46 protein-coding genes, 2 pseudogenes and 1 riboswitch (1 of these 49 cut by a window edge) are annotated in these 57,671 nt (G+C 73.6%); of the genes and pseudogenes, 28 read left to right on the top strand and 20 right to left on the bottom strand.

The annotated features are described in order from the left end of the window. Together ACWC24_RS09565 and ACWC24_RS09560 are read left to right on the top strand one after the other, a co-directional pair. Positions 1-634, top strand: partial view of a sodium/solute symporter gene (locus tag ACWC24_RS09565; RefSeq protein WP_450662259.1) — the final stretch only. The gene continues 1,097 nt to the left of window position 1, outside the view; the window shows 634 of its 1,731 coding nt (coding positions 1,098-1,731); its start codon lies off the left edge, out of view; its stop codon occupies positions 632-634. After that, positions 631-1,836, top strand: a complete 1,206-nt coding sequence (locus ACWC24_RS09560; RefSeq protein ID WP_450662258.1) for a sensor histidine kinase — start codon at positions 631-633, stop codon at positions 1,834-1,836. The genes ACWC24_RS09565 and ACWC24_RS09560 overlap by 4 nt, the downstream gene beginning before the upstream one ends. Before the next feature lie 16 nt (positions 1,837-1,852). Here the strand turns inward: ACWC24_RS09560 and ACWC24_RS09555 are convergent, their stop codons facing one another. The 5 genes from ACWC24_RS09555 to ACWC24_RS09535 form a co-directional block, all read right to left on the bottom strand. Then, a complete protein-coding gene (locus ACWC24_RS09555) occupies positions 1,853-2,029 on the bottom strand; it encodes a hypothetical protein (RefSeq protein ID WP_450662257.1) in 177 nt (58 codons plus the stop codon). Positions 2,030-2,251: 222 nt separating this feature from the next. Further along, a complete protein-coding gene (locus ACWC24_RS09550) occupies positions 2,252-3,202 on the bottom strand; it encodes a cytochrome c oxidase assembly protein (RefSeq protein ID WP_450662256.1) in 951 nt (316 codons plus the stop codon). A 121-nt stretch (positions 3,203-3,323) separates the two neighbouring features. Further along, a complete protein-coding gene (locus ACWC24_RS09545) occupies positions 3,324-4,349 on the bottom strand; it encodes a 6-phosphofructokinase (protein ID WP_392618025.1) in 1,026 nt (341 codons plus the stop codon). 234 nt (positions 4,350-4,583) lie between these two features. Then, complete coding sequence (locus tag ACWC24_RS09540) at positions 4,584-5,312, bottom strand: type 1 glutamine amidotransferase (protein ID WP_450662255.1); 729 nt, start codon at positions 5,310-5,312, stop codon at positions 4,584-4,586. A 20-nt stretch (positions 5,313-5,332) separates the two neighbouring features. After that, positions 5,333-6,571, bottom strand: a complete 1,239-nt coding sequence (locus tag ACWC24_RS09535) for a MurT ligase domain-containing protein (protein WP_450662254.1) — start codon at positions 6,569-6,571, stop codon at positions 5,333-5,335. Between the two features lie 159 nt (positions 6,572-6,730). Between ACWC24_RS09535 and def the strand changes: the two genes are divergently transcribed. Beyond that, positions 6,731-7,270: a peptide deformylase gene (def, locus tag ACWC24_RS09530; protein WP_450662253.1), complete on the top strand. Its 540-nt coding sequence runs from the start codon at positions 6,731-6,733 to the stop codon at positions 7,268-7,270. Between the two features lie 163 nt (positions 7,271-7,433). On the opposite strand, the gene ACWC24_RS09525 is transcribed toward def, so the two are convergent. Further along, a complete protein-coding gene (locus tag ACWC24_RS09525; RefSeq protein ID WP_450662252.1) occupies positions 7,434-8,078 on the bottom strand; it encodes a TetR family transcriptional regulator in 645 nt (214 codons plus the stop codon). Positions 8,079-8,250: 172 nt separating this feature from the next. On the opposite strand from ACWC24_RS09525, the gene ACWC24_RS09520 reads away from it, so the two are divergent. Beyond that, positions 8,251-9,477 carry an acyl-CoA dehydrogenase family protein gene (locus ACWC24_RS09520; protein ID WP_450662251.1) on the top strand — a complete coding sequence of 409 codons (1,227 nt, stop codon included), beginning with the start codon at positions 8,251-8,253 and terminating at the stop codon, positions 9,475-9,477. Positions 9,478-9,532: 55 nt separating this feature from the next. On the opposite strand, the gene ACWC24_RS09515 is transcribed toward ACWC24_RS09520, so the two are convergent. The 8 genes and pseudogenes from ACWC24_RS09515 to ACWC24_RS09480 form a co-directional block, all read right to left on the bottom strand. Further along, the gene (locus ACWC24_RS09515; protein WP_450662250.1) at positions 9,533-10,054 is read right to left on the bottom strand and encodes a cupin domain-containing protein; all 522 of its coding nucleotides are present in this window, start codon (positions 10,052-10,054) and stop codon (positions 9,533-9,535) included. A 7-nt stretch (positions 10,055-10,061) separates the two neighbouring features. Beyond that, positions 10,062-11,276, bottom strand: coding sequence for a cytochrome P450 (locus ACWC24_RS09510; RefSeq protein ID WP_450662249.1), 1,215 nt, complete (start codon positions 11,274-11,276; stop codon positions 10,062-10,064). Further along, positions 11,273-12,334, bottom strand: coding sequence for a type III polyketide synthase (locus ACWC24_RS09505; RefSeq protein WP_450662248.1), 1,062 nt, complete (start codon positions 12,332-12,334; stop codon positions 11,273-11,275). The genes ACWC24_RS09510 and ACWC24_RS09505 overlap by 4 nt, the downstream gene beginning before the upstream one ends. A 325-nt stretch (positions 12,335-12,659) precedes the next feature. After that, positions 12,660-12,896, bottom strand: a complete 237-nt coding sequence (locus ACWC24_RS09500; protein ID WP_450662247.1) for a DUF6213 family protein — start codon at positions 12,894-12,896, stop codon at positions 12,660-12,662. Positions 12,897-12,921: 25 nt separating this feature from the next. Further along, complete coding sequence (locus tag ACWC24_RS09495; protein ID WP_450662246.1) at positions 12,922-14,307, bottom strand: NADP-dependent succinic semialdehyde dehydrogenase; 1,386 nt, start codon at positions 14,305-14,307, stop codon at positions 12,922-12,924. 122 nt (positions 14,308-14,429) lie between these two features. Next, entirely contained in the window at positions 14,430-14,903 is a 474-nt protein-coding gene (locus ACWC24_RS09490; RefSeq protein WP_450662245.1) for an NUDIX domain-containing protein, read from the bottom strand. Further along, on the bottom strand, positions 14,900-16,441 hold the full coding sequence (locus tag ACWC24_RS09485) for an ATP-dependent DNA ligase (RefSeq protein WP_450662244.1): 1,542 nt from the start codon (positions 16,439-16,441) through the stop codon (positions 14,900-14,902). The genes ACWC24_RS09490 and ACWC24_RS09485 overlap by 4 nt, the downstream gene beginning before the upstream one ends. A gap of 29 nt (positions 16,442-16,470) precedes the next feature. Further along, positions 16,471-16,785 (bottom strand): annotated as a pseudogene (locus ACWC24_RS09480) (thioredoxin reductase); the annotation flags it as partial. Between the two features lie 203 nt (positions 16,786-16,988). On the opposite strand from ACWC24_RS09480, the gene ACWC24_RS09475 reads away from it, so the two are divergent. From ACWC24_RS09475 to ACWC24_RS09450, 6 genes and pseudogenes are all read left to right on the top strand, one after another. Next, positions 16,989-17,561 (top strand): helix-turn-helix domain-containing protein, encoded by a 573-nt coding sequence (locus ACWC24_RS09475; RefSeq protein ID WP_450662243.1) that lies wholly within the window; start codon positions 16,989-16,991, stop codon positions 17,559-17,561. 144 nt (positions 17,562-17,705) lie between these two features. Further along, positions 17,706-18,683, top strand: coding sequence for an NADPH:quinone oxidoreductase family protein (locus ACWC24_RS09470; RefSeq protein WP_450662242.1), 978 nt, complete (start codon positions 17,706-17,708; stop codon positions 18,681-18,683). Further along, positions 18,680-19,864 (top strand): acyl-CoA dehydrogenase family protein, encoded by a 1,185-nt coding sequence (locus ACWC24_RS09465; RefSeq protein WP_450662241.1) that lies wholly within the window; start codon positions 18,680-18,682, stop codon positions 19,862-19,864. Before ACWC24_RS09470 ends, ACWC24_RS09465 begins: the two co-directional genes overlap by 4 nt. Then, the gene (locus ACWC24_RS09460) at positions 19,861-20,943 is read left to right on the top strand and encodes an acyl-CoA dehydrogenase family protein (protein WP_450662240.1); all 1,083 of its coding nucleotides are present in this window, start codon (positions 19,861-19,863) and stop codon (positions 20,941-20,943) included. Before ACWC24_RS09465 ends, ACWC24_RS09460 begins: the two co-directional genes overlap by 4 nt. Positions 20,944-21,084: 141 nt before the next feature. Continuing rightward, a pseudogene (locus ACWC24_RS09455) lies at positions 21,085-21,201 on the top strand (hypothetical protein); the annotation flags it as partial. 102 nt (positions 21,202-21,303) lie between these two features. Further along, positions 21,304-21,498: a hypothetical protein gene (locus tag ACWC24_RS09450; RefSeq protein ID WP_152891974.1), complete on the top strand. Its 195-nt coding sequence runs from the start codon at positions 21,304-21,306 to the stop codon at positions 21,496-21,498. Between the two features lie 12 nt (positions 21,499-21,510). Here the strand turns inward: ACWC24_RS09450 and ACWC24_RS09445 are convergent, their stop codons facing one another. Continuing rightward, positions 21,511-22,743 carry a phosphodiester glycosidase family protein gene (locus ACWC24_RS09445; RefSeq protein ID WP_450662239.1) on the bottom strand — a complete coding sequence of 411 codons (1,233 nt, stop codon included), beginning with the start codon at positions 22,741-22,743 and terminating at the stop codon, positions 21,511-21,513. A 228-nt stretch (positions 22,744-22,971) separates the two neighbouring features. Here ACWC24_RS09445 and ACWC24_RS09440 point away from each other — a divergent pair, with 228 nt between their 5' ends. Beyond that, positions 22,972-23,730, top strand: a complete 759-nt coding sequence (locus tag ACWC24_RS09440) for an IclR family transcriptional regulator (RefSeq protein WP_450662238.1) — start codon at positions 22,972-22,974, stop codon at positions 23,728-23,730. A 99-nt stretch (positions 23,731-23,829) separates the two neighbouring features. Then, a complete protein-coding gene (locus ACWC24_RS09435; protein WP_450662237.1) occupies positions 23,830-25,041 on the top strand; it encodes a PP2C family protein-serine/threonine phosphatase in 1,212 nt (403 codons plus the stop codon). 194 nt (positions 25,042-25,235) lie between these two features. Here ACWC24_RS09435 and ACWC24_RS09430 read toward each other — a convergent pair whose 3' ends face one another. Beyond that, positions 25,236-25,661: an ATP-binding protein gene (locus ACWC24_RS09430; RefSeq protein WP_450662236.1), complete on the bottom strand. Its 426-nt coding sequence runs from the start codon at positions 25,659-25,661 to the stop codon at positions 25,236-25,238. A 223-nt stretch (positions 25,662-25,884) separates the two neighbouring features. Between ACWC24_RS09430 and ACWC24_RS09425 the strand changes: the two genes are divergently transcribed. The 11 genes from ACWC24_RS09425 (at position 25,885) to ACWC24_RS09375 (ending at position 49,513) form a co-directional block, all read left to right on the top strand. After that, the gene (locus ACWC24_RS09425) at positions 25,885-26,652 is read left to right on the top strand and encodes an IclR family transcriptional regulator (RefSeq protein ID WP_450662235.1); all 768 of its coding nucleotides are present in this window, start codon (positions 25,885-25,887) and stop codon (positions 26,650-26,652) included. 37 nt (positions 26,653-26,689) lie between these two features. Then, positions 26,690-28,204 carry a glycerol kinase GlpK gene (glpK, locus tag ACWC24_RS09420; RefSeq protein WP_450662234.1) on the top strand — a complete coding sequence of 505 codons (1,515 nt, stop codon included), beginning with the start codon at positions 26,690-26,692 and terminating at the stop codon, positions 28,202-28,204. A gap of 226 nt (positions 28,205-28,430) precedes the next feature. Continuing rightward, positions 28,431-30,386, top strand: a complete 1,956-nt coding sequence (locus ACWC24_RS09415) for a phosphorylase family protein (protein WP_450662233.1) — start codon at positions 28,431-28,433, stop codon at positions 30,384-30,386. After that, positions 30,387-33,380: a DEAD/DEAH box helicase gene (locus ACWC24_RS09410; protein ID WP_450662232.1), complete on the top strand. Its 2,994-nt coding sequence runs from the start codon at positions 30,387-30,389 to the stop codon at positions 33,378-33,380. Positions 33,381-33,495: 115 nt separating this feature from the next. Continuing rightward, positions 33,496-34,716 (top strand): hypothetical protein, encoded by a 1,221-nt coding sequence (locus ACWC24_RS09405; protein ID WP_450662231.1) that lies wholly within the window; start codon positions 33,496-33,498, stop codon positions 34,714-34,716. Positions 34,717-34,954: 238 nt separating this feature from the next. Next, entirely contained in the window at positions 34,955-37,432 is a 2,478-nt protein-coding gene (locus ACWC24_RS09400) for a VWA domain-containing protein (protein ID WP_450662230.1), read from the top strand. A gap of 165 nt (positions 37,433-37,597) precedes the next feature. Beyond that, positions 37,598-41,599, top strand: coding sequence for a tubulin-like doman-containing protein (locus ACWC24_RS09395; RefSeq protein WP_450662229.1), 4,002 nt, complete (start codon positions 37,598-37,600; stop codon positions 41,597-41,599). Then, positions 41,596-44,343, top strand: a complete 2,748-nt coding sequence (locus ACWC24_RS09390) for a hypothetical protein (RefSeq protein WP_450662228.1) — start codon at positions 41,596-41,598, stop codon at positions 44,341-44,343. Before ACWC24_RS09395 ends, ACWC24_RS09390 begins: the two co-directional genes overlap by 4 nt. Continuing rightward, entirely contained in the window at positions 44,340-45,572 is a 1,233-nt protein-coding gene (locus ACWC24_RS09385; RefSeq protein ID WP_450662227.1) for a hypothetical protein, read from the top strand. The genes ACWC24_RS09390 and ACWC24_RS09385 overlap by 4 nt, the downstream gene beginning before the upstream one ends. Next, positions 45,569-46,672 (top strand): hypothetical protein, encoded by a 1,104-nt coding sequence (locus ACWC24_RS09380; RefSeq protein WP_450662226.1) that lies wholly within the window; start codon positions 45,569-45,571, stop codon positions 46,670-46,672. Before ACWC24_RS09385 ends, ACWC24_RS09380 begins: the two co-directional genes overlap by 4 nt. Positions 46,673-46,678: 6 nt before the next feature. Then, the gene (locus ACWC24_RS09375) at positions 46,679-49,513 is read left to right on the top strand and encodes a hypothetical protein (protein ID WP_450662225.1); all 2,835 of its coding nucleotides are present in this window, start codon (positions 46,679-46,681) and stop codon (positions 49,511-49,513) included. 35 nt (positions 49,514-49,548) lie between these two features. Here ACWC24_RS09375 and ACWC24_RS09370 read toward each other — a convergent pair whose 3' ends face one another. Then, positions 49,549-50,352 carry a COG4705 family protein gene (locus ACWC24_RS09370; RefSeq protein WP_450662224.1) on the bottom strand — a complete coding sequence of 268 codons (804 nt, stop codon included), beginning with the start codon at positions 50,350-50,352 and terminating at the stop codon, positions 49,549-49,551. A gap of 91 nt (positions 50,353-50,443) precedes the next feature. Continuing rightward, complete coding sequence (locus ACWC24_RS09365) at positions 50,444-50,827, bottom strand: BlaI/MecI/CopY family transcriptional regulator (protein ID WP_450662223.1); 384 nt, start codon at positions 50,825-50,827, stop codon at positions 50,444-50,446. A gap of 174 nt (positions 50,828-51,001) precedes the next feature. Here ACWC24_RS09365 and ACWC24_RS09360 point away from each other — a divergent pair, with 174 nt between their 5' ends. The 4 genes from ACWC24_RS09360 to ACWC24_RS09345 all read left to right on the top strand — a co-directional run bounded on the left by ACWC24_RS09360 (position 51,002) and on the right by ACWC24_RS09345 (position 53,970). Continuing rightward, a complete protein-coding gene (locus ACWC24_RS09360) occupies positions 51,002-51,940 on the top strand; it encodes a lysylphosphatidylglycerol synthase domain-containing protein (RefSeq protein WP_450662222.1) in 939 nt (312 codons plus the stop codon). A 189-nt stretch (positions 51,941-52,129) separates the two neighbouring features. After that, a complete protein-coding gene (locus ACWC24_RS09355) occupies positions 52,130-52,735 on the top strand; it encodes a phosphatase PAP2 family protein (RefSeq protein WP_450662391.1) in 606 nt (201 codons plus the stop codon). Positions 52,736-52,784: 49 nt separating this feature from the next. Next, positions 52,785-52,937, top strand: a riboswitch (cobalamin riboswitch). 36 nt (positions 52,938-52,973) lie between these two features. Then, complete coding sequence (locus ACWC24_RS09350; protein ID WP_152894620.1) at positions 52,974-53,195, top strand: CbtB domain-containing protein; 222 nt, start codon at positions 52,974-52,976, stop codon at positions 53,193-53,195. 19 nt (positions 53,196-53,214) lie between these two features. Further along, positions 53,215-53,970: a CbtA family protein gene (locus ACWC24_RS09345; RefSeq protein WP_450662221.1), complete on the top strand. Its 756-nt coding sequence runs from the start codon at positions 53,215-53,217 to the stop codon at positions 53,968-53,970. 148 nt (positions 53,971-54,118) lie between these two features. Here ACWC24_RS09345 and ACWC24_RS09340 read toward each other — a convergent pair whose 3' ends face one another. Continuing rightward, complete coding sequence (locus ACWC24_RS09340; RefSeq protein ID WP_450662220.1) at positions 54,119-54,709, bottom strand: histidine phosphatase family protein; 591 nt, start codon at positions 54,707-54,709, stop codon at positions 54,119-54,121. A gap of 312 nt (positions 54,710-55,021) precedes the next feature. Between ACWC24_RS09340 and ACWC24_RS09335 the strand changes: the two genes are divergently transcribed. Continuing rightward, on the top strand, positions 55,022-56,221 hold the full coding sequence (locus tag ACWC24_RS09335) for an oxygenase MpaB family protein (RefSeq protein ID WP_450662219.1): 1,200 nt from the start codon (positions 55,022-55,024) through the stop codon (positions 56,219-56,221). 72 nt (positions 56,222-56,293) lie between these two features. On the opposite strand, the gene ACWC24_RS09330 is transcribed toward ACWC24_RS09335, so the two are convergent. After that, a complete protein-coding gene (locus tag ACWC24_RS09330; protein WP_450662218.1) occupies positions 56,294-57,484 on the bottom strand; it encodes a TetR/AcrR family transcriptional regulator in 1,191 nt (396 codons plus the stop codon). Positions 57,485-57,671 lie beyond the last annotated feature (187 nt).

Raw genomic sequence — 57,671 nt, 5'->3', positions numbered from 1 at the left:
GCTGACCCTCACCGGCGACGCGGACGCCGCCGTACTGCTGCTGCCCGAACGGCTGATCGGGGGCCTGGGCGGGGAACTGCTCGGCGCGCTGGTCGCCGGGGGCGCCTTCGCCGCGTTCCTGTCCACCGCGTCCGGGCTGACCATGGCCGTGGCCGGCGTCCTCACCCAGGACGTGCTGCCCGCGCGCGGCGTACCGCACTTCCGGCTCGGCACGGTGCTCGCCATGGCCGTACCGCTCGCGGCGAGCGTCCTGGTCGGCGGCCTGCCCGTGGCCGACGCGGTCGGGCTCGCCTTCGCCGTGTCCGCGTCGTCGTTCTGCCCGCTGCTCGTCCTCGGCATCTGGTGGCGGCGGCTGACCCCGCCCGGCGCGGCCGCCGGGATGCTGGTGGGCGGCGGCTCGGCGTTCGTGGCGGTCACCGCGACCATGGCGGGCTTCCCGGGCACCGGCGGACCGCCGCACGCCCTGCTCGCCTGGCCCGCCCTGTGGTCCGTACCGCTGGGCTTCCTCACCATGGTGCTGGTGTCCCTCGCGACCCCGGGGCGGGTCCCGGCCGGCACGGCGGCGGTGCTGGCGCGCTTCCACCTGCCGGAGGAACTGCGCGCCGAGGAGCTGCGGCCGGAGGCGCGGGCGTGAGCGGATTCCTGGCCGGCCTGTGCGTGGCCGCGCTGCCCCTGCTGGCCGCCGGATTCTGGCTGGGCCGGCGCACGGCCCGCCCGGAGAGCCAGGACGGCCTCGGCACCCCCGTCGAGCACGCCACCTTCCAGACCCTGCACACCGCGTCCCTCGCCGCGCCCCCGCTGCGCGAGGGCCTCACCGGGGAGACGGCCCGCAGATCGGCCCGTACCCTGCGCTCGCTGCTCGGCACGGACGCGCTGTGCCTCGCCGACGACCACGACGTCCTCGTCTGGGACGGCGCGGGCAGTCATCACCGGGCCGAGGTCAGGGAGCGGCTCGCGGGCCCCCTGGAGACCGGCCGCGGCGAGGCGTTCCGGCTGGACTGCGACGCCCCCGACTGCCCGGTGCGCTGGGCGGTGGTCGCCCCGCTCACCGTCGACGACCGGGTGCGCGGCGCGCTCGTCGCCTGCGCGCCCCGCGAGTCCGCGGTCCTGGTCCGGGCGGCCGGCGAGGTTGCCCGCTGGGTGTCCGTGCAGCTGGAACTGGCCGACCTCGACCAGTCCAGGACCCGGCTGATCGAGGCCGAGATCAAGGTCCTGCGGGCCCAGATCTCCCCGCACTTCATCTTCAACTCGCTCGCGGTCATCGCCTCCTTCGTGCGCACCGACCCCGAGCGCGCCCGGGAGCTGCTGCTGGAGTTCGCCGACTTCACCCGCTACTCGTTCCGCAGGCACGGCGAGTTCACCACCCTCGCCGACGAGCTCCACGCCATCGACCACTACCTGGCGCTGGTCCGGGCCCGCTTCGGCGACCGGCTCTCCGTCACCCTCCAGATCGCCCCCGAGGTGCTGCCGGTGGCGCTGCCCTTCCTGTGCCTCCAGCCCCTCGTGGAGAACGCCGTCAAGCACGGTCTGGAGGGCAAGGCCGACACGTGCCGCATCCAGATCACCGCGCAGGACGCGGGCGCCGAGGCCCTGGTGGTCATCGAGGACGACGGCGCGGGCATGGACCCCGCCCTGCTGCGCCGGATCCTCGCGGGCGAGGTCAGCCCGTCCGGGGGCATCGGGCTGTCGAACGTCGACGACCGGCTGCGGCAGGTCTACGGCGACGACCACGGGCTCGTCATCGAGACCGCGGTCGGGGCGGGCATGAAGATCACCGCCCGGCTGCCGAAGTACCAGCCGGGCGTGCACTCGGCGGGCCGGCTCACCGGGACGTGAGTCCCCGCCGTGCGCCCTAGGCGGGTCGGTGGTCGGTGACGATCATGGCCAGGGTGAGCAGGCCCAGCACGACCCAGCCGAACCACAGCCAGCCGTTGCTGCCGAGCGCCACCGTGTAGGCCGTCACCACGACGAGTCCGCTGAGGGTGAGCACCCCCATCGCTCTCGTGGAACCGTCCGTGGAACCGGGCATCGCGACACCCTCCTCAGGACACCCTGCTCAGGGTTCGTCCCCCTCCATGGTGCCCCGGTTCCGGCTCGGTGGTACCGCCTGTGCGTGTGCGAGGCGTCGCGAGGCACCGCCGGCGGCCGTCGCGCCACCGACCGCGCGCGGCCCGCCCGGCGTGGTGCCGGGCGGGCCGTCGGAGGAGTGCTCACCGCCGCCGTGGCGGCCCGGAGCGGTCTGCGGCGGGCCTCAGCGCCCCTGCGCGTTCAGGGAGGCCAGGTAGGCGTTGTACGCCTCCAGCTCCTTGTCCCCGTCGCGCTCCGCGGCCCGGTCCGAGCGCTTGGCCTGCCGCTGCTCGGACCCGTACCACTGGAACAGCAGTGCGATCAGTACCAGTACCGAGGGGATCTCGCTGAACGCCCACGCGATGCCGCCGGCCGCGTTCTGGTCGGAGAGCGCGTCGATGGCGAGCGAGGCGGGCGGGTTGCGGAAGCTGTCGACCATCGGCGTCGACGCCATCATCAGCGCGATGCCGAAGAACGCGTGGAACGGCATGCCCGCGAACAGCTCCAGCATCCGCATCAGATGACCCGGCCGGTTCGGCCCCGGGTCCACACCGATGATCGGCCAGAAGAACACCACGCCGACGGCGAGGAAGTGCACCATCATCGCGATGTGCCCCGCCCGGGAGCCCATCAGGAAGTCGAACAGCGGGGAGAAGTACAGGGCGTACAGGCTCGCGATGAACATCGGGATCGTGAACGCCGGATGCGTGATCACCCGCATGTAACGGCTGTGCAGCAGCGCCAGCAGCAGCTCGCGCGGCCCCTTGCGGCCCCGGCCCGCGACCGGCAGCGCGCGCAGCGCCAGGGTGGCCGGGGCGCCGAGCAGGATCAGGATCGGCGACAGCATGCTGATCACCATGTGCTGCACCATGTGCACGCTGAACATGACCATCCCGTAGTCGTTCAGCGCGGTGCACATCACCGCCATGACCGTCAGCACGCCGACGGTGAACGACACGGTCCGGCCGACCGGCCAGGCGTCCCCGCGCCGCCGCAGTCTGACGACCCCCCAGCCGTACAGGGCCAGGGCCAGCAGGCAGGCCACGAGGAAGAAGGGGTCCGCCGACCACTGAAGACCTCGTCCCAGCGTGAACGGCGGCAGATCCATGGTCATGCCGTGCCCGCTGTGATCCATCCGCCGGCTCCTGGTTCGTGGGGGTTGCGCGCTGTCTGTCCACAGCTGTCTGTCCGCACCCAGACTAGAGCCGCCCCCGGCCGCGACTGCGGCCGGGGGCGGCTGAAGCCCGCAAAAGCCCCTAGAGCACGCACTCCGCCTCGGCGTACCGGTCCTCCGGGACCGTCTTCAGCGTCTGCACGGCCTCCGCGAGCGACACCATCACGATGTCCGTGCCGCGCAGCGCGGTCATCATGCCGAACTCGCCGCGGTGCACGGCCTCCACCGCGTGCCAGCCGAAGCGGGTGGCCAGCACCCGGTCGTACGCGGTCGGCGTGCCGCCGCGCTGGACGTGCCCGAGGATGACCGGCCGGGCCTCCTTGCCGAGACGCTCCTCCAGCTCCACGGAGAGCTGGCGGGCGATCCCGGCGAACCGCTCGTGGCCGTAGACGTCCTTGCCGCCCTCGTCGAAGTCCATGGAGCCGGCCCTCGGCTTGGCGCCCTCCGCGGCCACGACGATCGCGAACCGCTTGCCGGCCTCGAAGCGCTCCCCGACCCGCCGCGCCAGCTCGTCGATGTCGAAGGGGCGTTCCGGTACGACGATGGCGTGGGCGCCGGCCGCCATGCCCGAGTGCAGCGCGATCCAGCCGGTGTGACGGCCCATGACCTCCACGATCAGCACGCGCTGGTGGGACTCGGCGGTGGTCTTCAGCCGGTCCAGGGCCTCGGTCGCGACCCCGACGGCGGTGTCGAAGCCGAAGGTGACGTCGGTGACCGCGATGTCGTTGTCGATGGTCTTCGGCACGCCGACGATGGGCAGGCCGTTGTCCGACAGCAGGCGGGCCGCCTTCAGCGTGCCCTCGCCGCCGATCGGGATGATCGCGTCGAGACCGAGCTCCTCGACATGGCCCCGGGCCCGTTCCACGCCGTCCCGCAGGTGCTCGGGGCGGACCCGGGAGGAGCCGAGGATGGTGCCGCCGCGGGCCAGGATGCCGCCCACGGCGTCGAGGTCGAGCTTGAGGTAGTCGCACTCCAGGAGACCCCGCCAGCCGTCCCGGAAGCCGATGACCTCGTCGCCGTGGTCGACCACGGCACGGTGCACGACGGACCGGATGACGGCGTTCAGGCCGGGGCAGTCGCCGCCGGACGTGAGGACACCAATGCGCATAGCCCGAAAAACCTTCTCCACGTGGGCCGGGGCCGAACCACGCTGTCCGGCGCGGACGTCGCCACCCTAGCGTCAGGAGGGGGCCGGAACGCACCGTGCGTCCGCCTGCTGGACGACCCCGCTCACCTGTGCGGACAGGGTGTCAGACGGGCCCGCTCACCTGTGCGGAAGGCCCGTCGGACGGGCGCCGGACGGGTGTCCGGACGGGTGTCCGACGGGCCTGTGCAGAGACGTTCAGGCAGGCTGCTGGGCGGCCGCGATCCGCTCGTTGCGCAGCGCCTCGTACCAGTGGTCGTCGATCGGCGGCAGCGCGTTCACGTCGAGGGCCAGCTTCAGCAGCAGGTCCGCGACCTGAGGGTTGCGGGCGAGCACGGGCCCGTGCATGTACGTGCCGAAGACCGTGTCGTTGTACGCGCCCTCCGTGCCGTCCCCCGTGCCGTTGCCCCGGCCGATCCGCACCTGGGCGAACGCGCGGGCGGTGGGGCCGAGATGGGTGACGCCCTGGTGGTTCTCGAAGCCGGTCAGCGGGGGCAGGCCGAGCCGCGAGTCGATGTCCGCGAGCACGTCGCCGACGCACCGTTCGCCGGTGCCGCGCTCCGTGGTCACGTCCAGCAGCCCGAGACCCGGCTCGCGCTGGCCCAGGTCGTTGACGAACTCCTGGCCGAGGATCTGGTACCCGGCGCACACCGAGAACACAATCGCGCCGTTCTCCACCGCCCGGTACAGGTGCCCGTCGCGGCGCAGCCGCTCGGCCGCGAGCCGCTGCGGCCGGTCCTCGCCGCCACCGATGAGGTAGATGTCGCCGGAGGTCGGGATCGGCTGGTCGCTGCGTACGTCCATCCGGGCCACGTCGAGGCCGCGCTGGCGGGCACGGCGTTCCACGACGAGGACGTTGCCCTGGTCGCCGTAGGTGCTGAGGAGGTCGGGGTAGACCCAGACGATCCGCAGTTGGTTGTCGCTCATGAGATGACCGTCCTTGGGGGTCAGTTGCCGACGCGGCGGCGCAGGTCCTGGAAGGCGGTGTAGTTCGCGATGACCTCGATCCGCCCGGGAGGTGCCATCTGCACGGCCTGGTCGACGCTCTCGCACACCTGGAAGTGCTGGTTGGCGACCTCCAGACGTACCGCGAGGTCCAGCTTCCGGTCGCCGATCACGAAGATCGGGTGGCCGGACAGCCGGGTGTAGTCCACGTCCCACAGCCACGAGGTGTCCGTGCCGTCGGCGCCGCGCGCGTTCACCGACAGGATCACCGGGGTCGGCGGCGGGTCGATCAGGGAGAACGTCTCCAGCCAGCCGGCCGGGTTCTTGGCGAGCAGCAGCCGCAGGTCGCGCTGCATGAACTGCACGACGTCGTAGCGGCCGGCCACGGCCTGCACCTGGTACATGCGCTCCAGCGCCACCTGCGGCGGCACCCCGAAGACGGCGGCGACCGCGGCCGAGGAGGCGGCGTTGGCCTTGTTGGCGCGGCCCGGCAGCTGGAGGTGGATCGGCCAGGCCGAACCGTGCGGGTCGAGGACGTGGTCGCCGGAGAGCGCCCAGCTCGGCGACGGCCGGCGGAAGCCGCAGTCGCCGCAGAACCAGTCGTCGCCCGGACGCTGCATCACACCGCCGCAGGACGGGCAGGACCAGGCGTCGTCCTTCCACATCTGCCCGGCTGCGACCCAGATCACATTGGCGGACGAGGACGCGGCCCACACGACCAGCGGGTCGTCCGCGTTGGCGACGACGACGGCCTTGGAACCGGCCAGGCCCTCACGCCAGTTCTCCGCCAGCATCCGCGTCTCGGCCGCGCGGTCGAGCTGGTCGCGGGAGAGGTTGAGCAGCGCGATGCACTTCGGGTCGGTGTCCCGGGCCACGCCCGCGAGGTACTTCTCGTCGACCTCTATCACCGCGTAACGGGCTTCCGAACCGCCCGCGAGCGCCGAGGTGATGCCGGCCGGCATGTTCGCGCCGAGCGCGTTGGACACGACCGGGCCCGCGGCGCCCAGGGCCTCCGCGATCAGCCGGGTGGTGGTCGTCTTGCCGTTGGTCGCCGAGACCAGGACGACGTCCAGGTTCTGGGCGAGCCGGGCGAGCAGGTCGGGGTCGAGCTTGAGCGCCACCCGTCCGCCGATCACCGAACCGCTGCCGCGCCCCGCTGCGCGCGATGCCGCCGCGACCGCCTTGCCCGCGGTCACGGCGATCTTGGCCCGCGGCGTGAGCGGGTCCGAGTTGCCTGCCATCAGTTCTCGATCCTCCTTGCGTACGCGCCGCGCCTCAAGCCGTTCGGCAACGTGGTGTGGACCTCAGCCTATCGAGATCCATTCACGCACCCGAACCCTGGCACCCCCGCGGCACCCACGCGACATCCGCGTGGCTGTCAGGACCGTACCCTTGCCGCCATGCGACACGGTCCGATCCCGGGCGCCCGCGGGCGCGTCCGGCCCCTCACCCTGCTCGGCGACCCGGTGCTGCACGGCCCGTGCGCCGAGGTCATCGACTTCGGTCCCGAACTGGCCCGGCTCGTGGAGGACCTGTTCGCCACGATGTACGCGGCGCAAGGAGTGGGGCTGGCCGCGAACCAGGTCGGCGAGGCGCTGCGGGTGTTCGTGTACGACTGCCCGGACGACGAGGACGTCCGGCATCTGGGGCACGTGGTCAATCCCCGGCTGGTCACGGCGGACGGACTGGTGCTGCGCGGGCCGGAGGGATGCCTGTCCCTGCCGGGCCTGGAGGCGGGGACCGAGCGTCACGACCACGCGGTCGTCGAGGGGTTCACGGTGACGGGCGAGCCGGTCACCGTGCACGGGACGGGCTTCTTCGCCCGCTGTCTGCAACACGAATGTGATCATCTGGACGGTACGGTGTACGCGGACCGGGTGACGGGATGGCGCGGCCACCGGCTCAGGCGGCAGGTGGAGCGGGCCCCCTGGCGCCGGTGACGCGTCGGCGCGCGCGGGCCGTCCTCCGGCGTCGCGGCGCGTACGCGCGGGCCGGTCTCCGGCGTCGCGGTGCCCGTCCGCACGCGCGAGCGGGCCGGGCTCGCCCGTCGCGCCGCGCGAAGCCGGACTGCCGCGCGAAGCCGGACTCCGGTGGCGCGGGGTCTCAGAACCCCGGGCCGCCCACCTTGTCGCCGGCCGCCGCCAGCCGGCCCCACAGCAGGTCGGCGAGACTGCGCACGAGTTCGGCGCGGGAGCACGGCCGTTCGCCCAGCCACCAGTCGCCGGCCGCGTGCATCATGCCGACGATCCCGTGTCCCCAGACCCGCGCGAGCTGCTGGCTGCCCGGACCCAGGTCCACCCGCTCCTCGATCACCTGGGCCAGCTCCTCGCCCATCCGGCGCAGCAGCGGCGCGCTGTGCTTGCCCACGTCGAAACCCTGGTCGCCGGACTGGCCGCCCTCCGCCGGGTGCATCAGGAACCGGTACACCTGGGGGCGTGCCTCGATGGCGGCGAGGTAGGTGTCGAGGGTGGCCTCGACCCGCTCGCGCCGTTCGGCGGGCGCGTCGAGCGCGGCCCGCAGCGAGGAGAGCAGGGCGTCCGTGTGCCGCGTGGCCAGGGCGGCGTACAGTCCGCCCTTGTCGCCGAAGTGCCGGTAGAGGATCGGCTTGGTGATGCCGGCCTCCGCCGCGATGGCGTTCATCGACGCCTGCGGGCCGTCGCGGAGCACCACGCGGTCGGCGGCCTCCAGCAGCTCGCGCCGTCGACGGTCGGCGGCCCGCTGCTGCTCGGTCCGCTGTGTGGTGTCCATGAGCTCTCCCCACCCGTGCTGGTTCGGTGACGCCTGCGCAAACTAACACTCAACACCCTCCTGACATCGAACGGGATGCCGACCGGTCATCAGGAGTTGACATTGCCTACCCGTCGGTAACAGACTCGCGTTACCGCTAGTAACATGCACGTGCGCCGCCGCTGGAGGGGACATGGCCGAGTTCACCATGGAGCTCAACGACGAACAGAAGGAGGTCCGGGACTGGCTGCACGGCTTCGCCGCCGGCGTCATCCGCCCCGCGGCCGCCGAATGGGACGAGCGTGAGGAGACTCCCTGGCCGGTCATCCAGGAGGCCGCGAAGGTCGGAATCTACTCCCTCGACTTCTACGCCCAGCAGTACTTCGACCCCACCGGCCTCGGCATCCCCATGGCCATGGAGGAGCTGTTCTGGGGCGACGCGGGCATCGCCCTGTCGATCGTGGGCACCGGCCTCGCCGCCGTGGGCGTCCTCGCCAACGGCACCGAGGAGCAGATCGGCACCTGGATCCCGCAGATGTACGGCGACGCGAACGACGTGAAGGTCGCCGCCTTCTGCTCCTCCGAGCCCGACGCCGGCTCCGACGTGGCCTCCCTGCGCACCCGCGCCGTCTACGACGAGGCCAAGGACGAGTGGGTGATCAACGGCACGAAGACCTGGGCGACCAACGGCGGGATCGCCAACGTCCACGTCGTCGTCGCCGTGGTCGACTCCGAGCTCGGCTCCAAGGGCCACGCGTCCTTCATCGTCCCGCCGAACACGCCGGGCCTGTCCCAGGGGCAGAAGTTCAAGAAGCACGGCATCCGCGCCTCGCACACCGCCGAGGTCGTCCTGGAGAACGTGCGCGTCCCCGGTTCCTGCCTGCTGGGCGGCAAGGAGAAGCTGGACGAGCGCCTCGCCCGGGCGCGGGAGCGGGCCAAGGCGGGCGGGGAGCGGGTGAAGAACGCCGCGATGGCCACCTTCGAGGCGTCCCGCCCGGCCGTGGGCGCGATGGCGGTGGGCACCGCCCGCGCCGCCTACGAGGTCGCCCTCGAGTACGCCAGGACCCGTGAGCAGTTCGGCCGGCCGATCATCGACAACCAGGGCGTGGCCTTCCAGCTCGCCGACATGCGCACGTCCATCGACGCGGCGCGGCTGCTGGTGTGGCGGGCCTCCTGGATGGCGGTCAACGGCCGGCCGTTCACGTCGGCCGAGGGGTCGATGTCGAAGCTGTTCGCGAGTGAGACCGCGAAGAAGGTGACCGGACAGGCCATCCAGATCCTGGGCGGCAACGGCTACACCCGGGAGTATCCGGTGGAGCGGATGCACCGGGACGCGGCGATCTACACCATCTTCGAGGGCACCAGCGAGATCCAGCGCCTGGTGATCGCCCGCACCCTGTCGGGCATGCCCATTCGCTAGCACGGCGGGGCGTGGGCCGGTCCGGCCCACGCCCCGAAGGCCACGTACCGGCGGCTCAGCGGTGCTTCAGCGGGGTCAGCTGCTCGATGTCGTAGCGCATCCTCAGTGCCTCGATCGCCTCGTGGTCCGGCGGGCCTCCGCCGTCCAGGATCTCCAGGAGCTCCTCGAAGTAGCGCTCGTGGTCCGGCGGCGGCGACGCCTGGAAGAACATCTTCGCGGGCGTCTCCGTCGGATTCGCGAACGCGTGCGGGCAACCGGGCGGTACGACGATCACCGTGCCCGCCGTCGCCCGCACCACCCGGTTGCCCGAACCCGACTCCCAGGTACGCCAGTTGTCGGGGGTGCGGACCCGGGGCTCGAAGGCGAGCACGTCCAGCTCGCCCTCGAGCACGTAGAACAACTCCTCGCTGCGCGCGTGCACATGGGCACCGACGTCGAAGCCCGGCGGGACCACCACCTCGAAGGTGGAGGACGTGCGCGAGTGCGTGCCGGTCACCTTGAACGTCACGTGCTGCGCGGGACTCTGGACCACCCGGCCGTGGCCGGGCGGCACCAGCAGTCCCTCGGTCGTCGTCATCGGGGGCTCACCAGGTGACGGGCAGGGCCTCGGGCCCGCGGATCAGCGCGCCCTTCCGGAACGGCACCTTCTCCGGCTCGACGGCCAGCCGCAGCTCCGGCATCCGGTCGAGCAGCGCGTCGACGAGCAGCTCGGACTCCAGGCGGGCCAGCATGCCGCCGGGGCAGTAGTGCGGGCCGAAGCCGAACGCGACATGCGGGTTCGGCGACCGCGAGAAGTCGATCGTCTCGGGGTACGGGAAGACGTCCGGGTCGCGGTTGGCGGCCAGGTAGGACACGTAGACCGGGTCGCCGGCCCGGATCCGTACGCCTCCGACCGCCACGTCCTCCAGCGCGATCCGGGACAGACCGACCGCGTTGCGGTGCGGGATGTACCGCAGGAGTTCGTCGATGGCCTGCGGCCGGATCTCCGGCTCGGCACGGAGCTGGCGGGCCAGGTTCGGCCGGGTCAGCAGGATGTAGAACATCTGCCCGCTGTTGTTGGTGACCGCCTCGCCGCCGATCTGGAGCAGGACCGCGAGCCCCACGGCCTCCTCCAGGGTGATCTCGTCCCGGCCCACGGCGGCGCCGAGCAGCGAGGTCACGTCCTCGTCCGTGCCGCCCTCCCGCCGGCCGATCAGGTCCGCGAAGTACGCGCCCATCTCGGCCTTGGCCCTCTCGCTGACGTTCGCGCCGTGCGAGGAGGAGAGGATCAGCTGGGTCCAGGTGTGCATGCCGTGCCGGTCGATCGCCGGGACGCCCATCAGCTCGCAGATGACCGCGATGGGGAAGGGGCTGAGCACCGTCTCGGTGAGGTCCGCGGGCGGGCCGTCCTGGATCAGCTCGTCGACCAGTTCGTCGAGCATCAGGCGGGACTTCTCCCGGATCCGCTCGACCCCCTTGGCCGTGAAGGCGGGGGCCACCGACCGGCGCAGTCTGGTGTGGTCCGGCGGGTCCAGGAAGCCGACCGCGCCGCGGGCCGGGACGAAGTGCGGGGCGAGCCGGGTGACCTGCTGGTCCATGACCGCCTCGCGGCCGAACCGGGGGTCGTTGGTCACCGTGCGCACGTCGTCGTGCCGGGTGACCAGCCACGCCCACCCCTCGCCGTTGGGGAGCTGGATGCGGGTGACCGGGCCCTCGTTCATCAGCTCGGTCAGGACCGGGTCGAAGTCGACGCCGGACAGATCGAGGGCCGGCCAGTGCCGGACCGGGGGCAGGGTCTCGGTGATCGTCCTCTCGGTCATGACGCCCCTTCGCCACTGATCCACCGGCCCAGCGCCATCTCGGCCGTGATGCCGGGGCCGAACCCGGCGAGCAGCCCGCGCGCCCGGTGCTCGGCACCGCCCTCGTCGAACAGCCGGCGCAGCGCGTCCAGGACGACGGCGCTGGCGATGTTGCCGTACTCGGTGAGCGTGGCCCGGCTGAACCGGAAGGCGTGCGGATCGACCTCCAGGAACTTGCTGAGGTCGTCGAGTATTCGGGGCCCGCCCGCGTGGACGATGTAGAAGTCCAGGTCGGCCGCGTTCCAGCCGTGCAGGTTCGCGAGGTCGTGGAGCGCCGGGGCGAGCGGCTCCATGGTGGCGGGCACCCGCTTGTCCAGCAGGAAGTGGAAGCCGGTCGCCCGCACGTCGTACATGATCCACTCCTCGGTCTTGGGGATCAGGTACGAGCCGTTGCGCTCCAGCTCGATGCCGGTGCCGCCCCTGCCGCGGACCGCGGCGGCGGCGATGCCGTCCCCGAACAGGCCGTTGGACAGCAGCGATCCGACGCCGAGGTCGGTGGGCTGGTAGCACAGCGAGCAGAACTCGCAGGCCACGATGAGCGCGTTGGCGTCCGGGTACGCCGTGCAGAAGTCATGGGCCCGGTTGATCGCGGCGCCGCCCGCCGCGCAGCCCAGTTGGGCGATGGGGATCTGCCGGGTGGTGCTGTCGAAGGCCATCTCGTTGATCAGCCACGCCGTGAGCGAGGGCATCATGAAGCCCGTGCACGAGACGTAGATGATCACGTCGACGTCGGTGGTGAGCAGTTCGGCCTCGTCGAGCGCGCGCTGGATGACCGCGGGGACCCGGGCCTTCGCCTCGGCCTGGTAGAGCTTGTTGCGTTCCTCGAACCCCGGGTGCTTGAGGGTCTCCTCGATCGGCTGCACGATGTGCCGGGTGCGGACGCCCGTGTTCTCGATCAGACGGAGGGCCAGGGGCAGTTGCGGGTGGTCCTGGTGGTGGTTACGCGCCAGCTCGAGCGTCTCCTCCATGGTGATGACGTACTCAGGGACCGACACCGAGGGCTTGCACAAAGTCGCCATGACCGTGCCTGCTTTCGCCGTCCGGAAGACCCCTTCGCAGGTCCTCCGGTCAGAAGGTGGTTCACCCGTGAGGGTGGTCCACCCACGATCACCCGACAGGGCGACGGTCTCTCGCTGGACTACTCCAATCGGGGGCCTCGGGACGCAGCGGGCGGTGCACGTCGAGGGCGTCCCGGAGCCGCTCCGGCCGACCGCGGCAGGGCGCGCGCGGGCCCCCGGCGCGGGCCACGCGGACGTGCCCGGAACCGCATACGTGTTCGGACCCGCGTGCGCGTCCGGATCCCGGGGGCGCGGCAGGCGACGAGCGGTCCCCGCTGTCGGCTGCCTATCCCCGCTGTCCGCTGCTGTGCGCGATGCACGCCACGTCGATCCGGTCGGCCAGCTTGGCCAGTTCGATGGTCAGCGCCGCGACCGTGTCCTCGTCCAGGCCGCCCTGACCGGCCTCCACCAGATGCAGCCAGCGGCCGCCCACCGTGCGCAGCAGCTTGCTGACGTCGGACGCCGACACCTGCAACGTGCCGCGGTCGTCGACGATCAGCGGCAGGGTCACTTCGCGGTTCACAAAGGGGATCGTAGCCGCGGAACGGTCACGCTCCCTGCCATACGGTGGTGATGTTGCAGAACTCGCGGATTCCGTGCCCGGAGAGCTCGCGCCCGTATCCCGACCGCTTCACCCCGCCGAACGGGAACGCCGGGTGGGAGGCCGTCATCCCGTTCACGAACACGCTGCCCGCCTCCAGGTCCCGCACGAACCGGTCGACCTCGGCCTCGTCCCGCGTCCAGACGTTCGAACTCAGCCCGAACGGGGAGTCGTTGGCGATCAGCACCGCCTCGTCCAGATCGCCCGCGCGGTACACCGTGGCGACCGGCCCGAAGGCCTCCTCGCGGTGGATGCGCATCTCCCGGGTGATCCCGGACAGGACGGTCGGCGGATAGTACCAGCCCGGTCCTTCGGGCCGTTCGCCGCCGCACAGCACGGCGACGCCGCTGCGCTTGGCGTCGTCGACCAGTTCCTCCAGGTCGGCCCGCCCCTGCTCGTTCGCCAGCGGACCGACCTCGGTGCTCTCCAGCAGCGGGTCGCCGACCTTCAGCGCCCTCATCGCCGCCGTGAAGCGCTCGGTGAACTCGTCGTACACGTCCGCGTGGACGATGAACCGCTTGGCGGCGATGCACGACTGCCCGTTGTTCTGCACCCGGGCGGTCACCGCGACCTGCGCGGCGCGCTCGACGTCGGCGGACGGCATCACCACGAACGGGTCGCTGCCGCCCAGCTCCAGCACCGTCTTCTTGATCATCTCGCCGGAGGTCGCCGCGACCGACCGGCCGGCCGGCTCGCTGCCGGTGAGGGTGGCCGCCTTGACCCGTTCGTCGCGCAGGATCCCGTCGACCGCGCCCGCACCGATCAGCAGGGTCTGGAAGGTGCCCTCGGCGAAGCCCGCGCGGTGGAAGAGGTCCTCCAGGTAGAGGGCGGTCTGCGGGACGTTGGAGGCGTGCTTGAGCAGGCCGACGTTGCCCGCCATCAGGGCGGGCGCCGCGAAGCGGACCACCTGCCACAGCGGGAAGTTCCACGGCATCACCGCGAGCACAGGGCCCAGCGGCCGGTAGCGGACCAGGACCCGCGAGGCGCCGGAGTCCCGCACGTCGGCGTCGGAGGGCTGCTCGTCGGCGAGCAGTTCCTCGGCGTGCTCGGCGTACCAGCGCATCGCCTTGGCGCACTTGGCCGCCTCCGCGCGGGCCTGCCTGACCGGCTTGCCCATCTCGGTGGTCATCACCCGCCCGATGTCCGCCTGGTCCGCCTCCAGCAGGTCGGCTGCCCGGTGCAGCAGGCGGGCGCGCTCGGCGAACGTCGAGGTGCGGTACGTACGGAAGGTGGCCTCGGCGAGCTGGAGCCGGCGTTCGATCTCCTCCTCGCCCATGGCCTCGTACGTCTTCAGCGTCTCGCCGTTCGCCGGGTTCACCGTTGCGATGGGCATGACCGTCCTCCCTGGGAGCAGGCTGTCTCTCGACCTTCGCGCGCGCCGCGGGGGACCGCAACGCGTGCGCGTCCGCTCAGGCAACGCCCGCGCGTCCGCTCGGGCCGCGCGTGCGCGTCCGCTCAGGCCGAGTGCTCCGTCAGGCGGTCGAGAAACGCGGTCTGTGCCTTGACGATCAGCTCCCGGGCCCGGTCGAGCGCGAACCACTCCACCCGGTCCAGCTCGGGGAACTCCCGGACCTGCCCGGACCGTGGCGGCCACTCCATCCGGAAGGTGCCCGGACGGACCGCCGCCGGATCGAGGTCGGCCTCCACCGCCCAGGCCGTGACGGTCTTGCCGCCGCTCTGCCGGACCTCCCCGAGCGGCACCGCCGCGCCGTCGGGCGGTGTCAGCCCCAGCTCCTCCAGGAACTCGCGCCGGGCAGCTTCCCAGGCGGGCTCCTCGGACCCGTACTCGCCCTTGGGCAGGGTCCACGCCCCGGCGCCCTTCCGGGCGAAGAACGGACCGCCCATATGCCCGAGCAACACATCGAGGCCATGATCGGTGTGCCGGAACAACAGCAGTCCGGCGCTGCGTCGGCCGCGGGCGGCGCTCACGGACGTACCTCCGGGTGCGCGGCGAGGAGCGTCTCCACGGTGTCCGCCTCCTCGGGGCGCTTGTCCGGCCGGTGGCGGACCACGCGGGCGAAGCGGAGCGTGACGCCGGCCGGGTAGCGGGTGGAGCGCTGGAGGCCGTCGTAGGCGATCTCGACGACGAGTTCGGGACGTACGGTGACCACCTGGCCGTCGTCGTCGACGGCCAGCTCCGCCAGCCGCTCGGTCTGCCAGGCGAGCATCGCGTCGGTCATGCCCTTGAAGGTCTTGCCGAGCATGGCGAAGCCGCCGTCGGCCGTGCGGGCGCCCAGGTGCAGGTTGGACAGCTTGCCGGTGCGCCGCCCGTGCCCCCGCTCGACGGCCAGCACCACCAGGTCCAGGGTGTGCACGGGCTTGACCTTCAGCCAGGCGGCGCCGCGCCGCCCCGCGCTGTAGGGGGCGTCCAGGGCCTTGACCACCACTCCCTCGTGGCCGCGCCGCAGGGTCGCGGCGAGGAAGTCCTCCGCCTCCCGGACGTCCTCCGGCCGCCCGGACACCAGCGTCCGCCGCACCCGCATCGGCTCGGGCACCAGCCCGACCAGCTCGGCGTGCCGCTCGGTCAGGGGCAGGTCGAGCAGATCCCGGCCGTCCACGTACAGCGCGTCGAAGAAGACGGGGGAGACGGGGACCGCCTCGGCGGCCGTGGCCACGTCCACCCGCGAGCCGACCCGCCCGGCGGTCTCCTGGAAGGACCGCGGCCGGCCGTCCGGGCCGAGCGCGATCACCTCGCCGTCCAGGACGAACCGCTCGCCGGCCAGCTCCCGCGCGGCGGCCGTCACCTCGGGCAGGCGGTCGGTGATGTCGTCGAGGGTGCGGGTGTGGACGCGCACGGTGGCGCCGTCGCGGTGCACCTGGACCCGGATGCCGTCCAGTTTCTCCTCCACCGCGCAGGCGCCCAGTCTGCCGACCGCGTCCGCGACCGAGGCCGCGCTGTGCGCGAGCATCGGCAGCACCGGGCGCCCGACGGTGAGCCGGAACCGGTCCAGGGCGGCGGGTCCGTCGGCGAGCAGCGCCTGCGCCACCGCCGGGAGCGAACCGGCCAGCATCACCGCCCGCCGTACGTCCGCCGCCGGCGCCCCCGTCGCCGCCGCCAGGCCCTCGACCGCGACCGCGTCCAGCGCGCCCTGCCGTACCTCGCCGGTGATCAGGCCGAGCAGGAACCGCTGCTCGTCCTCGGTGGCCGCGCCCATCAGCGCCCCGACCAGACGCGCCCGTTCGGCCTGCGAGCCGGGGCCGGACACCGCGGCGAGCCCGGTCAGCCGGGCGTCCACCTCGCGCACGGTCAGCGCCGGTGCGGCGGCCGCCGGGACGGGCCGGGACAGCACCTTCCAGCCGACGCCCAGCCGGCCCTGCGGCAGCCGCCCGGCCAGGTACGGGATGACGAGCGGCACGTCGTCCGCGTCGGCGTCCCGGAACAACTCCGCGAGCAGCGCGGTCTTCCGGGACCGCGCCGAGGCGGCGGAGACCTCCCGGGACACCTGCGCGAGCCGGCTCAGCAGCATGCAGCCATGGTGCACCGCGGGCGCGGCGACTACACCCGCACGGGCGCGTCGAGGTCGGCGAGGAGCAGCTCGCCGTTGATCGCGGCACCGGCCCGGTAGCCGCGGCTCGCCGCGTTCACCACCTGCTCGGCGAAGCCGGAGGCGCTCCCGGCCGCCCACAGCCCCGGGACGGTCGTCAGACCCCGCTCGTCGATCACCGGATACGCGCCGAACGGCGTGTCGCGCAGCTCGGCGCCCAGCCCCCGCGGCAGCCCGGCGCGCGGCGCCACGAACAGCACCTCACGCGCGTGCACCGTGCCGTCCGGGAGCCGGACGCCGGTGAGGCGGTCGTCGTCGACGACGAGCGTGCGGCGCCGGGCCCGGCCCAGGACCAGGGCGGCGGACAGCCCGGCCGCGCCGCCGCCGCCGACGATCACCTCGTACGTCCCGGTCGTCCCGTGGTTCTCGGTCGCCTCGTGGTTCTCGGTCATGGTGACCACCTTCGGGGAGACGGCCGCCCGCGTCCGGCGGAATTGACAAACGGCTTTGCCGAATCTGCAATACGAGGATGAGTACCGACGACGTTCTCGCGGAGGTGGGCCCCAGGCTGCGCCGGATCCGCAAGGAGCGGGAGGTCACCCTCGCCGCGCTGTCCGAGTCGACCGGCATCTCGGTCAGCACCCTCTCCCGGCTGGAGTCCGGCCTGCGCAGGCCCAGCCTCGAACTGCTGCTGCCGATCGCCCGGGCCCACCAGGTGCCGCTGGACGAGCTGGTCGGTGCGCCGCCGGTCGGGGACCCGCGGGTGCGGGCGAAGCCGATCATGCGGCACGGGCGTACCCACTGGCCGCTGACCAGGCAGCCCGGCGGACTCCAGGCGTTCAAGGTGTTCGAACCGCAGCGCGGCCTCGACCCGGACCCGCGCACCCATGAGGGCTACGAGTGGCTGTACGTGCTGTCCGGGCGGCTGCGGCTGGTGCTGGGGGAGCACGACGTGGTGCTCGGCCCCGGGGAGGCGGCGGAGTTCGACACGAGGGTGCCGCACTGGTTCGGGTCGACGGGGGAGGGGCCGGTGGAGTTCCTCAGCCTGTTCGGGCCACAGGGCGAGCGGATGCACGTACGGGCGCGGCCCTCGCGCCCGTGAGCCGGGGCCGGGGGCGGGGCCGGGGGCGGGTCCCGCACGGCCCCGGCGTCCGGGGCCGTGACGGATCCGACTGTTCCCTGATCGGCAAGCGACCGCTTAGTATGCGATCGACCGGTCGAGGACGCAGTCCCGTGGAGGCTTCGCATGCAGGCATGGCAGGTGCACGAGAACGGCGAGCCGAGTGAGGTGATGCGGCTCCAGGAAGTCGAGCGGCCCACGCCCGGCGACGGCCAGGTCCTGCTGAAGGTGCGCGCTGCGAACATCAACTTCCCGGACGCGCTGATGTGCCGCGGCCAGTACCAGGTCCGGCCGCCGATGCCGTTCACGCCGGGCGTGGAGATCTGCGGCGAGACCGAGGACGGACGCCGGGTGATCGCGAACCCGGCCCTGCCGTACGGCGGCTTCGCCGAGTACGCCGTCGCCGACGCCGCCGCCCTGCTGCCCGCCCCCGAATCGCTCGACGACGCCGAGGCCGCCGCGCTGCACATCGGCTACCAGACGGGCTGGTTCGCCCTGCACCGCCGGGCCCGGCTGGAGGCCGGCGAGACGCTGCTCGTGCACGCCGCCGCGGGCGGGGTCGGCAGCGCGGCCGTCCAGCTCGGCAAGGCCGCCGGTGCGACCGTCATCGGTGTCGTCGGCGGGGCGGACAAGGCGGCCGTCGCCCGCGAACTGGGCTGCGACGTGGTGATCGACCGGCGCGCCGAGGACGTCGTCGCCGCCGTCAAGGCGGCCACCGGCGGCCGGGGCGCCGACGTGATCTTCGACCCGGTGGGCGGCGACGCCTACACCCAGTCCACCAAGGTCGTCGCCTTCGAGGGCCGGATCGTCGTCGTCGGCTTCGCGAGCGGCACGATCCCGTCCGCCGCGCTGAACCACGCCCTGGTGAAGAACTACACGATCCTCGGCCTGCACTGGGGCCTGTACAACACCAAGAACCCGAAGCTGGTCCAGCACTGCCACGAACAGCTCACCGAGCTGGCCGCCCGGGGCGCGATCAAGCCGCTGGTGAGCGAGCGCGTCCCGCTGGGCGAGGCCGCGGCCGCCGTCCAGCGGGTCGCCGACGGCGTCACCACCGGCCGCGTCGCCGTGCTGCCCGCTCTGGAGAACGGAGCCGCCGCATGACCGACGCAGCCGAACTGCGCAGCCTCACCCAGGAGTTGCTGACCGCCTACCCGCCCGCCACCACGGACCGCACGGACTTCCTCAAGGCCCGGTTCGACGCGGGCCTGGCCTGGGTGCACTACCCGGTGGGCCTCGGCGGACTCGGCGCCCCCCGCTCCCTCCAGGCCGTCGTGGACGCCGAACTGGAGGCTGCCGACGCCCCCGACAACGACCCGCGGCGCATCGGCATCGGCCTCGGCATGGCCGCGCCGACGATCCTGCGCTACGGCACCGACGAGCAGAAGCAGCGCTTCCTGCGCCCGCTGTGGGTGGGCGAGGAGGTCTGGTGCCAGCTGTTCAGCGAGCCCGGCGCCGGGTCCGACCTGGCGGCCCTCGGCACCCGGGCGGTCCGGGAGGGCGACGGGGACTGGGTGGTCAACGGGCAGAAGGTGTGGACCTCCAGCGCGCACCTCGCCCGCTGGGCCATCCTCATCGCCCGCACCGACCCGGACGTGCCCAAGCACGCGGGCATCACCTACTTCCTGTGCGACATGACCGACCCCGGCGTCGAGGTCCGGCCGCTGCGCCAGATCACCGGTGAGGCCGAGTTCAACGAGGTGTTCCTCACCGACGTCCGCATCCCCGACTCGCGCCGGCTCGGAGAGGTCGGCGACGGCTGGCGGGTCGCACAGACCACCCTGAACAACGAGCGCGTCGCGATCGGCGGGATGCGGCTGCCCCGCGAGGGCGGCATGATCGGCCCGGTCTCCAAGACCTGGCGCGAGCGCCCCGAACTGCGCACCCACGACCTGCACCAGCGTCTGCTCGGACTCTGGGTGGAGGCCGAGGTCACCCGGCTCACCGGCGAACGGCTGCGCCAGCAGCTCGTCGCGGGCCAGCCCGGCCCCGAAGGCGCGGGCATGAAGCTCGCGTTCGCCCGCCTCAACCAGCAGATCAGCGGCCTCGAGGTGGAACTGCGCGGCGAAGAGGGCCTGTTGTACGACGACTGGACCATGCGCCGCCCGGAACTGGTGGACTTCACCGGCCGTGACGCCGGCTACCGCTACCTGCGCTCCAAGGGCAACAGCATCGAGGGCGGGACCAGCGAGGTCCTGCTGAACATCGTCGCCGAGCGCGTCCTCGGACTGCCGTCCGAGCCGCGCACCGACAAGGACGTCGCCTGGAAGGACCTGGCCCGATGAGCACCACGCCGGACCTGCTGTACTCGGAGGAGGAAGAGGCGCTGCGGTCGGCGGTGCGGGACCTGCTGACCGACCGCTGCGACCCGGCCGCGGTGATCGCGCGCACCGAGTCGGACGCACCGCACGACCTCGCCCTGTGGAAGACGCTCGCGGACGGGATGGGCCTGGCCGGCCTGCTGGTCCCGGAGGAGCTGGACGGCCAGGGCGCCACCCACCGCGAGGCCGCCGTCGTCCTGGAGGAACTCGGGCGGGCGGTCGCGCCGGTGCCGTACCTGACCAGCGCCGTGGTCGCCACCGAGGCGCTGCTGGAGTGCGGCGCCGACGACCTCCTCGCGCGGCTGGCCACCGCCACCTCGATCGGCGCGCTGGCCGTCGGACTGCACACCGCCCCGGGCGCCTCCTTCGCCACCGTACGGCTGGAGAACGGCACTCTGCACGGCGAGTTGACGGGCATCGCGGACGCGGCCGTCGCCGACCTGCTGCTCGTACCCGCCGACGACGGCGGGCTGTACGCGGTGGACTCCGCCGCCGTGACCGTCACCCCGCAGGTGTCCTTCGACCTCACCCGCCCGCTCGCCACCGTGCGGCTCGACGGCGCCGCCGGCCGCCGCGTCGGCGAGGCCGGACCGGCCGTCCGGCGCGCCCTGCGGGCCGGTGCCGGACTGCTCGCCTCCGAGCAACTCGGCCTGGCCGAATGGACGTTGACGGAGACGGTCCGCTACCTCAAGGAACGCAAGCAGTTCAACCGGCCCGTCGGCGGATTCCAGGCCCTCAAGCACCGGCTCGCCGGGCTGTGGCTGGAGACCGTCGGCCTGCGCGCCGCCGCCCGCAACGCGGCCGACGCCCTCGCCACCGGCGAGGACGCCGACGTGGCGGCCGCCGTAGCCCAGGCGTACGCGGCCTCCGTCGCCGTGCACGCCGCCGAGGAGGCCCTCCAGCTGCACGCCGGCATCGGCATGACCTGGGAGCACCCGGTCCACCTGTACCTCAAGCGGGCCAAGGCCGACTCGATCGCGTACGGCACGGCGGGCGCCCACCGGTCCGCGCTGGCCGAACTCGTCGACCTGCGCGCTCCCTGACCGCCCTCGGGTCCATCGGGTCCTGAGCCCGCCCCGCCCGGACGCCGGTCACGCCCGGCATCCACCCGGGGCGGGCTCTCGCGTGTGCCCGCGCGCACGGGGTGAACCCGTGGCCCGGAACGCGTTCGCCGAGGCACCGGTGGGTGCGCCCGCACCGCCCTGTGGAGCGAACTCCTCGCGGCCGGGGTCGACTACCTCAACACCGACGACCTGGCAGGCTTGGAAGCCTTCCTCGACTCCTACCGCCCCGCCGCGTAAAACCACTCGTTCGGCGGACAGGTCAACCGCCCGGACGGACCCTCCGCTACGCCACACTTACGGCCGAACGCCGCGAAGCGGACGTGGCGGAGGAGGTTGACGATGGCCATTTCCATCTCTGCGGTGCTGCTCCTGCTGATCCTGGCGGTGATCTTCCTGCGCAACGGCGGGCTGAAGATCTCCCACGCGCTGATCTGCGCCCTGTTCGGCTTCTGTCTCGCCGGCACCAGCATCGCTCCCACGATCAGCAGCGGGATCACGGCGACGGCCGACATGGTGAGCAGCCTGCATCCGTGATCCCGCGCGGGGTCACCCGATGGTGAAGACCCCGATCCCGTTTGCGACGGCGCGCTCCGTCCCGCCCGAGGGGTGGTTGCGCACCGAGACCCGGGCCGCGCCCGGGGCCCTGGCCACCAGCGTCGACGAGCCGCCGCCGTCGAGGCTGAACCCGTCGACCGCGCCCAGGCTCCGCAGCACACCCGCCACCTCGGCGATCGTGAGGCCGCTGCGGTACGCGGGCGCGCCGTCCAGCGCCAGCAGGAACACGCGCCGTCCGGCGTTCGAGATGCCCACGGCGGTGCGTACGGCCGACGTCGTGTTGTTGAGACCGGCCAGCGGAAGTCCCCCGCGCAGCACCGGGTACCCGCCCAGCGCGAACCGGAACGGGATCCGGCTGCCCGTGGCCACCAGCCGGTGCCGGACCGAGACCGGCTCGCCCCGGAAGAACCTGCGCAGCTGCTGCGCGCCCGCCTCGCGGCCGACGAGCACGGTCGTGCCCGGCGCGACGGCGCCGCTGCCGGGCCGGTCGGCGAGCGCGACGACCCTGCCGTGCCGGATCGTCACCTCGTAGGTGTCCGCGCTGCACGACGCGGCCCGTTCGGTGTCCGTCCCGCAGGTGGCCCGCACCCGCGAGGCGCTGCCCCAGTCCGAGGTGAACGCGCCGATGGCACCCACCGGCAGCGCGTACTGGTTGAGCCCGCGGAGCGGGAGCGTGCCCACGGGCGTGCGGACCGACCCGTCCAGGCGCAGCCGGTCGAGCCGGGCGCGCCAGTCGGAGCCGACGCCGACGACCTCGGTGGCGTCGGTGCCGGGCGGCAGCGCGGGACCGAACCGCTGCCCGTCGGGCACGGCCGCCTTGAGAGCCCGGCCGGACGCGATCGCCGGTCCCACGGCGGCGCCCGTCGCCCGGACCCCCGGATGCTGGATCTCGTTGATGTTGAAGAAGTCGCCGTTGACGCCCGCGACCGCCCCCTGGGCCCGGGCCAGCCCGGAGATCGTGGCCCGCGCCGCCACCCCCTTGGGGTGGAGCAGCCCGAGGCGCACCCGCCCGCGCAGGTCGACGCTCAGCACATGGGCGCGCGTCACGCCCCTGGCCCCCCGGATGTCCAACTGCCGGTACACCACGCCCGGTGCGACCGTCGTGCCCTGTGCGGCGTCGGCGGGCGCCGCCCCCACCACGGTCGCACCGGCCAGCGCGCTGAACGCCGTGAGAGCCGTCAGTGCCGATCTTCCCGTCCCGAACCACGTCCGACGTAAAGTCACCTGATCCCCTGAGGTCGCGTCAACTCACCCGTACGTCGGAAAAGTTCAGCAGAACCCTTTTCGTCACGGGGTGGCCTGCGCGCTACTGCACGAGAACGAGTGAGGGAACGCCTGCCATCGGGTGAATCCCCCTCGGCGTGGGTATCAGGACCTCTGCCGTGGCGTGTCGGACCCGTCACGTTCCGTGCGTGTCTTGCCCGTGCCGGGCGCCGGGCGCACGCTGGTGGTATGCGCGCTCAGGACGGCCCCACGCTCATCACGTCCGTCCAGCGGGCCTTCCGCCTGCTGGAGGCGGTGGGCGGACACGTGAACGGTGCGCCCGCCAAACAGCTCGCGCGGGAGACCGAGCTGCCCCTGGCCACCGCCTACCACCTGCTGCGGACGCTGGTCCACGACGGATACCTGCGCAAACTCGACGACGGCGGCTTCGTCCTGGGCGACAGGGTGCAGGCGCTGCACGCCACCAGCCGCGAGCAGGCGCTGCTCAGCCGGGTCCGGCCCGTGCTCGCCGCGCTGCGGGACGAGCTCGCCACCGCCGCCTACCTCACGTTCTACGAGGAGGGCGAGATCCGGGTCGCCGAGATCGTCGACGGCCCCCGCGCGCCCCGGGCGGACCTCTGGGTGGGGTTCGAGGACGCCGGGCACGCCACCGCGCTGGGCAAGTGCATCCTGCGGGAGCTGGATGACGACGCCCGCCGGGACTACCTCTCCCGGCACCTGCTGGCCGACCTCACCCCGCGGACCGTGACCAGCTCTCCGGAACTGCTCCGGCGGATCGACTCCTCACCCGTCGCGCCGGCCGTCACGGACCTGGAGGAGTACGCCCTCGGCACCGTCTGCGTCGCCACGCCCGTCTACAGCGGGGACACCCTCGGCGCGCTCGGCGTCTCCATGCCGGTGGCGCGGGCCCGCCGGATCACGGAGGTCCTCGCCCGGCTGATGCCGACCGCGGACCGGGTGACCCGGAGCCTGTCGCTCACTATGTGAAATCCCGGTCCTTGTGGCACCCGCCCCAGACGCCTTTATCTGGATGAAACGGACATGCCGGGGGTGTTCCCGAGTGCACGTGAGGACAACGGACGCGATATGACCCAGGCCCGAGGATCCACCCGTCGACGCGCCGCGGTCCTGCCGACCGCGGGCAAGGCCGTACTGCCCGTCCTGCTCGTCGCCGTCGTGGTGTTCGCCGAGCTGTTCGGGGGCGCGGGGATGATCTGGCTGCCGCTGCTCGTCGCCGGGCCCGCGCTGGCCGCCACCACCAACCGGCCGCGCGGGGTCCTCCTCGTCGGCTTCCTCGCCCTGGTGTTCGGTTTTATCCTCGGGGCCCGCGCGGACGTCCCGGACGGCGAGCTGGCGGCCGTACTGACGGCCCTGCTGGCCGTCACCCTGGCGAGTGACCTGGCCAGTTGCCTGCGCGGACGCCGGGAGCGCGTGCTCGCGGCCGTCCGCTCGGTCGCGGAGGCCGCCCAGCACGCGCTGCTCAAGCCCGTACCGGAGACCGTCGGCCCGTTCCGCGTGGCGGTCCGCTACAGCGCCGCCGCGGCCGAGGCCCGGATCGGCGGGGACCTCTACGCGCTGATCCCCACCCCGTACGGGATCCGGATGATCGTCGGTGACGTGCGGGGCAAGGGCCTGCCCGCCGTGGGCACCGCCGCCCTGGTGCTCGGCGTCTTCCGTGAGGCCGCCCACGACGAGCCCGACCTCGTCGCCGTCGTGGACCGGATCGAGCGGAGCCTGGAGCGCAATCTGGACGGCGACGACTTCGTCACCGCCGTGGTCGCCGGATACCCGAGCGAGGACCGCCTGGAGCTGGTCAACTGCGGACACGCGCCGCCGCTGCTGGTCCGCGCCGCGGGCGGTGTCGTGCCGGTGGAGCCCGCCGATCCGGCCCCGCCGCTCGGACTGCGCGCCCTGTCGGGGCAGACCCCCGGCCTCCAGGTGCTGCCCTTCGCCGACGGCGACCAGTTGCTGCTGTACACCGACGGGGTGACCGAGGCCCGTGACCGCCACCGCGCGTTCTATCCGCTCGCCGAAGGGCTGGCGCGCCATGTGGGCGACGAACCGGACCGTACCCTGACCGCACTCCACGCCGAGCTGCTGGCGCACGTGGGCGGCCGGCTGCACGACGACGCGGCGCTGCTCCTGCTCCACAAGCCGGTGCCCGCGCGGCGGGACGCCGGCGAGCCGGCCGTGCCCGGGGACCGGCCCCGGTCCGCCGCCGGTTCCCTGCTCCCGTCGGAGCGGCGCGCGCCGGAGGTCGAGGACACCACCGTCCTGCCCTTGCGGGACCAGGTCTGACCGGCTCGCCGGACAGGACCGGGCCGGTGTCGACGGCGGTCCCGCGCGTTCACGGGGTCGTGCTCACGGGATCGGGCCGGTCGACGGTCGCACCGCGCGCTCGCGCGTTCACGGGATCGAGCGGGTCGGCCGTTGTGCCGCGCGTTCGAGGGATCGGGCAGGTCGCAGAGGAGCCGTACGTACGTCGCGAGCGCTCAGGCCGCGACGAGATCGGCCCACCGGGCCACGCCGCCGGAGTGGATCCGGATGCCGTGCCGGGTCGCCAGCGCGTGCACGATCTGCTCGCCCCGGCCGTGCTCGTCCGGGTCGATCCCGTCCTGCGCCTCTCCGGTGCCATAGGCGGGACCCGCGTCCGTGACCTCGATCCGCAGGGTGCCGAGCCCCGCGTCCTTGACCCAGGTCAGGCGCAGCTGCGCCGGGGGCAGGGCGTGCACGACGGCGTTGGTCAGCAGCTCGGAGACGACCAGGAGGGCGTCCTCGACGATCTGCGGGCAGACGTCCCAGGCGGTCATGACGTCCCCGGCGTTCCGCCGTACGTCCGAGACGGCCCCGGGCACGGGCGGCAGAGGACAGACGTGTTCGCATGCCTGCGGAAGCATCGTGTTCAGCTGTGCCGCCATCTGTACTCCTCCAGGACGAACGCTGCCGGGCTCCTCCGGATGGAGGCTGCCGGCCTGGCGCCGGAGTCCGGCGAGGGTGCCGGGCTTCAGAGCACCGTAGGAAGCGACACGAAGGGGGTCAATGAACGCGGGTCGCCATTACCGAACGGAAGGGCCGCATACAGCGGCAAAGCACCCACCTGTATGTGAAGCGGACGCTTCCGGGCGGTAATAGGCTCGCCTCATGGCCGGCCCAGTCCAGTCGATCGAACGGGCGGCGGCGATCCTGCGGCTGCTCGCCGGCGGACCCCGCCGGCTGGGGCTCGGCGAGGTGGCGGCCTCGCTCGGCCTCGCGAAGGGCACCGCCCACGGCATCCTGCGCACCCTTCAGCACGTGGATTTCGTGGAGCAGGACGCGGCGACCGGGAAATACCAGCTCGGAGCGGCTCTGCTGCATCTGGGCACCAGCTACCTCGACGTGAACGAGCTGCGGTCGCGCTCCATCAACTGGGCCGACGCCCTGGCCGCGCGCAGCGGGGAGTCGGTCCGGCTGGGCACCCCTCTGGAGGGCAGGGTCCTCGTCGTCCATCACGTGTTCCGGCCGGACGACACGCTCCAGAGCCTGGAGGTGGGCTCGCTGCTGCCGCTGCACGCCTCCTCGCTCGGCAAGGTGCTGCTGGCCTTCGGGGCCGCGCCGCTCGACGAGGCCCTGGAGCCCGCTCCGGAGGCGTACACCCGGCACACCCTGGTGACCCGGGAGCAGCTCACCCAGGCGCTCACCGACGTCCGTGAGGCCGGCTGGGCCGCCGAGGTCCAGGAGATGAGCATGGGCGAAGCCGGTGTCGCCATGCCGATCCGAGGACACGGCGGGCTGGTGGTGGGGGCGATCGGGCTCTCCGGCGCGGTCGAGAGGATCTGCGACGGCCGGGGCCGGCCCCGGCCGGCCCTGGTCACCCTGCTCCGTGACGCCGCCCGGGCGATCTCACGGGACCTGGGGGCCGCCCGCTGGTGAGCCCGCAGCCCCGCACCGTCGGAAGGCAGTCCCGATCATGGTTGAACGGTATGTGATGTCCATCGACCAGGGCACCAACTCCACCCGGTGCATCCTGTTCGACCATCACGGACGGCTGGTGTCGGTCGCCCAGCGCGAGCACCGGCAGCACTTCCCCAGGCCCGGCTGGGTCGAGCACGACGTCGTCGAGATCTGGCGCAATCTGCTGCGCGTCGTGCCCGAGGCCCTGGCCGCGGCGGAGTCCGGCCCGGACGAGGTCGCCGCCATCGGCATCGCCAACCAGCGCGAGACGACGGTGCTCTGGGAGCGGCGCACGGGCGCCCCGCTGGGCCGGGCGATCGTCTGGCAGGACACCCGCACCGCCCCGCTCGTCGAGGACCTCAGGATCAGGCCCGGTGACGGTTTCTTCCTGGAACGCTGCGGACTGCCTCCCTCGACCTACTTCTCCGCGCTGCGCATCCGTTGGCTGTTCGACCACGTCAAGGGGCTGGAGGAACGGGCCAGGGACGGCGAGGTGCTGTTCGGCACCATGGAGAGCTGGCTGATCTGGAACCTCACCGGGGGAGCGGACGGCGGTCTGCACATCACGGACGCCACCAACGCCAGCCGCACCATGCTGATGAACATCCGCTCGCTCACCTGGGACGACGAGCTGCTGGCGTTCTTCGGGGTGCCCCGCCCCATGCTGCCGGAGATCCGTTCCCCCGCCGAGAGCTACGGCGAGGCCCGCGCGGCGCTGCCCGGCGTCCGGATCACGGCCGCGCTCGGTGACCAGCAGGCCGCGCTGTTCGGACAGACCTGCTTCTCCCCGGGCGAGGCGAAGTGCACGTACGGCACCGGAAGCTTCCTGCTGCTCAACACCGGCACCGATCTCGTGCGCTCCCGGCACGGGCTGCTGACGACCATCGCCTACAAGATCGGGGACGGGCCCACGGTCTACGCCCTGGAGGGCTCGATAGCCGTCACCGGCTCCCTGGTCCAGTGGTTCCGAGACCGGCTGGGGCTGATCAGCAGCGCGCCGGAGATCGAGACCCTCGCGCGGACGGTCGAGGACAACGGCGGCTGCTACATCGTCCCCGCCTTCTCCGGCCTGTTCGCACCCCGCTGGCGCAGCGACGCGCGCGGTGTCGTCGTCGGCCTCACCTCGTACATCACCAAAGGGCATCTGGCCCGGGCCGTCCTGGAGGCCACCGGCTGGCAGACCCGCGAGGTGGTGGACGCCATGAACGCCGACTCCTCGGTCGCCCTGCGGGAGCTCAAGGTCGACGGGGGCATGACCGCGGACAATCTGCTGATGCAGTTCGTGGCCGACGTGCTCGACGTGCCCGTGGTACGCCCCATGGTCGCCGAGACGGTCTCCCTCGGCGCCGCCTACGCCGCCGGGCTCGCCGCCGGGTACTGGCCGGACCTGGAGGTCCTGCGGGGCAACTGGCACCGGGCGGCGCAATGGCTGCCGGACATGGACCCCGCCCGCCGCGTGTCGGAGTACGAGAACTGGCAGCGGGCCGTCGAGCGGTCACTGGGCTGGATCAGACCACCGGGCGTCCTGTGACGGCGGGCCCGGGACCTCGCTCGGCTTTTTCCATTCAGGAATGACGATGATCGGATGTGCTTTGTTCGTGATTGTGTGATGGCATTTACATTCCGGGTTTCCGGCCTTTCCTTGTGCGGAATTCCCGTCGCGCCGGGTGCGGTGCGCCGTGGAGTAGGGTCGCCTGCCTTGGCGTGCGCGCTGCCGTCCGTCAGGTCATCGGGAAATATCTCAGCGGGGGAATGCCGTGAACGGTACGCGGACGCCGACCGGGCCGGTCCTGGTGCTGACCGCCCTGCCCGTGGAGTACCGGGCGGTGCGCGAACGCCTGGTCTCCGTACGCAGGGGACCGAGCCACCAGGGCACGCTGTTCGAGGTGGGCTGGCTCAACGGCACGCCGTGGCAGATCGTGCTGGCGCAGACCGGGGCCGGGAACCACGCCTCCGCGGTCCTCGCGAGCCGGGCCATCGAGGCGTTCGCCCCCCGCGCGCTGTTCTTCGTCGGTGTCGCGGGCGGACTGCGGCCGGACATCGCGCTGGGCGACGTCGTCGTGCCGACCAAGGTGTACGCCTACCACGGCGGCAAGGAGACCGGCGAGGGATTCGCGGCACGGCCCGTGTCCTGGCAGGCCCCGCACGAACTGGAGCAGCTGGCCCGGTTCGTCGACCGCGACAGCACGTGGTCGGGGGCACGGCTCCGCGACGGCGCCGGACACGCCCCGCCGGCCGTCCACTTCAAACCGATCGCCGCCGGAGAGGTCGTCTCCGACGCGCCGGAATCCGGGCTGCGGCGGCTGCTTGACCGGCACTACCAGGACGCGGTGGCCGTCGAGATGGAGGGCGCGGGGGTGGCCCAGGCCGCCCACCTCGGCAACCGGGTGCCCGCGCTGATCGTGCGGGGCATCAGCGACCGGGCCGACGGCACCAAGCGGCAGAGCGACGAGGCCGACTGGCAGGCCGTCGCCGCCCGCAACGCGGCCGCGTTCGCCCTGTGCGTCGTCCGCGAGCTGGCGGCCGGGGACGAGCAGCCGGGCACGTCCCCCGACCCGTACGCCTTCCTCGACCCGTACGCCGCCCCCGACCCGGACGGGTTCCTCGTACCGGACGGCTTCTTCGTACCCGAGGGGTTCCGGGTACCGGCCGCGCCCCCGGCCTCCCTGGTCCACCGCAGCGAGTCCGCGCCGCCCCTGCCGTACGGCGCACCGGCGCACCTGGCGCCGCCCCCGTGGCCGCCCCGGTCGGCGTCACCGTACCCGCCGCCGTACCCGTCGCCACCGCCGTCCGCGGGACCGGACGGGCAGCCGTGGACCCCCGGGCAGCAGTGGACCGGCGGACGCTCGCTGGCCACGCCCGACTGCCGGTATCTGCTGCACGACGAACTCCTCGACGAACAGCCCTCCCCGGACCACGCGCTCGTCCGGCACCAGGCGGTGGCCTGCCGGCTGGAGCCGTCCGCGGCGGGCACCGCCTCGCCCTACGTCTGGCTGCGGCACGCCGAAGTGCGGCAGCCCACCCCCGACGCCCTGGAGGCGCTGGCCGCGCTCGGCCGGGAACACGACCTCATCGGCCGGGTCCACCGACGCGCGCGGGGCCTGCCGGGCCCCGGACGGTACGAGCGGATCGGCGACCGCCGGGCCGTGCTCACCCTGCCCTGGCCGCTGACCCGCTCCGGCCGCCGGTGCGGGACGCTGCACAGCGGGTGGCTCGCCGGCCGGGCCGCCCCGCTGAACGCCGGCCGGCTGGCCCGGCTGCTCGCCGCGGTCGCGGGGCTGTGCGACACCTTGGCCGCGCTGCACCGGGCCGGCGCGACCCATCGCGACCTCGCCCCGACGGGCGTCCTGGAGCGCGACGACGGACGGCTGGTCCTGCGCGACCTCGGCCTGGCCGCCCACGCCCCGCGCCCCGGCGAAGGGCCCACCTCCTACCGGGCGCCCGAGCAGTGGCGCGACGGCCACCGCCCGGGCCTCGTCGGACCGCCCGCCGACGTCTACCAACTGGCCGCCCTCACCTACCACCTGGCCACCGGCCGGCCACCGGAGTCGCCGGGAGCCCCGCCGCCGAGCTCCCGGCTGGAGCGCGCCCCCGACAGCCTGGACCGCGCGCTGCGCGCCGCGCTGGCGGAGGACCCCCGCGAGCGTCCCGCCGCCCGCGCCCTCGGCACCGCCCTGCGCGCGGCCCGCGACGACCTGCTCGGAGAGGTCTGAATGCGCCGGCGCACCGTGGACGTGCCCGGGAACCTCGTCCTCGTCCCCAGTGCCACCCTCGACGCCGAGCTGCTGCGCCGGCGCTCCGACCACCTGCCCGAGGACATCCACGACCTCGTCGCCGACCTCGGCGGCCGGGAGAGCGGCGTACCCGCGATCGTCGCCGAGCCCCGACGGCCCCGCGGGGACCGCAGTCTGCTGCTGTACGGCAGGTCCTACGTCGCGCGCCTCCACCGCAGCAGGAAGGAACGGGGCGCCTACCGGGTGGCCGCCGTCCTCCCGCTCACGTTCCGGCACCATCGCGACATCGAGCGCGGCTGCCTGCTGGTGCGGCCCGGCGGCTGGCTGGCCCGCCACCCCGACGCCGGGACCCCCGCGGGCAGCGACACCCACTGGCCGCTGCTGGAGGACGCGTGGCGACGGCTCACCGAGGAACTGGCCGCGCGGCACGGCGCGCCGGAACTCGCCGAACGGCACGCCCGCTTCCTCGACACCGTCGAACGGGCCGTCGACATGGTCGAGGACATCGCCGCCGACCGGGCGCGGGAGACCGGCGACTTCCCCTATCGCGCCGCCCGTGCCGCGGGCGAGCGGCGGCACGGCACCCGGGCGGTCTACACCTTCGACCTGGCGGTCGAGCGGGGACCCGAGGAGGGCGCCCTCGTGCAGATCGGCGGCGAACGCGAGCTGCGCGGACAGGTCGTCCGCGCAGCCGCGGGCGGCACCTCGGTCACCGTGGCGTTCGACCGGGCCGTCGACTGGGGCAGCGTGCCACGGCAGGGCGCCCTCCAGCTCCCCACCGGACAGGCGGTCCACGAGCGGCGGCGCGAGGCGGTGCGGATCCTGCGCGAGCGCCGGTCGCTCAACCCGTACCTGCTGGACGTCCTGGTGGACCACCGGGTCCGCCCGTCGGATCCGGCCCCGGACGCCCTCGGCGAGGCACTCGACCCCGCCCAGACGGACGCCTTCCGCCGGGCCCTCTCGGCCGAGGACCTGATGATCGTGCTGGGGCCGCCCGGCACCGGCAAGACCCGCGTGATCAGCGAGATCGCCCGAGCCGTCGCCGCCCGGCCGACCAGGGAGCGCGTGCTGATCGCCTCCCACAGCAACCGGGCGGTCGACAACGTCCTCGGCCGGCTCCCCAAGGACCTCGTCGTCGTCCGGGTCGGCAACGAGTCCCGCGTCACCCCCGAGGGGCGGCCCTACCTCCTGGAGGAGCAGGCGGCCGGGCTGCGCCAGGAGATCCTCGGCCGGCTGGAGACCCGGCTGGCCGCCCGGGGCGACATCGAGGCGGTCCAGGAGTGGTACGAGACCCTGGGCCGGCTCCTCGACCGGCTCGGCACGCTCGCGGCCGAGGAGGCGGCCCGGCACGCCGCGCTCGCCGAGGCCAGGCGGGCCGCGGGCGGTCCCGCCCTGACGCGGGTGGACGAACTGCTCGCCGAGCGCGACCGCCTCGACCGGGAGGAGGAGCACGGCACCCGCAGGACCGAACGGCTCACCCGGTCGCGCGACGCGGCCCTGCGCCGCACCGGCCTGCGGCCGGTCGGCTTCGTCTTCCGCTTCCTCGTCCGGCTCCGTGAGCGGAGTCTCGCCCGCGCGCAGGCGGCGGCCGCCGCGCTCGCCGGGCGGCAGGCGCGCCACCGACGGGACCTGGCCGAGGCCGAGCGCGTCCTCGACGAGGCCACCGCCGGCGTCCCGGCCGTGCGCACGGCCCGCCGGGCGCTGGAGGAGGCCGCCGGGCGCGCCGCGACCTGCCGCGCCGAGGCGCTGAACGCGGCCGACCGCTGCCGGACCCTGCTCGCGGCCGCCGGGGAGCCCCCGCCCGACGTCGCCCCGCCCGACATCGCCTCGCCCACGGCGGACCCCGCTGCCGCCGACCGGGCGATGATCCGGCTGCACGACGGCCTGACGCGACGGCTGCCGGGCCTGCTGGCCCGGCACACCCTGCTGGCCGAGTGGCGCGACGAGGTGGCGTCGGCGACCGGGCAGCTGCACACCGAACTGATCCGGTACGCCCATGTGGTCGCCGCCACCTGCATCGGGGTGGCCTCCCGCCCCGAACTGACCGGCGTCGGCTTCGACCTCGCCGTCGTCGACGAGGCGGGCCAGATCGCCGTCCCGGACCTGCTCGTCCCGCTCGTCCGGGCCCGCCGCGCGGTGCTGGTCGGGGACCACCGGCAGCTGCCGCCCTACCTGGACGCCGAGGCCGGCGGCCGGGGCGGGCGCCGTGCCGACCCGGACGTCACCGCCCTGCTGGCCACCAGCGCCCTCGAAATGCTGCAACCGCACCTGCCCGGCCCGGCCGTCGTGTCGCTGACCGACCAGCGCCGGATGCCGTCGGTCGTCGCCGACTTCGTCTCGGGCGCGTTCTACGAGGGCGCACTGCGCACCCCTCCGGGGACCGGCCTGCCCCACGACTCCCTGCTGTTCCGCAGCCCGATGGTGTTCGTCGACACCTCGCGGCTGCCGGACGGCCGACGCTTCGAACAGGACGCGGTGGACCCGTCGGGCGGCACGCGGACGGGGTACGTCAACCCGGCCGAGGCCCACCTGCTCACCCTGCTCGCCGCCCACTACGCCGCCCGGGGCGAGGAGTGGGCGGTGATCGTGCCGTACGCCGCCCAGGCCGCGCTGATCGGCACGGCCCTGACCCGGCGGACCGGCCGGGCGGAACACGTCGGGCAGAACCTCGGCACGGTCGACTCGTTCCAGGGCGGCGAGCGGGACGTGATCCTCTACGGCTTCACCCGCAGCAACCCAGTCGGCCGGGTGGGGTTCCTCGACGAACTGCGCCGGGCCAACGTCGCGTTCACCCGGGCCCGCCGCCAGCTCGTGCTGGTGGGGGACCTGTCCACGTTGACCCGGGCCCGGGACCCGGGCTTTCGCGACCTCGTCCGCGCGCTGCGCGAGCACGTCGCCGCACGCGGCGAGCTGCGGTCGTACGACGAGGTCCGCGCGCTGCTGGACGGTGTCGGGACGGAGGGCGGCCTATGAGCCGGATCGGGACGGAGGGCGGACGATGAGCCGGATCGGGACGGAGGGCGGCCGATGAGCCGTATCACGACGGAGGGCGGCCGATGAGCCGTATCACGACGGAGGGCCGCGGCCGATGAGCGGAGCGACCCTGCGCGGGCCGTGTCCGCCGTACCTGGCCCTGGAGAACGCCGCGTTCACGCTGGGCCTGCGGCCCACCGGCATCCACGCGGTGCTGCTGCCCGTGTGGTGCGTGCAGGTGCGGGCGAAGGTCACCGAGGCGCAGCCCTACGACCTGATCGACCGCTTCGTCGAGCGCGGTATCGCCGGGGCCGGGCTCGCCACCGCGGGCGAGCTCGCCTCCTTCCTCGCGATCGACCCCGTCCTGGTGGACCGGGCGCTGGCCTTCCTGACCTCGATCGACCATGTCGCCGAGGAGGACGGCCGACTCTCGCTCACCCCGCTCGGCCGACGGTCGGTGAAGGACGGCAAGCGCTACACGGTGAAGCACGACGACCGGCGCCGCCTGTACTTCGACGGGTTCCGCTCCGGTGCGCTGACCACCGCCCACTACCACCGTGACACCGTCGTCCGCGTCCCCCACGACGGCACGACGGCCGCCTGGCACCGCGGCGGTCGTCCGCAGCGGCTGATGGCGCACCCGTTCCGCGACGAGGCCGTGCGGGAACTGGCGGACGACCCCGGGCGGGAGGGCTTCAACCTGCCCGCGGGCGTCGACGACCTGGAGCGCGTGGGCGCACCGGAGTGCCTGCACCTGCCCGCGTACGTCGTGCGCGCGGTCGGGGACGACGGCCGGACCCGCCAGCTCGTGTACACCCGGGCCCACGACGGCGAGCACGACGTCCTCCTCTCGGCCGCGTGCGAACAGACACCCGAGTGCGTGCACGCCCTGCGGAACGAGGAACTGGCCGCCGCCCCGTCGGTCGAGCAGGGGATCACGGGCTGGCTCAGCGAGCGGGGCCTCGGACAGTACCCGCCGGTACGGGACCCGCAGGGGGCCTGGCGCGTCACGCTGCCCCGCGACCGCGTGGGGGCGGACGGCCCGGTCGGACTGCACCGGATCGGCGGGTTCGTCGTGCTGGGCCGCTCGTTCTTCCAGCTCTGGTGCGAGGACCGGGACACCCGGGCCTGGGCCCTCGTCGAACGCCTCGACCGGCAGTTCGGCGCCCGGCTGCGCCACGATCCCGACGGGCTGCGCGCCCGGGTCGACTCCCTCTCCCGGCAGTTGGAGCTCGGGCGGGTCGACCTGGAGACGCTGCGCCGGGCCGCGGTCGCCAAGGGCAGGCGCGGGCTCGCCGAGCGGCTGCGCGCGGCCCAGCTCAACAGTCGATCGTGAATGGGTCACGAATGAACAGGCAATGGCGGCGAGCATGCCCGAAAAGGCGAAATATATTTTCGGATGATCGCTAATTAAGGGTGGTCGCTTTATCCGTCGGGGAAACAGGGGATTCCGGCCAAAAGCGTGGCCCGGTGAGACTAATCTCATCGTGCAGGACGCCACCGAAGGGATGTCGTTCCGGCAGTCGTCGGAATGCGGGGAATTTCGGGGGCTTCGGATGGGTGGGGAGCCAAGCGTGACGTATACAACGGGGGCGGTCGGGCGTGCGTGCGCACGCGCCTCGACGACGAAGGGGCACCCGCTCCGCGCGGTGCGCGCCAGGGCGTACCGCCTCGCCGCGGTGGCGCTCGCCGCGGCCGCGCTGCCCGCCGCGGCACTGCCGGCGGCGGCGGTCCCCGGCGCGGCACCGTCGGCCCTCGGCGCCGGCCCGGCGGCCCAGGACCGGCCCGTCGCCGCGGCCCCGGCCGCGACGGACGCCTCCGACGACCCCGTCGACTACGCCGTCGCGGTCGACGAGTCGGCGAGCCTCGGGGCGGGGGAACTCGACCGGGAGAAGGACGCGGTGACGGCGATCGCCGTCAGCGACCCCTCGCCCCGGTCGAGGATGGTGGTCTACGGCTTCGCCGACGCCAGGACCGCGACCCAGTCACCCGTCGACGAGGTCTGCCCGATGCGGCAGCTCGACGCCGTCGGCCGGGAGCAGATCGGCGACTGCGCGGGACAGCTGCGCGAGCGCACACCCCAGGGCGGTTCCGGCACCGACTTCATTTCCGCGATCCGCCAGGGCGTCACCCGGCTGAAGGAGGCCCCGGACCCCGGGCGGCCCCGGGTGCTGTTCCTGCTCACCGACGGCTACCTCGACGTCAAGGACAGCTACCGCTACAAGGGCCTCGACGACCGCACCCGGGACGAGCAGGCGAACGAGGACCTCGCCCGCGCCCTGCGGGAGGCCGCCGACGCCAAGGTGCAGATCCGGCCGCTCGGCTTCGGCAGGGCCGTCGACCGGGGGCGCCTCGACGAGATGGCCGCCGGCGGCTACCGCAACGGCTGCCGCGACCTCCCGCAGACCAGGCCGCAGGCGGAGGTCGTCGACGCCGAGAACCTCGGCAGGGCCCTGGAGACCGCGTTCGCCGCCGCCCGCTGCCTCTACCGGGATCCGGGCTCGCAGACCAGGCCCCCCGGCGACCTCACCGTGCGGGTCTCCCCGCTGGCCACCGAAGGCACCATCGTCGTCTCCAAGGGCGACCCCCTCGTCACCGCCACGTACTACGACCCCGAGGGCCACAGGATCCCCGACGCCGGCGACGGCGCCGGGGACAAGGAGTCGTCCTTCGAGTTCACCGGGCGCGGCAAGTCGGTCGAGTCCCTGCGCATCACCCGGCCCCTCGCCGGGCCCTGGCGGGTGCACCTCGAAGCACCCGCCGGACACCGCGACCGCACCGCCAGCATCAGCGTCCTGTGGCAGGGCGCGGTGCGCTCCGACATCCGGCTGGAGAAGCCCTCCCCGAGCGCCGGGGACCGCACCCGAGTCGAGGTCGAGGTCCTGACCAGGGCCGGCGTCAAACTGGACGAGCGGGACCTGCGCGGCATCACCGTCTCCGGGCAGCTCACCGGCAAGGGGTTCACCCAGAAGGTCCCCATCACCCTCGCCGACGACGGCCGGGGCCAGGACGAGCACGGCCTCGACGGCGTCTTCTCCGGGACCGTCACCGTGCCCCGCGACGCCACCGGGGACCTGCTCTTCTCCAGCACCGTCCAATCGGTGGGCCTGCGGCCCGACACCCGCTCCTACCCCACCGGCATCGCCCCGCCGAACGCGAGGTTCGGCGCCGTGCTCGACATCCCCGCCGCCACCGTCCACCCCGGCGGCCGGGTCACGGGCACGCTCAAGGTGAGCAACAAGGACACGACGGCGCACACCGTGCGGCTCGCCGTCGCCGACGCCGAGGGCACCGGCCTGAGCGTCGACCCCGCCGAGGTGCCCGTCGAACCGGGCGCGGCCCGCACGCTCGACGTCACCGTCCGGGTCGCCGACGCCGACGCGCTCGGCGCGCCGGTCGACGAGGACGGCACCGCCCTGGGCGGCAAGGTCACCGCCGCCGACGGCACCCGGGTCCTCGACGACGCACCGCTCAGCATCACCGTCACCGCCGTGCCCGGCATGCCGCAGCGCATCTGGGACGCCTGGTGGCAGCTCATCGTCCCCGGCGCGTTCGTCCTCGTCGTCGCCGCCGCCCTGCTGCTCTCCCGTCGCCGCGTCAAGCGTCTGCGGATCGCCCCCGGCGGACTCCTCCTGGAACTCCTGGGCGCCGACGGCACCCTCGTGTGCAGCCGCAAGGCCAAGACCGGCCGGGGCAACCGGTACGAGTTCGACCTCGTCGACGCGGCCACCGACAACCCCCGTATCGAACGTCGTGACCGGGGCACCTACGCGCTCCGGCGCGACCTCGCCGGGGGAGTGGTGCTGCGGGCCGGCGGCCAGGGCGAGCGGACCCTGCGCCTCGGCGAACAACTGGCTCTCACCGGCACCCTCTCGCTGCGGATCGCCGACGGCCGCGGCCGCCGCCCCGACCCGGGCCGACGCGGCGGCCCGTCCTTCGTCGGCAGGCCACGGACGCCCGGCGGCACCACCGCCAAGGCCGACGCCTCCTCGAGGGACCACACCGGCTCGTACGCGGCGAGCGGCCCGGAACAGGAGCACCCCGACATCTGAGGGACCGCCCCGCACCACCGGAGCAGCCCCGCACACCCCACCGGACGGGCGGCACCCCGAGCCGCCGCCCGCCCCACCGGACCGCGCCTCCGCGTCCGCGGTCCCCCCACCCGTACTCGACCACCAGCGACCGGGACGCCCCGCGCCCCGGCGGAGGACCACCATATGAAGATCTTCCAGCCGATGCTGTTCGTCGGTCTGGGCGGCACCGGCGGACTGGTCGGAGCCGAGCTGGAGCGACGGCTGCGGGCCGACCTGTGCGGACCCGACGGGACCGCGCTCAACCCACTCGGCATTCCGCTGCGCTACCAACTGCCGGAGTGCCTCCAGTTCGTCTACGCCGACTTCAGCGAGTCCGAACTCGCCCGGCTGCCCCACCTCAGCGCCGACAACGCGCTGCGCGCCGCCTACGGCCGCACCGCCCGCGCCACCCACGACCTGCTCCCCGACCACGACAGCTCCCCCGAGGTCACCCGGGAACTGCGCGCGGTGATGCGCGACGAGGTCAGCGGCTGGCTGCCGCCGCGCACCGGCGAACCCAAGGTCACCCCGCTGCGCAACGGCGCCGGCCAACTGCCCACGGTCGGCCGCGCCGCCCTGTTCGGCACCCTGCGCAACGGACTCGACCCGGTCATGGGGCCGCTGCTCCAGGCCATCGACGCCATCAGCCGCTCCGGCGGCGAACTCAGCCAGCTCGGCGGCGGACCGATGTCCGGCTGCGACGTGTTCGTGGCCTTCTCGGTGGCCGGCGGCACCGGAGCCGGCATCTTCCTCGACTACCTCCACCTGATCGGGGAGGCGTTCCGGGCGAAGAACTTCACCGGCGCCCGCATCTACCCCCTGGTGGTCATGCCGTCCGCCTTCCCCACCTCCTCCGGCGGCGGCCGCGAGGCCGAACTCAACGCCGCGCGCGCCGCGGTGGACCTCTTCCGGCTGGTCGACGAACAGAACGTGCCGACCGCCGAGTCCGACCTCGGCGACACCGACCTGGACACCGCGACCCACATCCGCTACCCCGGCGTACACCCGATCCGGCTGCGCACCGGCATGGTGCCGACCGCCTTCCTGTTCAGCCGCACCGCCGGAATCCGCCCCGACGACCTGCGCCGCTCCATCGTCTCCTTGGTGATGTCGCTCGTCGGCACCGAACTGGGCGACGGCACCGGCCCGCGCGCCCGAGCCGACGACGACTACCAGACGTTCGCCGCGAGCTTCATCAACCGCGGCCTGCACCGCGCCGTACGCGCCGCCTCCGGCATCGGCCACCGCGGGGTGTCCACCAGCCTGGTCGCCTCGATGACCGCACCCCTCGACGAACTCGCCGCGCTGGTCTCCTCCCGGATGCTGGCCATGTCCGTGCGCCGGCTCACCGAACCCGTCGCCAAGGCCAGCCACGAGTACGCGGGCACCGTCCGCAAGATGTTCGCCGACTCGGGCCTGGACGAACTGTGGACCCGCGAAGCCCTCCCCGTACCCGAGCCCGACCCCCTGCCCCGCGGCGGGATCGCCATCGAACAGGCCCTGCGCGACCGCATCAGCGACATGCAGGGCCTCCTGGACGACCTGCGGCGCAAGGTGGACCGGCGCGCCCCCGCGCTCGCCGAGCAGTTCGCACCCCGCGCGGCGCTGGAGCGGGTGCTGCGCTCCGCCGACCTCTTCCAGGCCGAACGGATCGTCAAGGGGGTGCCCGGCGACCCGGACCCGGTGACCGTGCTCGGCTTCCTCGGCATGCTGGACAACCGCGGCCGGCAGCCCGTACGCCCGGCCGGAGTGGACGCCCAGCCCCCCGCGGTCCCCCGGATCAAGGGCCGGATCGGCGGCCTGTCCAAGGCCCACTGGGGCGACGCCGACGTGGTGGCGGCCGTCGAGGCGCAGGACCGCTGGTACCAGTGGCGCAGCCGGGTCGTCTGGCACGAGGGATGGCGACGCCAGGAGCAGCGCTGGCGGCCCGCCGCCGCGGCGCTCAACGCCGAACTGGGCCTCCTGGTCGAGGCGTTCCGCAAGCACGTGGAGGAGGAGCCCAGAGCCTTCCAGGAACAGGTGCAGGAGCTCTACGACGACCGCACCGGCGTCTCCTACCTGCTGCCGCCGCAGAGCAACCTCCGCGACTTCTACGACGACCTGCGCGAACGTCTGATCAAGCGGGTCGGCCTGCGGGACAACGACGACGAGTCGGCGCTGCTGCTCAAACTCGTCGACGCCGACTGCTGGCAGTCCTCGTACACCGCGGGCCGCCGCAACCCCGCCGCGGCCGTCGCCACCGTCAAGGCCGCGGTCGAGCAACGGGTCAAGACGCTCTTCGCGGAGAGCGGCATGCAGGCCGACGAGCGTCCGCTGCTGCCGTCCATGGCGATGCTGCTGAGCGCCGCGGCCGGGGTCGGCGACGCCGCCGAGGAGGTCGGCAAGAGCGCGCTGGAACAGTTCCGGTTCAAGATCGCCGGACTGCTTCCGCACGGCTTCGTGCCCGAGGGCGGCGGACCGCTGAAGGTCCTCATCGTCTACCCGCGCATCCAGAACAAGGACGCGGTCGAGGAGTACCTGCGCAAGTCCCTGCTGCTGCCCAGGGACGGCAAGCGCTCCATCGAGTTCCGCGGGGTCGAGACGGACTCGATCACCGTCGTGCTCTTCCGCAGCGAGATGAGCCTGACCGAGGTCCCCGAGGCCCGCAACGTACTGCGCCGCTGGGCCAGGGCCCGCGACGTGGAACAGAGCGAGGACGTGCTGAGCTGGCGGCAGCGGCTCGGCTACCGCGACGACTGGCTGGCCAGCACCGAGGAGGACCGCCGGCACATCCTGCACCGCCTGCTGTGCGCGATGTGGAACGGCCAGCTCACCGTCGTCGAGGGAGACCCCGACTCGCCGTCCCGGGTCCGCGTCCGGCTGTACGAGGAGGACGGCCCCGACGTCCCCGGCATGACGCTGCGGCTCGACGACTACCAGGGCGACATCTCCGGCTGGGCCGGACTGCTGCGCTCCTACGAACGGTGGGCGCTGCTGGACGAGGGACGCATCGTGGAGGACTACTGCGGTGTCCTGATGCGGGTCCAGCCCAAGGGCCTGTCGCTCTCCGGCAGCACCCCCGACCCGCTGTTCGTACGGTTCGTGAACGAGATCGCGCCGCGCCAGCGCCGGCTGCTGGAGAAGCTGGAGCAGCAGTCCGGGCACTGGTCCGCCGAATGGATCGCTCCGTTGCGCCAGTTCTGGGAGGAGACCCTGCGCGGCGCCCTGGAGGTGACGTTCACCGAGAAGCGGGCGATCGAGCCGAACCTGCTGTCGCTGGCGGAGACGATGGACAACGGTCCCTTCACCGCTACGGATCCCGGGCCGCCCGTGCCGCCGCGTGCGCCACGGCGCACGACCGAGAAGGACGACTGGGGGACCACGCGGCTGCCCCGGGCACGCTCCGCGGGGGCCGACGAACCGTACCGCGCCGGCGCCCGCAAGGACCGTGCCGCGACCCGGTTCGCCGCCGGGTCTCCTGCCGCCGAACCTCCGCCTGCCGCCGAGCCGCCACCTGGCGCCGAGCCTCCTGCCGCCGAGCGGAAAGCGGCTGCCACCGGCCGGTACGACTTCTCCGACTGGCCCGAGCAACCCCGCTGGCCCGAGCGGCTGACGGGCGAGCCGGACCCGGGTCCCCGGCGCGCACCCGCCGATCCCCGACCGGCCGGCGGCGCGGCGGCCGGGGCGTCCACCGCCCGGGCGGAGTCCCGGGACGCGGACCGCGCCGACGCGGTGGACGCCCCGGCGGCCGAGGAGTTCCCGTGGCTGGGCGACAGCCTCGACAAGTCCGGCTCGTACGAAGGGGGTTCGGGCTCGGATTGGAGCTCGGGCTCCGGCTCCGGATCCGGTTCGGGTTGGAGTTCCGGCTCCGGTCCGGATCGGGATTCGGGATCGGGCGCCGCCGAGGGCCGCCCCCCGCACCCGCAGCAGGACTTCCCCTGGACCACGTCGAACGACTCCGCGTCGGGCGACCCCGCCGTGGACCACCCCGGTCCCGCCGACCCGGCACCGGGCGACTCCGCCTGGCGTGACACCACGTGGAGCGCGTCCACATGGAGCGAGTCCACGTGGAGCGACTCCGGCAGCGGGCCCGGACCGGACCACACACACGACGGCACGGCCGGCAACCGTACGGCCCGCGACCCCTGGGAGCGTGACCCCGAGTGAGCGAGGTCAGGGACGGGACACACGCGGTGATCGTGCTGGACCTGCGGTCCGGAGCGCACCGGCTGACGGCCCCCGGCGCACTGCGCAGAGCCGTCCAGAAGCAACTCGGGCACGAGGGGCTGCCCGAACCGGGCGACGGACACTACCGGTTCCTCCTGCTGGACACCCCGCGCGGACTGACGGACCACCACAGCCTGTACGAGAAGGTCCTCGGCTACGGCACCAAGGCATGGCTGCTCGGCCTCGTCATCGGCGATCTGCCGGGCGCGGCCGACACCTACGCGCCGACCGGCCCGTACGACGACTTCCCGGCCGCCCTGGAGTCGGACCCCGACGCCGAGCCCGGCGCCGGGCTCGGTCGTCGCCTGCTGCGGCCCGCGGCCCTGCACGGCCCCGACTCCGGACTCCTGTGGGCCGGGGACCTGCGGGCCGCCCGCACCGCGGGCGACCCCGTGGGCGCCGACGACCCGGAGGCGCTGGCCGTCCTCGTGGACCTGCTGCGGGCGCTGTTCGACGAGACCCTGGACACGCTCGCCAGGTTCCCGGACGCCGTGGCGGTGCCGGGTGTCCGGGTGCTGGAGCACGACCTGTCCGGCGCCGCCCGGGCGCGCGCGTGGCGCGAGGCACTGAACCGGTTCGCCGGTGAGCGGTCCTCCGGAACCCCGCCGGCGCCGGACGGCGAGGACACCGCCCGGATCGAACTCCCCAAGCCGGTCGACGAACTCGCCGCGGGCCGGCCCACCGGACCGGTACCGGGCCACCGGGTCCCGGGCGGCCCGGCCGACCGGGCGTACACGGCCTGCGTCGACGCCCTCGACGACGCCTGCGCGGCCTGGGCACGGCTCGGCAGCGCCGGCGGACTCCTCTTCGGCACCGGCCGGCATGCCGTCGCCTCGGCACTCGACACCGCCGCACGCGCCCTCGGCGGGTACCGCGCACTGGTCGCCCGAGCCCTCAAGGAGGGCGCCGCGGGAGCCTCCCCGGCCACCCCCGAATCGGCGCTGGCCCTGGCCGATCTCGGGGTCCGGGTCCCGCCGTACACGGGCAGCCGGGAGGCCGTGGGGGACGGTCTGCACCGGCTCGCCGAACGGATGCTCGCCGAGCGACTGGCCCTGCGCAGCGTCGCCGAGCGCTTCGCCGCCCTCTCCGAGCAGGTGGCACCCGCGTCGAGCGCGGGGCTGCTCGCCGAGGCCGACCGGCGCTGCCCGCCCGAACTGCCCGAACTCGTCTCGGCCGACCAGGACTTCACGGTCTCCACGACCAGCCCAGGACAGCTGGCCGGCGCCCTGGCCGCCTGCGCGCTCGCGGCCCTGTGGCCCTGGCCCGGGACCCTCGCCGCGCTCGCCGTCCTGCTGGTCCTGGTCGGCGGCAGCCTCCTGACCGGCCTGCGACAGCCCGGCCGCCCCGCCGCGGGCCCGGGGGCGGCCGGAGCGGCCGCACAGGCCGCGGCGGGAGCCGTGGGGGTCATGGGCGGGGCGCTGCTGAGCGCCGTCGGGGTGTCCGTACCGCCCTGGGCGGGGCTGCTGGGCGCCCTGTGCGGCACGGCCCTGGCCGTCGCCCTCGTGGTCGTGCGCCGGCGCCGGGCCCTGGACCGCTGGTGGGGGCTGACCGGCGCGGACGACGCCCGCCGGGCCCTGGACGGCCTCGACGCGCTGCTCGCGGAAGCGGTGCTGCGCCAGCGCTGGGCCGCCGACGAGCGCCTGCACTGTGCCGACGCCGCCCGTATGGTGGCCGGTGCGCTGCGCGGCGCGGCGGCCACCGTCGAGGAGCTCGAACAGCGCCGTGGGGAGCCGGACTTCCTCGCCGCGTCGACGGCCGGGGGCTGGCAGGACCCGCTCAGTGAGGCTCCCGGCCCCGACGGCCGGGTCTTCGGCCGGTCCGCGGACCCCGACGACGGATTCGCCCGGCCCGGCTGGACACCGGAGACGGATCCCGTCTCCCGGCCGGCCACGTCCGGCGGCACCGGCGACGGACCTGCGACCTTCGGGACGGACGGCACGGGCGGCCACGGTCCGCAGGCGGACCGGGCGTCCGGCGACGGCCCGCGCTGGCTGGACAGGGAGGCGGGCGAAGGCGGACCCAGGCTCGTGGACACCCTGGTCGGCGACCTCACCGACACCCTGGTCGGCGCCCTCGACCCCTACTGGGGGGCCGTCGCGCGGGGCCAGGCCGCGGGGCCCGCGCTCAGCCGGGTCGAGGAACGGATGCGCCTCATGCTGGAGGTGACCCGCCGTCACCTGTTCACCCAGGGGGTCGTCTCGCCACCGCCGTACGCCCGGTCGGTGGAGCGCCGGGGCAACGCCGAGGGACTGCTCGGCATCGGGCACCAGCGGGTGGCCGACGCCATCGAACCCGACCCGCAGGGCCGTCGCATCGTCGATCTGGCGTCACCGCTTCAGACACCGTTGCTCAGCAAGGATCCCGCCGGCGTGGAGTGGATCAGGTTCGCACCCCAGGCGGTCTGGAGCGGCACGGAGGGCCGTGGCGGGACGGGCGACGGTGCCGGGCCGGACGGACGGAGCCCCGAGGCGACCCCGCCCGGGATGCGCAGCCGCTCGGTGTGGACCTCCACCGGGCGTTACGCCGGACTGCTGAAGCTGGTTCCGCTGCGGACCGGCGTGGTGCGGCCGGTCCGCCTGCGTGAATGGGCCGACGACCGGTCCCCGGCCCGCGACGGCGACGAGGCCCGGAACCGCGACGGCGACGGCGCCCGGGACCGCTACGGCGACGAGGGGGGCGAGTGAACGAGCGTACGGCGCGGCCGACGGGCCGCGGCGCGGTCACCTGGGACCTCGGCCGGCAGGCCGACGGCACCGAGATGCCGCCCGACCTGTCCTTCACCACCCCGGGCGGCCTGCGTCGCCGAGCTCCCGCCCGTTTCGGACCCGAGCTCAGGCGACTGGTCCGCCCGCCCCTGCTGGCCCGGGAGCTGCTGCTCGGCGACGCGTGGACGGGCGTACAGGTGAGACTGCCGTCCGCCGACGTCCGCGACCCGCAGGAGTACCAGGCGCTGGAGGCCGAGGTCGGTGCGGCCCTGACGATCCACCGCGCCCTCCTCGGGAGTCCGTACCAGAAGCTGTTCCCGGTCCCGGTCGGCTACGACATGGACGCGGCCGAACCCTTCCTGATCTACGTCACCCCCCGGGGTGAGCCGGCGACCGGCCTCACCCACGGCATCTCCACCACCGACCAGCGGATCATCGAGCGCGATCTGGTGCTCGCGGTACGCCTGTTGGAGGGCCTCGGACTGGTCCACCGGGGCATCGTGCCCGCGGCCGTCCGCTGGGACGGCGAACGGGCGCAGCTCTGGGACCTGGGCGCGACGGCGCGGATCGGCGCCCCGAGGACACCCTGGGGTGCCGCACCGTACGCGTCGCCCGAGCAGCGGGCGGGGGTCGGCGAGGTCGACGCGCGGGACGCGCTGTGGAGCACGGCCCAGCTGATGTACCAGCTCGTGGCCGGCCGTCAGGGCCGACCGGACGGCCCGCCGGCCGACCTCGACGCCTACCGGTCACTGGCCCAGAGCCTCGGCGACGCGTTCGCCCCCCGGGCCGAGGGCCGTCCGAGCCCCGCCCGGCTGCTCGGCCTGCTGGTGCCGGACCCGGACCCGGCGACCGTTCTGATGGCCGGCCCCGACCCGCTGGAGCCGCACCGCAGGGCGTTCGACGACGAGCTCGCCCGCAAGCGCGCGACCGCCGGCATCGACGGACCCGTCGAACACATCGAATACATCAAAAACATTAAAACCGTCAAAGCGATCAAAACCGTCAAGAACATCGAGCACATCGAAGACCTGGGACCCGCCGACATCGGCGGTCCGGGCGCGAGTGCCGCGCACGGTCACGGCGCGCCCCCGGACGACGGACCGCGGGAGACCCCGAACCCGTCGGGTCAGGACCGGGGCCGCCTGCGCGGCTGGCTGGGCGGCACTGCCGATCGCGGGCGAGGCAGAAACGGAAGGGGACGCCGGTGAGCGTCACGACGGCACCGTCGGCACGGCTCGAACCCGGGCAGATCGCCTGCCCGTACTGCCTGGAGATCGTCGTCTACGACGAGCGGGCCCTGTACGTGCGCAACGAGAAGTCGCAGTACGAACGTCTCGACACCAGCCGTCTCACCAACCCGCTGCGCCGCGCCGACGTCCTGCGCGGGGCCTTCCAGCTCTGCCGGAACACCGAGGGCGTCAACCACCACTACATCCCCGTGCCCTACCTGACCCACGGCCGCCCGCTGACCGTCGCCATGGTCGGCACGTCGGGCACCGGCAAGAGCCATCTGCTGACCCAGATGGTCGCCGAGATCACCGACGGCTGCCTGGCGCCCTTCGGGGTGCGGTGGCAGTCGGTGAACCCCGCCGACCATTCGGTCTTCCTCAAGGAGCGGGTGGCGCCGCTGCGCGCAGGCGAGCAGTTGGGGGCCACCGCGCAGACGCCGTTCGCCGAGTTCATCGAGGCCCTGCTGCTCACCGGCGCGGACGGCCAGGTGCGGCCGGTGGCCTTCTTCGACCTCGGCGGCGAGGACCTGGTGCGCACGGACGCGTTGCTGACCTTCCTGGTGGGCGTCGACGCCCTGGTCTTCGTCGTCGACCCGCTGCTCGCCTGCGGCCTGCCCCAACTCGACGAGCCGCGCGAGCGGTACGGCCTGCGCGTCAGCGCGAGCGACCCCGCCTTCGAGACGGTGCTCGACCGGCTGCCCCGGCACGGGGCGTACCTCGACGTGGCGACGGCCCTGGTGGTCGGCAAGGCGGACCTGCTGCGTTTCGAACCCCCTGTGGACCGCTGGCTCAGCCGCCCGACCACGGCCCCGTTCGACCCGCGGGCGGTGCGGGAGGAGAGCCGCGACGCGTACGCGTTCCTGCGTCGTCATGCCGCGCCCGCCTGGCTGCGGCCGTTCGACAACGCCCTGCGCTGCACCCTGCACTTCGCCTCCGCGACCGGGGGCCAGCCGGCCAACGGCCGCTTCCCGCACGGGGTGCGCTCCCGGCGGGTGCTGGGCCCGCTGCTGTCGATCCTCGCCATGTGCGGGTTGCTGACCGAGGACCCGGCGCACCGGCCGTCCACGATGGGGATGTGAGCTGACGTGGACCAGCGAAGCGAGGAGTGGCTCGACCAGATCGTCTTCCGCTGGGAGGGCAACCGGGACCGCAACGGCACGGGCATCACCGCGGCGGCGTACTCGTGCGCGGGGGAACGCGCCGAGGAGTTGAGAGAGGAACTGGCGCCGCTGCTGCGGGTGGAGGGGAGCGAGCGGCCGAGCCAGGTCCGCCAGATCAGCAAGAGCGGTGACGTGGTCGTCATCAACCGCAGGAGCGGCTTCGACGCCCATGGTCGCACCAGTACGGAGTCCCATGCCCTGGTCGGCGGTCGCAACGTCCTCAAGCCGCGGTTCTGTCTGACGCTCAGTGAACTCCCGGTTCCCGCAGCCGGTCTGGCCGGTACCGGCATCCGCGGGCTGCGGCAGGCGGCGCCCGAGGCGTTCGGCGAGACGGTGGAACGGGAGTGGCGGCGGTTCAGCGCGCGGGTGCACACCGTGGCGCGTCCGCTCACCGTGGTGACGGGCCAACTGCTGCGCACCCCGGAGCGTTTGATGTCGATCCGGATCCCGGACTTCTCCGTGGCCGGGGCGAACGACACCCCGCTGCTCGTCTGGGGGCTGTGCGGCATCTTCGGCGACTGGCTCGGACAGGACTACTGGACGTACGCGACCTGCGACACCTCCGACACCCATGGGCTGCGTGTGGTGGGTGTGCCGACCTGGCGCAGGTCGGCGACCGCGGACGCGCGGGTGGAGCGGATCACGCTCGGGAACGCGCCGCAGGACGAGGCCGACGCGGTAGCGAGGGAGCTGGTCCGGCTGTTCGTGTCGGACCCGGATTACGCGGCCGACCTGCGGCGGCTGTTCAGGCAGGTGCCCCTGGACACCGATCTGCCGGTGCCCGAACGGCTGCTCGCGCTGGGCCGGTTGCTCGGGACGACCCGCGGCATCCGGAACCGGCCGACGGAGCCCGGGAGCGCGCTGCCGGAGCCGGTCCATGGCCCCGGAGCGGACCCCGCCCATGGGCCCAGGCCGGAGCCGGCCCACAGGCCCGAGGCGGATCCGCTCCAGGGCACCAGGGGGGAGCCCCTTCACGGGCCGGTCGCGGGGCCGGTCCACGGGCCGGTCCCGGAGACGGTTCACGGGTCCGGCCCTGGTCCTCGTCCGGGTTCCGGGCGTGGTCCGGAGGGCGGTCACGGCCCTGCCGCGGAGACGATTCACGGTCCCGGTCCCGGCCATGCACCCAGCCCCGGTCCCGGCCCCGGTCCCAGCCCCAGCCCCGGTCCCAGCCCTAGCCCCAGCCCCAGCCCCGGTCCCGGCCCCAGCCCCGGTTCGGGGAACGGTCACGGGTCGGTTGCGGGGCCGGTTCACGGGCTCGGCCCTGGTCCTCGTCCGGGTTCCGGGCGTGGTCCGGAGGGCGGTCACGGCCCTGCCGCGGAGACGATTCACGGTCCCGGTCCCGGCCATGGACCCAGCCCCAGCCCCAGCCCCGGTCCTGGTTCGGAGGCCGGTCACGGGTCGGTCGCGGAGCCGATCCACGGACCCGGGCCAGTAGCCGGTCCCGGTCCCGGCCCCGGGCCGGAGACCGCTCGCGGTTCGGCCGCAAAGACCGGGTACAGGCCGGTCGGTCCGGCTTACGGCCCGGTCGGCGGTTCGGGGGGTGGTCCGGTCGGGCCGGGGGCCGGCACGGCGGCGGTCCGGCCGCCGGATTCCACCGATCCTTACGCCGGCGCACACCACCACACGCCCCAGGGCACCGGACGGCCGGACACCGGGACCACCGGCGGCCCCGGCCCGGCCCACGGGGCCGACGGATACGCGGGGCCCGACGACGCATCCGGTCCCGGTGCGGACGGAGGACCGTACCGGGACCGGCTGTACGGGCACCAGCGTGAGCGACGGCCGCGCATCCAGCCGTACTCCGTGCCCGCGACGGGCCGTACCCGGCGCCCGCCCGCCCAGGAGCCGACGTCCGCCACGGCACCGCCGCCGTCCCGGCCGGTGCCGTCCGCCCGCCCGGCCACCGATGCCCCCCGACCCGCGCACACCCCGCCGCACCCGCCACCGCATCCGGCACGGGCGGTGGAACCGCAGGAGACGACCCCGGAGCGGTCCCCGGACGGACGCCCGCCCTGGCCGGCCGGGCACCACTGGGAGCTGCCCGAGCTGCCGACACGGGGTGTGCGCCTGGCGCGCAGACTCGGCCTCGCTCGTCGGCGGCACGAATCGCGGAGGTCGTCGTCGGGGGGCCTCGACCTGCTGCCCGACAGCGAACTGCTCGAACGGCTCGCCAGGCAGGACGTCCCGCGGGAGGAGGCCGACCGCGTTCTCGTCGCGCTGGCGGCCAAGGCGGGCTGGCGCACCCTGCCGGAGGCGGACGAGGTCTGCCGACGCCTGCTGAGGCAGAAGCTGTTCCTGCGCCACCGCCGTACCACCGCCGCCGGGAGGTCGGGCGAACACGACGACCACCTCACGGCGGAGACAGCCGTCTGGCTGCTCCACTGGGCCGTCCTCCCGTACGCCGGGCATCGGGGTATCGAGGACGGTCTGGTGAAGCTGTTCCGCGGGCTGCGCGAACAGGGCGGTCCGGTGGAGCGCCGCTTCCTTGAGCTGCTGCTCGATTCCCCCGTCCACGGCATGCCGAAGCTGCCGGACCGGGTCTGGTACGAACTGGCCCGGCACCTGCGCAAGGTCCCCGCCGGGCCGCCGCGGGAGGCCGCCCCCGAGCCGCCCGAGCCGTCGGCGCCGGTCGTGGCACGTCGTACGACACCCGGTGACGGCCACCGGGCGGACTCGTCCGACGACCGGTGGCTGTTCTGCTTCCTCGCCGTGAGCTGCGTGGCCGTCCTGCTTCTGCTGTTGCTGATCGACCGATGGTGACGCGACGGATGGTGACGCGACCGTCGGCGGTGCGGTCAGAAGGCGCGGGACGGGCCCGGCGCGGCGTCCGTGTCGCGCCGGGTGACGGCGAGGTAGCCGACGAACCCGACGATCGCGACCGTCCAGGCGGCGGTGACCGGCGCCAGTCCGAGCCCGAGGCCGCCGCGGGTATGGCCGAGCGCCATCCAGTCGGCGAGGGAGGCACCGAGGGGCCGGGTGATGACGTACGCCGTCCAGAAGGCGGCCACCGCGCCCAGGACGCCGAAGCGATGGGCCAGAGCGGGCACGCAGATCGCGGCCGTGAACAGGACGACCGAGCCGAGGTAGCCGAAGCCGGTGGTGGCGGTGAGGTCACCCGCGGCGGTGCCGAGGGCGAAGGTGGCGAGCACGGCCGCCCAGTAGAACGCCTCGCGCCGGCGGGTGCCGATGCTGTGGATGGACAGCGTCCCCTCGACCGCGTACCAGAGCACGAAGACCGCGGCCAGCACGGCGAGGAAGGCGGGGGTCGAGACGGCGTACGGCACGCCGAGGCCGACGTGCAGCACGTCGGCGGCCATGGTGCCGAACACGCTGACCATGACGACGGCCGTCCAGTAGGCCCAGGCGACGTACCGGCGCAGCGCGAACTGCACGGCGAGGGAGGCCACCAGGGCGAGGCCGCCGAGCCCGACCGCGGGGACCGGACCGAGCAGTCGCGCCAGGAGGTCCGACGCCGTCTCGCCCATGCCGGTGGTCAGCACCTTGATGATCCAGAAGTAGGCGGTCACCTCCGGCACCTTGTTCGCCATCCGGTGTACGGGTATGCGGGGCCGGTCGTCGAGGATGTGCTCTGCGGTCATGATCCGCACCTTGGCACCCCGACCCTGAACGCAGCCTGAACGGCCGTCCGCGCACGGGTCCGGCCCCGTTCGGGGGGAACTCAGGAGGAGCTCAGGCGGAGCTCTCCCCGAGCAGCTCCCGCAGCACCTGCTCCTCGGCCGGGCTCAGTCCGGTCACGAAGTGCTGGAGCGCGGCGATCGGGTCCGGGCCCCGGTCGAGGGCGTCGCGCATCGCCTCGGCGGTCAGCTCGGCCGCGTCGCGCGTGGGCCGGTACGCACCGCGCCGCCCGTCGGCGTCGCGCAGCACGAGTCCTTTGTCGTACAGACGTTTGAGGATGGTGTGGACGGTGTTGTAGGCGAGGTCGCCGCCGAGCTCCGTCTGGATCTCGGCCGGGGTCCGGGGCAGCTCCGCCGCCCACAGTGCCGCCAGGACCGCGCCCTCCAACTCGCCCGCACTGCGCCGTCCGGGTCTCTTGTGTGGGCCGGTGCCAGCCATGTCGGCCACCTTACCGAGACGGGCGGATATCTTCTCACCTGCCTTTAACCCTACAAAATGTAGGGTGTGATGCGACCCTACATTTTGTAGGGGAGTCGATCCCGTGGCGCGCTACGACGAGAGGTGCACGATGGCCGACGGCTCTCCCTTCGTCCGGCGCGCCCGAGGACCGGCGTGACCGCGACCGACCTGCCGGTGAGCACGGGCCGACGCCGGTACTGGCGGCTGGGGGTCACGCTCGCGGTACTCCTGGCCGCCTGTGGGGTCCTCGTCGCGCGCCGGGACGTCCTCGACAGCGGGGCCGACCGGCTCGCCGCCGCCGACCGCGCGTGGCTGTTGCTCGCGTGCGTCGCCGCCGCGTCGACCTGGGTGTGCGCGGCCGTCGTCCAGCAGGGCGCGGTGACCGAACGGCTGCCACGGCGAAGGCTGGTGGCCGCACAGTTCGCCGCGTCCGCCGCCAACCATCTCCTCCCGGCCGGGGCCGGGGCGACCCTGGTCAACCTGCGCTTCCTGACCCGGTGCGGGCTGTCCGCGACCCGTTCGGCGACCGCGCTCGCGGTGAAGGCGGCGGCCGGCGGGCTGGTCCGCTGCGTGCTGGGCCTGACCCTGCTGCTGACCTCGCCGGACACCGTACGGGTGCCGGCGCGCGTGCCGCAGGGGCTGGTGCTGCTGCTGCCGGTGGCGGCCGGGGCCGTGGTGCTGGCCGTCGCGGCGAGCGCCCGGCTGCGGCGTGCCGTGGGCCGGGCTCTCGCGGAGGTGCGGGAGGTGCACCGGTCCCGGGCGCGGGCCTGGGCGCTGTGGGGCGGCTCGACCGCGTTCGCGCTGCTGCACGCCGGGGTGGTCGTCGCCGTCGTCCACGCGCTCGGCCTCGGGCTGTCCACGGGCCATGTGGTCATGGCGTACCTCGTCGCCAGCGGTGCGGCCGCGCTGCTGCCCACGCCCGGCGGTCTCGGTTCCCTGGACGCCGCGCTCGCCCTGGCTCTCACCGCGGACGGGGCGCCGGGACGGGCGGCGATCTCGGCCGTCCTCGGCTACCGCCTGCTCACCGCGTGGCTGCCGATGGCTCCCGGCCTGCTGGTCCTGCTCCTGCTCGCACGGCGCTCGGCACTCTGAGGGCGCCCGGCCCGTCGGGTCCGGTTTCTCCCGCTCCCGCCCGTCGCGGGAACGCCTCACCCTCCCTGATCGTCTACAGTGTCGTAGACCGACTACACGTCTGTAGTCGACTGCTGTGGACGTGTCGGACTCCGGCCGGACGCCTGGTGTCCCGCAGTCCACGGGGTGCGAAGGGAAGAACTCATGCCGATGAACACCGCTTTCGGCGGCGCGTCGATGGACGGCTCCGCCTACCGGGACGTGGTCGGTCTCGCGGGGCGTTCGCCCGGATGGCTGGACACCGCGGTGTCGGCGTGGTCGACGTACGGACTCGCCCTGTTCGCCGTCCTGATGGTCGTCGGCTGGTGGCGGGCCCGGCGCGAGGGGGCCGCGCGGACGGTGACGGCCCTGGCCGTGCCGGTGGTCGCGGTGCTGGCCTACGGCGTGGACTCCGTGCTGAAGCTGCTGGTCCGCGAGACCCGGCCGTGCCTGACGCTGCACGTGCGCACCCTGGAGACGTGTCCGGCACCCGGTGACTGGTCGTTCCCCAGCAACCACACGGTGATCGCCGCCGCGTGCGCCGTGGCCCTGCTGTCCGTCTCGCGCCGGCTGGGCGCGGTGGCGGTCGTGGCCGCGCTGGCGATGGGCGTGTCCCGGGTCTGGGTCGGCGTGCACTATCCGCACGACGTGGTCGCGGGAATCCTCGTCGGCGGACTCGTCGCCCAGGGCCTCATGACCTTGGTGCGGCGCCGGGCGGACACGCTGGCGCGCCTGCTGACAGCCACTCCGCTGCGCCCGCTGCTGCCCGCCTCCTGACGCTGGGCGTCCCAAGTAGGCACGGGATCACCCCTGCTGACGCGCTATTGGCCCTGCATACGACACACGGTACTGTCGTTCTGATACGACGACGGGATCACGGAAGCCGGTGAGAATCCGGCACGGTCGCGCCACTGTGGACGATGCCTCCTCGACGGGGCGCATCGCGAGTCAGACCCGGGGCCGTCGTCCTGTGCACCACCGAGATGGGACGCGAACTCCCAGAGGAGGCCCTGCCATGGCGCAGCACGTCGCTCAGCCGACCGCCACCACCCCCGTCGTCACCGGCAAGCTGCCGTTGAAGGACATTGCCCCCTGGGCGGTCTTCTTCGGCATCCTGATGCTGGTCCTGCTGTACTTCGTCGGCGCCGAGCAGGGCGCCACCTCCGTCGTCTCCGGCGAGGACGTCCACGAGTGGGTGCACGACGCCCGCCACCTGCTCGGCTTCCCCTGCCACTGACGAGGGGCGCCGAACTCCCGTGAACTCCGCAACAGTGAGAAACCTGCTCGTGCGGGGCATGCTCGCCGGCCTCGAGGTCGGCGTGCTCGCCCTGATCGTCGCCTACTTCCTCGGTGAGCCGAGCGTGGACAGCGCGATCGGCTTCGAGGAGGCGCACGCGCACGCCCACGAGCACGAGGTCGAACTCGTCTCCCGCAGCCTCCAGTCCACCGCCGGCCTCGCCACCGGCGTGCTGATCTACGGCGTGGCGTTCGGCGGCATCGCCGCCCTCGCCTTCTGCTTCGCCCTCGGGCGCGTCGGCCGCTTCGGCCCCCGCGCCACCGCGCTGCTGCTGTCGGGGACCGCGCTGCTCGCCGTCTACGTCGTGCCGTTCCTGAAGTACCCCGCCAACCCGCCGTCGGTCGGCGACCCCGACACCATCGGCAAGCGCACCACGCTGTACTTCCTGATGATGGTCCTCAGCGTGCTCCTCGCGGTCGCCGCGGTGATCGCGGGCAAGCGGCTCGCACCGAGACTGGGCACCTGGTACGCCACCGTCGTCGCCGTCCTCGGCTTCATCGCCGTGATCGGCCTGGCGTACGCGTTCCTGCCCGTCGTCAACGAGGTCCCGGCGGACTTCCCGGCCACCCTGCTGTGGCGGTTCCGGCTCTCCGCCCTCGCCATCCAGGCCACGCTGTGGGCGGGCTTCGGCCTCGTCTTCGGCGAACTGGCCGAGAGACTGCTGCACCCGAAGCCCGCACGGGTCGCCGCGGGTTCGGCGGTGACCGCCCCGTAGCGACCCCGTCGTCACGCCGAGAGGGCCCGCGGATCCGTCCGCGGGCCCTCTCGGCGTCAGTGACGTGTGCGTCCGGTGACCCGTGCATGCGGTGGCGTGTGCTGTCGGTGATGCGCCGAGGGCGATGCGCCGCGGGTGAGGTGCGCGGTCAGTCCTGCGGGCCGGCCGTCACAGGACCTAGCGGCCGGCCGAGCCGGAGGTTCCAGCGGTGCGCGCGTCCGGTGAGCTCGGTCGCCGTCAGCGGCGGCACGTCGAGGCGCCAGAAGGCGGCCTCGGGAGCCGCCAACGCATGGATCACCGCGGCCCGTACGATCTCCGGCTCCACCACGGCCAGCACCCTGCCGTCGCTTCCCGCCGACGCCTCCAGCCAGCGGGCGACCCGATCGCATACGTCCCGCACCGACTCCCCGCCGTGCGGAGCGGCCCCCGGGTCGGACAGCCAGCGCGCCAGCTCCTGCGGCTCCGCGGCGGCGACCTCGTCGAGGGTCAGGCCACGCCAGCGCCCCATGTCCCCGCCCGCGAGCGCCGGTTCGCCGGTCGCGTCGAGACCCAGTTCCGCGGCCGTCCGGCGGCAGCGCACGCTCGGTGAGGCGAGGACGCGGACGGCCGGCGGCAGGGAGCCGGCCGCCGCCCGGGCCCGCGCGGCACCGCGGTCGTCGATCGGGTCACCGTCGTCGAAACGAGCCCGGCGCAGCGACGAACTCGTCGCGGGCGTGATGAAGGTGACACGGCTCGTCACGTGGTCGCTCCTCCTGTGCGGATCCCGGACTGCCGGTCCGGGGCCCATGAGGGTATCCGGCCCGGCGTACCGGCCGTCGGCGCCGACGGCCACGGTGAAGTGCCGCCCGCCGCCCGCCGCCCGTCGCGCGCCGCCTGTCACCCGCTGCCCGTCAGCGCCCTCGGTCACCACCATTGCCGACCGCTACGCACCTCGCTATGTTAATCGAAAATCACATCTGCGCGACAAGGTTCATCGCGTGTTGATCGTGCAACTGGCAAGTCTGCGACGGAACTTGTAATCATCTGACCCATCAGGGAAGCAGGTAAGTCAATGGAGAACCTCAGCAGGCGCAAGGCTCTGTCACTCGGTGTCGCGCTCGGTCTCGTGGGTGTGACCGGCCCCGCCCGGGCCTGGGCGTCGACGGGCTCGGTGTCCGCGGCCGCCGCCGGAACCGGCCCGGAGTGGATCTGGGACAGCCTGGCGGACCCTCTGATGGCTTCGATGCTCGACAACGGACACGTGCCGACGATCAACACGGCCTGGGCGTCGTGGGTGAACAACAACGACCCGCTGCCCGGCGGCGTACCGGCCGAGTTCACCGCGTACCTGCAACAGGTCAACGTGCTGCCCACCTGGGCCGACCCCGCCAAGCTGGCCCGTGCCGCCGACTTCAACCGGCGCAGGGACACGTACCTGTTCATGCTGTACGGCCTCGGCAGCGGAATCATGAGCACCGTGATCCCGCGCGAGGCGAGGAGCGTCTACTGGTCCGCGGGCGGCGCCAACATGCAGGACCGCGCCGCCAAGACGTTCACGTTCGGCTACGACCTGTCCCAACTGGGAGCCTTCCAGCCGACGGGCCAGTTCGTCGTCACCGCCAACAAGACCCGCGTGGTGCACGCGGCGGTGCGTCACCTGCTGCCGCAGTCGCCGCACTGGAAGGCGGTCACCGACGAGACCACCCCGATCAGCGCCGCCGACATCCTGGTCACCTTCCACAGCCTGGGCACCTACGTGCACCGCAAGCTGCTCGACTGGAAGATCCCGTTCCCGGCCGCGGACCAGGAGGCCTTCCTGCACTCGTGGCAGGTCGCCGTCCATCTGCTCGGTGTGCCGGACGAGCACATCCCCCAGACCTGGGCGGCCGCCGAAGCGCAGTCGGCGCAGGTGCTCACCCCGATCCTCACCCCGACCACCGAGGGCATCGCACTGGCCGAGGACCTGCTCGGCCTGACCGCACAGGTCGACCTCGGTGTCACCCGCGGGTTCCTGAACGAGTTCGTACGCTACGTCCTCAGCGACCAGGTCGGCGACTGGCTGGGGCTGACCCGCGACTACGCGTCGGCGGCCCTGATCCGCACCGCGTGGCCGGCGTACATCCTGTTCCGTGAGGGGCTGTCGCCCGTCATGCCCGGCACCTTCTACCTGTTCGACCAGTTCATCCGCACCCTGGCGATGCTGTTCCTCAACAAGGGCGCCTCCGGGACCACCACCCCCATCACGATCCCCACCGCGAACCGGGCGGCCTGAGCCCTCGATCCGGCCGCTCCCACCCGCACCCGCCCCGTCGGCCGTCGGACCGAGGGGCGGGCGCGGCGGGGCTCACAGCCCCAGCGCCCCCACGACCAGGGCGGTCACGGCCTCACGATGCCCGGGGCTGTCCCGCCACCGCAGTCTGCGTCCCGCCTCGACCACCACGCCGAACCCGGCGTGCGCCAACACTCGGGCCTGGCGCGGGTCCAGTTCCGGACGGACCAGCCTCAACTGCTGCTCCCAGACGGCGATGTGTTCCCGCTGCGCGAGGACCAGGGGCCGCCGCAGCTCGGCCGGCAGGCCGGCGAGTTCGGCCTCGGCGACGCTGTTGAGCTCGGTGCACTCGAAGCAGTAGGCCACATAGGTCGCGGCCAGCGCGACCACGGCCTCGTGCGGGCCGGTGACCTCCCGCAGGCTCTGCTCCACCCCCTGGGCCAGCACTCCCGCCGCCTGAAGGCAGGCGGCGGCCAGGATGTCGATCTTGCCGGGGTAGTGGCGGTAGAGCGCGGACGGGGTCAGCCCCACCGCCTCCGCGATCTGTCCGTTGGTGACGTTGGCGAATCCGTCCCGGGCGAACAGCGGGACGGAGGCCGCGAGTATCTCCGCGCGACGGGTGCGCGGCACCGGCCGGGCGGGCAGCTCGACCGGGTGCGCCCCCGTCCGGGCCGCCGCGGGATCGGTCGCGGCCACGCGCAGCGCGGACGCCAGGAGCAGGTCCTCGGCCCGGCGCGCGGCGATGGAGGTGTGATGCATCGTGATGGACCCGATCGCACCGAGGGCCGCCATGGCCCGCAGACGCTCGTCGGACAGGGGGTGTTCGCGCTGCACGGCCTGCTCGACCCGCTCGACGAGGCGGCCGAACTTCACCGCGAGACGCCGGCGGTCGTCGCGGTCGAGGTACCGGGCCTCCCAGCGGTACACGCCGCCCGACGCGCGATGAGCGACGGTGATCCGGGTGACGGCCGTGAGCACGTCCGTCAAGGGCGCCTCGGACGGCACCTCGTCGAGCGCGGCGACCAGTCCGTCCACCATGACGTGGGCGCACGCCGCGAACAGGGCGTACTTGTTCGGGAAGTGCCGGTACAGCGCGGCCGCCGTGATCCCCACACCGGCGGCGACCTCCTCCATGGAGGCGTTGTGGTAGCCGCGCTCGCTGAAGACCCGCCCGGCCGCGTCGACGATGAGCTGCTTGCGGTTGCGGGGCCGGGTCGCCGCGGTCGGACCGGCGGCCGAACGGGCGGACGGGGAGGCGGGAGCCATGCGGATCAGTCAATCACACGCCGTCAGGAGGCCCCGCTCCCTCGACGCGGCAGGAGGCAGCCGGGAGGTGGTGGGCGCCTCCCGGCTCCCGCCTCCCGGCTCCCGCCTCCCGGCTCCCGCCTCCCGGCTCCCGCCTCCCGGCTCCCGCCTCCCGGCTCCCGCCTCCCGGCTCCCGCCTCCCGGCTCC

The sequence above is a fragment of the Streptomyces sp. NPDC001443 genome, assembly GCF_053597355.1.
Note: the sequence above shows the minus strand (reverse complement) of the source record. Positions and strands in the feature narration are given on the sequence as shown.

Coding starts and splice junctions, on each gene's coding strand:
- ACWC24_RS09555 (WP_450662257.1), bottom strand. CDS start 2,029: ATGCCCGGTTCCACGGACGGTTCCACGAGAGCGATGGGGGTGCTCACC.
- ACWC24_RS09550 (WP_450662256.1), bottom strand. CDS start 3,202: ATGGATCACAGCGGGCACGGCATGACCATGGATCTGCCGCCGTTCACG.
- ACWC24_RS09545 (WP_392618025.1), bottom strand. CDS start 4,349: ATGCGCATTGGTGTCCTCACGTCCGGCGGCGACTGCCCCGGCCTGAAC.
- ACWC24_RS09540 (WP_450662255.1), bottom strand. CDS start 5,312: ATGAGCGACAACCAACTGCGGATCGTCTGGGTCTACCCCGACCTCCTC.
- ACWC24_RS09535 (WP_450662254.1), bottom strand. CDS start 6,571: ATGGCAGGCAACTCGGACCCGCTCACGCCGCGGGCCAAGATCGCCGTG.
- def (WP_450662253.1), top strand. CDS start 6,731: ATGCGACACGGTCCGATCCCGGGCGCCCGCGGGCGCGTCCGGCCCCTC.
- ACWC24_RS09525 (WP_450662252.1), bottom strand. CDS start 8,078: ATGGACACCACACAGCGGACCGAGCAGCAGCGGGCCGCCGACCGTCGA.
- ACWC24_RS09520 (WP_450662251.1), top strand. CDS start 8,251: ATGGCCGAGTTCACCATGGAGCTCAACGACGAACAGAAGGAGGTCCGG.
- ACWC24_RS09515 (WP_450662250.1), bottom strand. CDS start 10,054: ATGACGACGACCGAGGGACTGCTGGTGCCGCCCGGCCACGGCCGGGTG.
- ACWC24_RS09510 (WP_450662249.1), bottom strand. CDS start 11,276: ATGACCGAGAGGACGATCACCGAGACCCTGCCCCCGGTCCGGCACTGG.
- ACWC24_RS09505 (WP_450662248.1), bottom strand. CDS start 12,334: ATGGCGACTTTGTGCAAGCCCTCGGTGTCGGTCCCTGAGTACGTCATC.
- ACWC24_RS09495 (WP_450662246.1), bottom strand. CDS start 14,307: ATGCCCATCGCAACGGTGAACCCGGCGAACGGCGAGACGCTGAAGACG.
- ACWC24_RS09485 (WP_450662244.1), bottom strand. CDS start 16,441: ATGCTGCTGAGCCGGCTCGCGCAGGTGTCCCGGGAGGTCTCCGCCGCC.
- ACWC24_RS09475 (WP_450662243.1), top strand. CDS start 16,989: ATGAGTACCGACGACGTTCTCGCGGAGGTGGGCCCCAGGCTGCGCCGG.
- ACWC24_RS09470 (WP_450662242.1), top strand. CDS start 17,706: ATGCAGGCATGGCAGGTGCACGAGAACGGCGAGCCGAGTGAGGTGATG.
- ACWC24_RS09465 (WP_450662241.1), top strand. CDS start 18,680: ATGACCGACGCAGCCGAACTGCGCAGCCTCACCCAGGAGTTGCTGACC.
- ACWC24_RS09460 (WP_450662240.1), top strand. CDS start 19,861: ATGAGCACCACGCCGGACCTGCTGTACTCGGAGGAGGAAGAGGCGCTG.
- ACWC24_RS09450 (WP_152891974.1), top strand. CDS start 21,304: ATGGCCATTTCCATCTCTGCGGTGCTGCTCCTGCTGATCCTGGCGGTG.
- ACWC24_RS09440 (WP_450662238.1), top strand. CDS start 22,972: ATGCGCGCTCAGGACGGCCCCACGCTCATCACGTCCGTCCAGCGGGCC.
- ACWC24_RS09435 (WP_450662237.1), top strand. CDS start 23,830: ATGACCCAGGCCCGAGGATCCACCCGTCGACGCGCCGCGGTCCTGCCG.
- ACWC24_RS09430 (WP_450662236.1), bottom strand. CDS start 25,661: ATGGCGGCACAGCTGAACACGATGCTTCCGCAGGCATGCGAACACGTC.
- ACWC24_RS09425 (WP_450662235.1), top strand. CDS start 25,885: ATGGCCGGCCCAGTCCAGTCGATCGAACGGGCGGCGGCGATCCTGCGG.
- glpK (WP_450662234.1), top strand. CDS start 26,690: ATGGTTGAACGGTATGTGATGTCCATCGACCAGGGCACCAACTCCACC.
- ACWC24_RS09410 (WP_450662232.1), top strand. CDS start 30,387: ATGCGCCGGCGCACCGTGGACGTGCCCGGGAACCTCGTCCTCGTCCCC.
- ACWC24_RS09405 (WP_450662231.1), top strand. CDS start 33,496: ATGAGCGGAGCGACCCTGCGCGGGCCGTGTCCGCCGTACCTGGCCCTG.
- ACWC24_RS09395 (WP_450662229.1), top strand. CDS start 37,598: ATGAAGATCTTCCAGCCGATGCTGTTCGTCGGTCTGGGCGGCACCGGC.
- ACWC24_RS09370 (WP_450662224.1), bottom strand. CDS start 50,352: ATGACCGCAGAGCACATCCTCGACGACCGGCCCCGCATACCCGTACAC.
- ACWC24_RS09365 (WP_450662223.1), bottom strand. CDS start 50,827: ATGGCTGGCACCGGCCCACACAAGAGACCCGGACGGCGCAGTGCGGGC.
- ACWC24_RS09355 (WP_450662391.1), top strand. CDS start 52,130: ATGAACACCGCTTTCGGCGGCGCGTCGATGGACGGCTCCGCCTACCGG.
- ACWC24_RS09350 (WP_152894620.1), top strand. CDS start 52,974: ATGGCGCAGCACGTCGCTCAGCCGACCGCCACCACCCCCGTCGTCACC.
- ACWC24_RS09335 (WP_450662219.1), top strand. CDS start 55,022: ATGGAGAACCTCAGCAGGCGCAAGGCTCTGTCACTCGGTGTCGCGCTC.
- ACWC24_RS09330 (WP_450662218.1), bottom strand. CDS start 57,484: ATGGCTCCCGCCTCCCCGTCCGCCCGTTCGGCCGCCGGTCCGACCGCG.